This window comes from Aurantimonas aggregata, from assembly GCF_010500835.1.
GTDB classification, from domain to species: domain Bacteria; phylum Pseudomonadota; class Alphaproteobacteria; order Rhizobiales; family Rhizobiaceae; genus Aurantimonas; species Aurantimonas aggregata.
Genome location: NZ_JAAAMJ010000004.1, coordinates 1 through 54,620, shown reverse-complemented (window position 1 = coordinate 54,620; position 54,620 = coordinate 1). Strand labels below are relative to the sequence as shown.

Annotated in this window: 56 protein-coding genes; 32 read left to right on the top strand and 24 right to left on the bottom strand. The window is 68.1% G+C overall.

Annotated elements, in window-relative coordinates; translation table 11 throughout:
- Window positions 1-175 precede the first annotated feature (175 nt).
- Window positions 176-1,690: a cysteine--tRNA ligase gene (cysS, locus tag GTW51_RS08105; protein ID WP_163043413.1), complete on the bottom strand. Its 1,515-nt coding sequence runs from the start codon at window positions 1,688-1,690 to the stop codon at window positions 176-178.
- A 144-nt stretch (window positions 1,691-1,834) separates the two neighbouring features.
- Between cysS and GTW51_RS08100 the strand changes: the two genes are divergently transcribed.
- A complete protein-coding gene (locus GTW51_RS08100) occupies window positions 1,835-2,278 on the top strand; it encodes a hypothetical protein (protein WP_163043412.1) in 444 nt (147 codons plus the stop codon).
- A gap of 16 nt (window positions 2,279-2,294) precedes the next feature.
- On the opposite strand, the gene GTW51_RS08095 is transcribed toward GTW51_RS08100, so the two are convergent.
- Window positions 2,295-3,053, bottom strand: coding sequence for an SOS response-associated peptidase (locus GTW51_RS08095; protein WP_163043411.1), 759 nt, complete (start codon window positions 3,051-3,053; stop codon window positions 2,295-2,297).
- A 53-nt stretch (window positions 3,054-3,106) separates the two neighbouring features.
- On the opposite strand from GTW51_RS08095, the gene GTW51_RS08090 reads away from it, so the two are divergent.
- The 4 genes from GTW51_RS08090 to GTW51_RS08075 all read left to right on the top strand — a co-directional run bounded on the left by GTW51_RS08090 (window position 3,107) and on the right by GTW51_RS08075 (window position 5,333).
- Window positions 3,107-3,535 carry an NUDIX domain-containing protein gene (locus GTW51_RS08090; RefSeq protein ID WP_163043410.1) on the top strand — a complete coding sequence of 143 codons (429 nt, stop codon included), beginning with the start codon at window positions 3,107-3,109 and terminating at the stop codon, window positions 3,533-3,535.
- A gap of 97 nt (window positions 3,536-3,632) precedes the next feature.
- A complete protein-coding gene (locus tag GTW51_RS08085; protein ID WP_163043409.1) occupies window positions 3,633-4,079 on the top strand; it encodes a TIGR02301 family protein in 447 nt (148 codons plus the stop codon).
- 104 nt (window positions 4,080-4,183) lie between these two features.
- Complete coding sequence (locus GTW51_RS08080; RefSeq protein WP_163043408.1) at window positions 4,184-4,444, top strand: hypothetical protein; 261 nt, start codon at window positions 4,184-4,186, stop codon at window positions 4,442-4,444.
- A gap of 67 nt (window positions 4,445-4,511) precedes the next feature.
- Complete coding sequence (locus GTW51_RS08075) at window positions 4,512-5,333, top strand: hypothetical protein (protein WP_163043407.1); 822 nt, start codon at window positions 4,512-4,514, stop codon at window positions 5,331-5,333.
- Between the two features lie 9 nt (window positions 5,334-5,342).
- On the opposite strand, the gene GTW51_RS08070 is transcribed toward GTW51_RS08075, so the two are convergent.
- Both GTW51_RS08070 and GTW51_RS08065 read right to left on the bottom strand, forming a co-directional pair.
- Complete coding sequence (locus GTW51_RS08070) at window positions 5,343-5,876, bottom strand: ankyrin repeat domain-containing protein (protein ID WP_163043406.1); 534 nt, start codon at window positions 5,874-5,876, stop codon at window positions 5,343-5,345.
- Window positions 5,877-5,917: 41 nt separating this feature from the next.
- Window positions 5,918-7,252 (bottom strand): dihydroorotase, encoded by a 1,335-nt coding sequence (locus GTW51_RS08065; protein WP_163043405.1) that lies wholly within the window; start codon window positions 7,250-7,252, stop codon window positions 5,918-5,920.
- A 74-nt stretch (window positions 7,253-7,326) separates the two neighbouring features.
- Between GTW51_RS08065 and ygfZ the strand changes: the two genes are divergently transcribed.
- From ygfZ to GTW51_RS08035, 6 genes are all read left to right on the top strand, one after another.
- Window positions 7,327-8,181: a CAF17-like 4Fe-4S cluster assembly/insertion protein YgfZ gene (gene ygfZ / locus GTW51_RS08060; RefSeq protein ID WP_163043404.1), complete on the top strand. Its 855-nt coding sequence runs from the start codon at window positions 7,327-7,329 to the stop codon at window positions 8,179-8,181.
- A complete protein-coding gene (locus GTW51_RS08055; RefSeq protein WP_163043403.1) occupies window positions 8,178-8,822 on the top strand; it encodes an HD domain-containing protein in 645 nt (214 codons plus the stop codon). The genes ygfZ and GTW51_RS08055 overlap by 4 nt, the downstream gene beginning before the upstream one ends.
- 32 nt (window positions 8,823-8,854) lie before the next feature.
- On the top strand, window positions 8,855-9,370 hold the full coding sequence (locus GTW51_RS08050; RefSeq protein WP_163043402.1) for a tyrosine phosphatase family protein: 516 nt from the start codon (window positions 8,855-8,857) through the stop codon (window positions 9,368-9,370).
- 99 nt (window positions 9,371-9,469) lie between these two features.
- Window positions 9,470-9,820, top strand: coding sequence for a type II toxin-antitoxin system Phd/YefM family antitoxin (locus tag GTW51_RS08045; protein WP_163043401.1), 351 nt, complete (start codon window positions 9,470-9,472; stop codon window positions 9,818-9,820).
- Window positions 9,817-10,443, top strand: coding sequence for a hypothetical protein (locus GTW51_RS08040; protein ID WP_343033963.1), 627 nt, complete (start codon window positions 9,817-9,819; stop codon window positions 10,441-10,443). Before GTW51_RS08045 ends, GTW51_RS08040 begins: the two co-directional genes overlap by 4 nt.
- Window positions 10,444-10,542: 99 nt before the next feature.
- Entirely contained in the window at window positions 10,543-10,776 is a 234-nt protein-coding gene (locus tag GTW51_RS08035; protein ID WP_163043400.1) for a hypothetical protein, read from the top strand.
- A gap of 121 nt (window positions 10,777-10,897) precedes the next feature.
- On the opposite strand, the gene panB is transcribed toward GTW51_RS08035, so the two are convergent.
- Together panB and panC are read right to left on the bottom strand one after the other, a co-directional pair.
- On the bottom strand, window positions 10,898-11,716 hold the full coding sequence (panB, locus tag GTW51_RS08030; RefSeq protein WP_163043399.1) for a 3-methyl-2-oxobutanoate hydroxymethyltransferase: 819 nt from the start codon (window positions 11,714-11,716) through the stop codon (window positions 10,898-10,900).
- A complete protein-coding gene (gene panC / locus GTW51_RS08025; protein ID WP_163043398.1) occupies window positions 11,713-12,582 on the bottom strand; it encodes a pantoate--beta-alanine ligase in 870 nt (289 codons plus the stop codon). Before panC ends, panB begins: the two co-directional genes overlap by 4 nt.
- Window positions 12,583-12,768: 186 nt before the next feature.
- Here panC and GTW51_RS08020 point away from each other — a divergent pair, with 186 nt between their 5' ends.
- Window positions 12,769-14,001 carry an MFS transporter gene (locus GTW51_RS08020; protein ID WP_163043397.1) on the top strand — a complete coding sequence of 411 codons (1,233 nt, stop codon included), beginning with the start codon at window positions 12,769-12,771 and terminating at the stop codon, window positions 13,999-14,001.
- 9 nt (window positions 14,002-14,010) lie between these two features.
- Here GTW51_RS08020 and recO read toward each other — a convergent pair whose 3' ends face one another.
- From recO to rpoZ, 8 genes are all read right to left on the bottom strand, one after another.
- On the bottom strand, window positions 14,011-14,748 hold the full coding sequence (gene recO, locus GTW51_RS08015) for a DNA repair protein RecO (RefSeq protein WP_163043396.1): 738 nt from the start codon (window positions 14,746-14,748) through the stop codon (window positions 14,011-14,013).
- 44 nt (window positions 14,749-14,792) lie between these two features.
- A complete protein-coding gene (era, locus tag GTW51_RS08010; RefSeq protein ID WP_203565966.1) occupies window positions 14,793-15,740 on the bottom strand; it encodes a GTPase Era in 948 nt (315 codons plus the stop codon).
- On the bottom strand, window positions 15,737-16,450 hold the full coding sequence (rnc, locus tag GTW51_RS08005) for a ribonuclease III (RefSeq protein WP_163043395.1): 714 nt from the start codon (window positions 16,448-16,450) through the stop codon (window positions 15,737-15,739). The genes era and rnc overlap by 4 nt, the downstream gene beginning before the upstream one ends.
- Window positions 16,438-17,172, bottom strand: a complete 735-nt coding sequence (gene lepB, locus GTW51_RS08000) for a signal peptidase I (RefSeq protein ID WP_163043394.1) — start codon at window positions 17,170-17,172, stop codon at window positions 16,438-16,440. Before lepB ends, rnc begins: the two co-directional genes overlap by 13 nt.
- A gap of 85 nt (window positions 17,173-17,257) precedes the next feature.
- Window positions 17,258-17,866 carry a DUF2062 domain-containing protein gene (locus GTW51_RS07995; protein ID WP_163043393.1) on the bottom strand — a complete coding sequence of 203 codons (609 nt, stop codon included), beginning with the start codon at window positions 17,864-17,866 and terminating at the stop codon, window positions 17,258-17,260.
- 111 nt (window positions 17,867-17,977) lie between these two features.
- Window positions 17,978-18,556 carry an orotate phosphoribosyltransferase gene (gene pyrE / locus GTW51_RS07990; protein WP_163043392.1) on the bottom strand — a complete coding sequence of 193 codons (579 nt, stop codon included), beginning with the start codon at window positions 18,554-18,556 and terminating at the stop codon, window positions 17,978-17,980.
- Between the two features lie 57 nt (window positions 18,557-18,613).
- A complete protein-coding gene (locus tag GTW51_RS07985) occupies window positions 18,614-20,833 on the bottom strand; it encodes a RelA/SpoT family protein (RefSeq protein ID WP_163043391.1) in 2,220 nt (739 codons plus the stop codon).
- Between the two features lie 112 nt (window positions 20,834-20,945).
- The gene (gene rpoZ, locus GTW51_RS07980) at window positions 20,946-21,356 is read right to left on the bottom strand and encodes a DNA-directed RNA polymerase subunit omega (protein WP_163043390.1); all 411 of its coding nucleotides are present in this window, start codon (window positions 21,354-21,356) and stop codon (window positions 20,946-20,948) included.
- A 221-nt stretch (window positions 21,357-21,577) separates the two neighbouring features.
- On the opposite strand from rpoZ, the gene GTW51_RS07975 reads away from it, so the two are divergent.
- The gene (locus tag GTW51_RS07975) at window positions 21,578-22,174 is read left to right on the top strand and encodes a LabA-like NYN domain-containing protein (RefSeq protein ID WP_163043389.1); all 597 of its coding nucleotides are present in this window, start codon (window positions 21,578-21,580) and stop codon (window positions 22,172-22,174) included.
- The gene (locus tag GTW51_RS07970; protein WP_203565965.1) at window positions 22,171-22,860 is read left to right on the top strand and encodes a uracil-DNA glycosylase; all 690 of its coding nucleotides are present in this window, start codon (window positions 22,171-22,173) and stop codon (window positions 22,858-22,860) included. Before GTW51_RS07975 ends, GTW51_RS07970 begins: the two co-directional genes overlap by 4 nt.
- 13 nt (window positions 22,861-22,873) lie before the next feature.
- Here GTW51_RS07970 and GTW51_RS07965 read toward each other — a convergent pair whose 3' ends face one another.
- From GTW51_RS07965 to dapA, 3 genes are all read right to left on the bottom strand, one after another.
- The gene (locus GTW51_RS07965) at window positions 22,874-23,434 is read right to left on the bottom strand and encodes a peroxiredoxin (protein WP_163043388.1); all 561 of its coding nucleotides are present in this window, start codon (window positions 23,432-23,434) and stop codon (window positions 22,874-22,876) included.
- Between the two features lie 7 nt (window positions 23,435-23,441).
- Window positions 23,442-23,912: an SsrA-binding protein SmpB gene (smpB, locus tag GTW51_RS07960; protein ID WP_163043387.1), complete on the bottom strand. Its 471-nt coding sequence runs from the start codon at window positions 23,910-23,912 to the stop codon at window positions 23,442-23,444.
- Window positions 23,913-23,999: 87 nt separating this feature from the next.
- Window positions 24,000-24,881, bottom strand: coding sequence for a 4-hydroxy-tetrahydrodipicolinate synthase (gene dapA / locus GTW51_RS07955; protein WP_163043386.1), 882 nt, complete (start codon window positions 24,879-24,881; stop codon window positions 24,000-24,002).
- A 288-nt stretch (window positions 24,882-25,169) separates the two neighbouring features.
- Between dapA and GTW51_RS07950 the strand changes: the two genes are divergently transcribed.
- A complete protein-coding gene (locus tag GTW51_RS07950) occupies window positions 25,170-27,371 on the top strand; it encodes a lytic transglycosylase domain-containing protein (RefSeq protein ID WP_163043385.1) in 2,202 nt (733 codons plus the stop codon).
- Between the two features lie 589 nt (window positions 27,372-27,960).
- Here the strand turns inward: GTW51_RS07950 and GTW51_RS07945 are convergent.
- The 4 genes from GTW51_RS07945 to GTW51_RS07930 all read right to left on the bottom strand — a co-directional run bounded on the left by GTW51_RS07945 (window position 27,961) and on the right by GTW51_RS07930 (window position 34,882).
- Entirely contained in the window at window positions 27,961-29,235 is a 1,275-nt protein-coding gene (locus tag GTW51_RS07945) for a hypothetical protein (RefSeq protein ID WP_163043384.1), read from the bottom strand.
- Between the two features lie 313 nt (window positions 29,236-29,548).
- Complete coding sequence (locus tag GTW51_RS07940; RefSeq protein ID WP_163043383.1) at window positions 29,549-30,757, bottom strand: porin; 1,209 nt, start codon at window positions 30,755-30,757, stop codon at window positions 29,549-29,551.
- A gap of 365 nt (window positions 30,758-31,122) precedes the next feature.
- Window positions 31,123-33,762: an AAA family ATPase gene (locus GTW51_RS07935; protein WP_203565964.1), complete on the bottom strand. Its 2,640-nt coding sequence runs from the start codon at window positions 33,760-33,762 to the stop codon at window positions 31,123-31,125.
- 1 nt (window position 33,763) lies between these two features.
- Complete coding sequence (locus GTW51_RS07930) at window positions 33,764-34,882, bottom strand: metallophosphoesterase family protein (RefSeq protein WP_343033961.1); 1,119 nt, start codon at window positions 34,880-34,882, stop codon at window positions 33,764-33,766.
- 223 nt (window positions 34,883-35,105) lie between these two features.
- On the opposite strand from GTW51_RS07930, the gene ku reads away from it, so the two are divergent.
- The 5 genes from ku (at window position 35,106) to GTW51_RS07905 (ending at window position 41,120) form a co-directional block, all read left to right on the top strand.
- The gene (gene ku / locus GTW51_RS07925; RefSeq protein ID WP_163043381.1) at window positions 35,106-36,041 is read left to right on the top strand and encodes a non-homologous end joining protein Ku; all 936 of its coding nucleotides are present in this window, start codon (window positions 35,106-35,108) and stop codon (window positions 36,039-36,041) included.
- A gap of 8 nt (window positions 36,042-36,049) precedes the next feature.
- Window positions 36,050-38,695, top strand: a complete 2,646-nt coding sequence (gene ligD, locus GTW51_RS07920; protein WP_163043380.1) for a DNA ligase D — start codon at window positions 36,050-36,052, stop codon at window positions 38,693-38,695.
- A gap of 110 nt (window positions 38,696-38,805) precedes the next feature.
- A complete protein-coding gene (locus tag GTW51_RS07915) occupies window positions 38,806-39,255 on the top strand; it encodes a DUF2383 domain-containing protein (protein ID WP_163043379.1) in 450 nt (149 codons plus the stop codon).
- A 135-nt stretch (window positions 39,256-39,390) separates the two neighbouring features.
- A complete protein-coding gene (locus GTW51_RS07910) occupies window positions 39,391-39,963 on the top strand; it encodes a gamma carbonic anhydrase family protein (RefSeq protein ID WP_163043378.1) in 573 nt (190 codons plus the stop codon).
- A 41-nt stretch (window positions 39,964-40,004) separates the two neighbouring features.
- The gene (locus GTW51_RS07905) at window positions 40,005-41,120 is read left to right on the top strand and encodes a pyridoxal phosphate-dependent aminotransferase (RefSeq protein WP_163043377.1); all 1,116 of its coding nucleotides are present in this window, start codon (window positions 40,005-40,007) and stop codon (window positions 41,118-41,120) included.
- Window positions 41,121-41,189: 69 nt separating this feature from the next.
- On the opposite strand, the gene GTW51_RS07900 is transcribed toward GTW51_RS07905, so the two are convergent.
- Window positions 41,190-41,462 carry a sel1 repeat family protein gene (locus GTW51_RS07900; RefSeq protein ID WP_246232784.1) on the bottom strand — a complete coding sequence of 91 codons (273 nt, stop codon included), beginning with the start codon at window positions 41,460-41,462 and terminating at the stop codon, window positions 41,190-41,192.
- A gap of 363 nt (window positions 41,463-41,825) precedes the next feature.
- Here GTW51_RS07900 and GTW51_RS07895 point away from each other — a divergent pair, with 363 nt between their 5' ends.
- Window positions 41,826-42,173, top strand: coding sequence for a DUF2147 domain-containing protein (locus GTW51_RS07895; protein ID WP_163043376.1), 348 nt, complete (start codon window positions 41,826-41,828; stop codon window positions 42,171-42,173).
- Window positions 42,174-42,559: 386 nt separating this feature from the next.
- Here GTW51_RS07895 and bdcA read toward each other — a convergent pair whose 3' ends face one another.
- The gene (bdcA, locus tag GTW51_RS07890) at window positions 42,560-43,273 is read right to left on the bottom strand and encodes an SDR family oxidoreductase (protein ID WP_163043375.1); all 714 of its coding nucleotides are present in this window, start codon (window positions 43,271-43,273) and stop codon (window positions 42,560-42,562) included.
- 73 nt (window positions 43,274-43,346) lie between these two features.
- Between bdcA and GTW51_RS07885 the strand changes: the two genes are divergently transcribed.
- From GTW51_RS07885 to GTW51_RS07870, 4 genes are all read left to right on the top strand, one after another.
- Window positions 43,347-43,940 carry a TetR/AcrR family transcriptional regulator gene (locus GTW51_RS07885; RefSeq protein ID WP_163043374.1) on the top strand — a complete coding sequence of 198 codons (594 nt, stop codon included), beginning with the start codon at window positions 43,347-43,349 and terminating at the stop codon, window positions 43,938-43,940.
- A gap of 528 nt (window positions 43,941-44,468) precedes the next feature.
- Complete coding sequence (locus GTW51_RS07880; RefSeq protein ID WP_163043373.1) at window positions 44,469-44,969, top strand: cupin domain-containing protein; 501 nt, start codon at window positions 44,469-44,471, stop codon at window positions 44,967-44,969.
- 281 nt (window positions 44,970-45,250) lie between these two features.
- Window positions 45,251-45,595 (top strand): DUF2147 domain-containing protein, encoded by a 345-nt coding sequence (locus GTW51_RS07875; RefSeq protein WP_163043372.1) that lies wholly within the window; start codon window positions 45,251-45,253, stop codon window positions 45,593-45,595.
- A 96-nt stretch (window positions 45,596-45,691) separates the two neighbouring features.
- Window positions 45,692-46,030, top strand: a complete 339-nt coding sequence (locus tag GTW51_RS07870) for a DUF2147 domain-containing protein (RefSeq protein ID WP_163043371.1) — start codon at window positions 45,692-45,694, stop codon at window positions 46,028-46,030.
- A 62-nt stretch (window positions 46,031-46,092) separates the two neighbouring features.
- On the opposite strand, the gene GTW51_RS07865 is transcribed toward GTW51_RS07870, so the two are convergent.
- A complete protein-coding gene (locus tag GTW51_RS07865; protein ID WP_163043370.1) occupies window positions 46,093-46,803 on the bottom strand; it encodes a glutathione binding-like protein in 711 nt (236 codons plus the stop codon).
- Between the two features lie 205 nt (window positions 46,804-47,008).
- Between GTW51_RS07865 and GTW51_RS07860 the strand changes: the two genes are divergently transcribed.
- The 7 genes from GTW51_RS07860 to GTW51_RS07830 all read left to right on the top strand — a co-directional run bounded on the left by GTW51_RS07860 (window position 47,009) and on the right by GTW51_RS07830 (window position 54,516).
- The gene (locus tag GTW51_RS07860; RefSeq protein ID WP_163043369.1) at window positions 47,009-47,206 is read left to right on the top strand and encodes a hypothetical protein; all 198 of its coding nucleotides are present in this window, start codon (window positions 47,009-47,011) and stop codon (window positions 47,204-47,206) included.
- 46 nt (window positions 47,207-47,252) lie between these two features.
- The gene (locus tag GTW51_RS07855) at window positions 47,253-48,755 is read left to right on the top strand and encodes an AMP nucleosidase (protein WP_163043368.1); all 1,503 of its coding nucleotides are present in this window, start codon (window positions 47,253-47,255) and stop codon (window positions 48,753-48,755) included.
- A complete protein-coding gene (locus GTW51_RS07850; RefSeq protein ID WP_163043367.1) occupies window positions 48,752-49,765 on the top strand; it encodes an endonuclease/exonuclease/phosphatase family protein in 1,014 nt (337 codons plus the stop codon). The genes GTW51_RS07855 and GTW51_RS07850 overlap by 4 nt, the downstream gene beginning before the upstream one ends.
- Before the next feature lie 207 nt (window positions 49,766-49,972).
- A complete protein-coding gene (locus tag GTW51_RS07845) occupies window positions 49,973-52,318 on the top strand; it encodes an AI-2E family transporter (protein WP_163043366.1) in 2,346 nt (781 codons plus the stop codon).
- 139 nt (window positions 52,319-52,457) lie between these two features.
- The gene (locus GTW51_RS07840) at window positions 52,458-53,096 is read left to right on the top strand and encodes a LysE family translocator (protein ID WP_163043365.1); all 639 of its coding nucleotides are present in this window, start codon (window positions 52,458-52,460) and stop codon (window positions 53,094-53,096) included.
- A 471-nt stretch (window positions 53,097-53,567) separates the two neighbouring features.
- Window positions 53,568-53,783, top strand: coding sequence for a VOC family protein (locus GTW51_RS24460; RefSeq protein WP_343033960.1), 216 nt, complete (start codon window positions 53,568-53,570; stop codon window positions 53,781-53,783).
- Between the two features lie 286 nt (window positions 53,784-54,069).
- Window positions 54,070-54,516 (top strand): DUF1428 domain-containing protein, encoded by a 447-nt coding sequence (locus GTW51_RS07830; protein ID WP_163043364.1) that lies wholly within the window; start codon window positions 54,070-54,072, stop codon window positions 54,514-54,516.
- Window positions 54,517-54,620 lie beyond the last annotated feature (104 nt).

Sequence of the window (54,620 nt, the reverse complement as noted above, 5' to 3'; positions counted from 1 at the left end):
GGGAATCATTCCAAGCCGCCGGGACTGCCCAATCGGCGCAGAAGAGGTGCGTATCCTCGCCCGGGATGCCCGTGTCAGCGCGGAGGAATGGGTCCCCAGGTCAAGCCCGGGGATGACGCCGGCATGGGGGGCAGCCATAGCCTCCCGAGCCTGAGCGCTGCAGCATCGGGCGAACCTACCGCTTCACCTCCCAGGTCGTGATCCGCTCGCCACTCTCGGGGTCCTTGCCGTCCTTCAGCTGGATGCCCTCAGCCAGCAACTCGTCGCGGATCCGATCGGCTTCGGCGAAGTTCTTGGCGCGCAGCAGGTCGAGGCGTTCGTCGATGATCGTCTGGACGGCTTCTTCCGAAATCCCATTTTGCTCGGCAATTGCCGCTTCAATCAGATGGTCGAAGCCAAGAAGCCGTAGCGCCGCCAGCAACGGCGTGACGTCCGGAGAATAGGGTTCCCCACCAGCATCTCGGCGGAAGAGCCACTTGAGGTTCCCTCTAAGCTTCTGAATTACCGAGTAGGTCTCTAGGTCGTTGCATAACGCGTCTGTGATCTCAGAGCCAGCTGATTGTATATCAACATCACTGATGCCAGTTATCCTGTTCTGGCGGACGCCTGTGCTCACCGCCCGGCGCCAATCCGTCAAAATCGCCTCCGCCTCCTCCAGCCGCTTGACGCTGAAGTCGATCGGCTCGCGGTAATGCGTCATCAGCATCGCGAGCCGCAGCACCGGGCCCGCCCATTTCCGGCCGCCAAAATTTTCCGTGTGCAACAGGTCGTGGATGGTGACGAAATTGCCGTCCGACTTCGACATCTTGCGGCCTTCGACCTGCAGATAGCCGTTGTGCATCCAGATCTGCGCCATCGTGTCGGTGCCGTGGGCGCAGCGCGACTGGGCGATCTCGTTCTCGTGGTGCGGGAAGATCAGGTCGAGCCCGCCGCCATGGATGTCGAACTCCTCGCCGAGCAGCGCGCCGCTCATCACCGAGCACTCGATGTGCCAGCCCGGCCGGCCGCGGCCCCAGGGCGAGTCCCAGCCGGGCTCGTTCTCGGCCGAGAGCTTCCACAGCACGAAATCGCCGGGGCTGCGCTTGTGGCTGTCGACGGCGACGCGGGCGCCGGCGCGCTGCTCGTCGAGCTTGCGGTTGGACAGCCGGCCGTAATCCGGCATCGAGGTGACGTCGAACAGCACCTCGCCGCCGGCCTGGTAGGCGTGGCCCCGCTCGATCAGCGTCGCGATCATCGCCACCATGTCCTGCCCGTCGGCGCGGCCGGCGACGTAGTCGGTGGCGCGCGGCTCGACGGTGGGCGGAAGGCAGCCGAGTTCGGCAACGTCCTCGTGGAACTGCTCGGCGGTCTTCGCCGTCACCGCCGCGATCGCGGCGTTCAGCGGCAGATCGGGATAGTCGCGCGCCGCCCGCGCGTTGATCTTGTCGTCGACGTCGGTGATGTTGCGCACATAGGTGACGGCATCGGCGCCATAGAGCTGGCGCAGCAGCCGGAACAGCACGTCGAAGACGATGACGGGGCGGGCATTGCCGATATGGGCGAAGTCGTAGACCGTCGGCCCGCAGACATACATGCGAACCCGCCGGTCGGCCTCGGGCGTGCCCGTATCCCGCCAGTCGAGCGGGCGGAATTCCTCCTTGCGCCGCGTCATCGTGTTCCAGAGCGTCAGGCCGCGAAAGCCGTCATCCATCGGTCTGCCTCGATCGTGTTGTGCGGGGCGCCGCGCGCCGTTGGCGCGGGCTGCCTCGTTTGACTGCCGCCGTTGTTGCATCGTCGCCATGACGCCTTTGCCAGTCGGCGGGCTCTGGCTAGCGCCAAACAGCCCGCCTGACAAATGCGCGGCGCTGCTCGCGCAAGCGTGATTCCGGCGAGCGGTGACGGGCTTGCGGCCGGCTTCTGCACGAAACCTCCGCCAAATGGTGAGCCGGCAAAAATTCTTGCCCGTGGCGAGTTCCGCCATTGTGACAGGAATGCAACGCAGAACCCTATAGCGACACAACGGCTTAGCGCCGTCAGTTCCGTGATCGCTTCTGCCCATAATCTGGCACAATCGAAGTGCCGGATCATCCTCCCAGCAGCCCACGGACCCATGGCCATGATGACGAAGAGTGTTGAGTTCAAATCCAAGCGCGAACGCGAGCAGGAGGTCGATCTTGCCAAGAACTATCGCGCCATCGGCATCCCGGCCATCGCCGCCGCCAGCCAGTCTTGGCTGAAAGCCAAGGCGCCCAGGCTGCAGCGCGACGAGACCTTTCCGGCGATGATTCCGGCCGAGTGATCCGCCGCCGCCGCGACTAGAACAGGCTGCCCTGCGCCTCGCCATCCGGCGGGGTCACCCCGACTTGCGTTGCTTCGGCGTTTTCCGCGATCGGTGCCTGGACGTCCGGCCCGGTATTGGCAACCTTGTTGACCCGGTCGGATATGCGGACGATGGCGAAGAAATCGTCGTCGGGCGGCGACAGGATATCTGCTACCGCCGCCGGGTCGTAGTCCCGGCAATCCAGCCATCGCGCATAATCGGCTTCGACCACCACGATCGGGGTCCGGTCATGGATCGCCGCGATCGGGCCCGAGGCCGCCGTCGTCAGGATCGCGGCCGTGTCGATCTCGCCGCCATCCGGCCCCTGCCAGGTCTCCATCAGGCCTGCAAAGGCGAAGGGTCTTCCGTCGGCGGCTTTCAGGAAATGCGGCTCGGACTTCGCCTTGCCCTGCCGCCGCCACTCGTAGAAACCGGTGGCGGGCACGAGGCAGCGGCGATAGCGCATGGCGCCGCGAAAGGCGTTCTTCTCCGCCGCCGTCTCCGCCCGGGCATTGATCAGCAGCGGAAAGCTCTTCAAATCCTTGACCCAGCCGGGGATCAACCCCCATCTCGCCAGCAACGCCCTGCGGTTCGGCCGATTGGCGCCAGGCCGCTCCGCCTCGCCGCCGATCGCGACCAGGATCGGCTGCGTCGGCGCGATGTTGTAGCGCGGCGGAAACGGGTCCAGATCGATCAGGGCCAGCAGTTCGGCCACCGCATCGGGTGGCGCGGTCAGGGTGAAGCGTCCGCACATGGACCGTGTTTGAGCCGCAGCCGGCCGCCGAAGTCAATCGTCAGAGGTACCCCATGCTCGATCGCCCCACCCGCCCGTTGCTCGGCGTCTCGCTGTGCCTCTCCGGCTCAGGCCGCATCCTGCTCGTCGAGCGCAGTCGCGATCCCTTTGCGGGGCGGCTCAGCCTGCCGGGCGGCGGCGTCGACTTCGGCGAGCGGCTGGAAGTGGCGGCGCGGCGCGAACTGGCCGAGGAAACCGGGATCAGCACCGGCACGCTGCGATTCGTGACGCTGCACGAGGCGATCGGCGGGCAGTTCCACGCGGTGATCGCCGTCTTCGCCGGGGCCTTGCCGGCAGACGCCGTGCCGCAGGCCGGAGACGACGCGGCGCGGCTGCATTTTCTCACCCTGGAGGAGATCGAGGCTGCCGAGCGCGTCCAGCGCACCACGCCGGGCCTTGCCGAAATCGTCGAGAAGGCCGTCAACGCCACGCTCGTCCACTGATTCCCGGCTGTTGCGGGAAGAGCGCAGCGTGCCCCCGATCGGGCGCCGAAGCGGCCCGGCGCTTGCATAGTCGTTAATGAAATCGGAAAGTTTTCGCATGTGCGTTCGGCCTCTCATCACTCTGCTCGTCCTGGCGTCCGTGGTCTTCGGCCCGGTCGGCGCGGCACGTGCGCAGACCGAGACGCCGGCGGCGGAGGAAGAGGCGCCTGCGGCCGAGGAATCGGCGGCGGTGATGCCCAGCGACGCCCCCTATCTGCGGCCGATGGGCCGTCTCGCCGCGATCTTGGGCTCCATGCACTTCCTGCGGCGGCTCTGCGGGGACGCCGAGGCGGATCTCTGGCGGGTCAAGATGCAGGAGCTGATCACCGCCCAGGCGCCGAACGAGGCCGACCGGCGACGCCTGGTCGCGAGCTTCAACAGCGGCTACCGGGCCTTCGAATCGACCTATCGGCACTGCACGCCGGCAGCGCAGGTGGCGGTCAGCCGGTATCAGAGCGAGGGCGCCTCGCTGGCGCGCGAGATCGGCGTCAGGTACGGGAATTAAGGTGGGGTTAACGATTTCGGAAGAGTGCGGCGATTTTCGCGCCCGGATCGTGCTAGGGACCTTAACGGGACGTGAAGCCGAAGGGCTGCAATTGAGGGGTTCAGATGATCGATTTGCACGGGGCCGAGCTCGAAGAGCTGATCCAGGCCGAGAAGAAGCAGGTCGCCTTCGAGTACCATAACGAAGCCTGGGCCGACGGTATCTCCGACGGCATCGAGGCCGAGATCCTCGCCGAGACGGCGATCACCACCGCGCTGACCGAGCTGATCCGCCTGCACGGCGAAGACGACGTGCTGACCATGGTCGAATCGCTGCGCCAGCGAATCGAGTTCGGCGAGTTTCGTTCGGACCGGACCATCCAGTAATCGCCTGCCCGTTTCCGCCCCGCGTGCCGGCCCTGCCGGCAGCCGCCCTGCAGAGGTATTGACGCCTGTGCGCCGTACCAGCCTCGTCCTGACAGTTGCTGCCATCCTGACGGTGTTCGCCGCCGGGGATCGCGTCGCGGCCTTCTCGCGGATCGATCCCGGCGAGGGACGCTCCGATTCGCGCGAGGGCATCATCGCCGTGCCGCTGCCGCCGCTCCCCTCGCCCCACGGCACGGCGCCCGCGGCCGTCCCCGAGCCCTCATCCCAGGAAGAGGAAGGCACCGACGCGGGCGAGGAACCGCTGCCGCCGGCTCACGGGCCGAACGATGCGCTGGTCCCGTCCCGTCAAGGCGACCCGACCGACGACAACGGGATCGCGCCGACGCCGCTGCGGGAGGGCGCGGCGACCGCCGAGCCCCTGGCCGCCGAGATCGCCTATGGCGACGACGCCCTGCCCCGCCCGGTGCGCGACCTGCGGGCGAAGCTCATGGAGATCGCCCGCAGCGGCGAGATCGAACGGCTGCGGCCCTATATCGAGACCGGCGACGACGGCACGGTGCTCACCTTCGGCCCGACCATCGACGACCCGATCGAGTTCCTGAAAGCCAGCTCCGGCGACGGCGAGGGCGTCGAGACGCTGGCGATCATGCTGGAGATCCTCGAGGCCGGCCATGCCCGCGTCGAGCCGAATGCATCGAACGAGATCTTCGTCTGGCCGTATTTCACCCAGGTCCATCTCGAGGATTTGACGCCGCCGCAGAAGGTCGAGCTGTTCGAGCTGGTCACCGCCGGGGACTACCAGGGCATGCTGGATTTCGGCGGCTACAATTTCTACCGGCTCGGCATCTCGCCGGATGGGCGCCTGGCGTTCTTCGTCGCCGGCGACTGACGGCCGCCGCTAGTTCGTCGACGCCAGCCGCTCGTCGAGCAGCGCGATCGCCTCCGCCGCCCCCATCACCGACGCCGCATCCCGCGCCGTCGTGCCCTCCGGGGTTCGGGCGGCAATGTCCGCCCCGCGCTCCAGCAGGCAATCCAGCAGTTCGGTGCGGTTGAACATCGCCGCCATCATCAGCGGCGTGCGACCGTCCGGGCCCGCCCCGTCGACCCTGGCGCCGTGATCGAGCAACAGCCGGGCGATGGCGACCTCGCCCTTGAACGCCGCACCCGCCAGCGGCGTCTGGCCGCGATCGTTGACCAGCTCCGGATCGGCGCCGCGCCTCAGCAGCAGCTCCGTCAGCGCCGCGTGGCCGTGATAGCTCGCCAGCATCAGCAGGCTGTCGCCCTTGTCGTTGCGGAAATTGATCGGCAGGCCGTGGTCGAGAAACGCCATCATCGCCTCGGCATCGCCGTTGCGGGCGGCCTCGAAGACGCGCGCCGCCAGCGCCTGCGTCGCTTCCTCGACAGCGGCCGGGTCGGGGGATTCGTCGGTCATCGCATGCTCCTCGGTATGGCTATCGGCAGGCCTTGCTTCACTCAGAGCCTCGCCAGCGTCTCGACGAATTCCGCCGGCTCGCCCTGCGAGGCCGTAACGATCTCGCCCTCCCACATGACCCGGTTGCCGCGCACGAAGGTGCCGACCGGCCAGCCGGTGACCCGCCTGCCGTCATAGGGCGTCCACTGCGCGCGCGAGCCGATCCAGTCGTTCTCGATCGTGGCTTCGCGCTTCAGGTCGACGATGGTGAGGTCGGCGTCGTAGCCGAGCGCGATGCGGCCCTTGCCGGCGAGGCCGAAGATGCGCTGCGGGCCGGCCGAGGTGAGGTCGACGAAGCGCGGCAGGCTCAGCCGACCGTTGGCGACATGGTCGAGCATGATCGGCACCAGCGTCTGGACGCCGGTCATCCCCGACGGCGACTGCGGATAGGGCTTGGCCTTTTCCTCCAGCGTGTGCGGCGCGTGGTCGGAGCCGAGCACGTCGATGACACCCGCCGCGATGCCGCGCCAGACGCCGTCGCGGTGGCGCCCCTCGCGCACCGGCGGGTTCATCTGCAGCTTGGTGCCGAGGCTGGCGTAGTCGTCGGCGGTCAGCGTCAGATGATGCGGCGTCGCCTCGCAGCTGGCGTTGCGCTTGTGGGCGGCGAGGAAGTCGATCTCCTCCGCCGTCGAGATGTGCAGCACGTGGATGCGCGCCCCGGTTTCCTCGGCGATGGCGACGAGCCGTTCGGTGCAGCGCAGCGCCGCGATTTCGTCGCGCCAGACCGGGTGCGAGGCGGGATCGCCGGCGACCCTCAGCCCGGCGCGCTCGCGCAGGCGGAATTCGTCCTCGGAATGGAAGGCGGCGCGGCGGCGGGTCGCCGACAGGATTTCGCGCACGCCGTCGTCGTCCTCGACCAGCAGCGACCCGGTGGAGGAGCCCATGAACACCTTGATGCCGGCAGCCCCCGGCAGGCGCTCGAGCTCCCTTATGTCGGCGACGTTGTCCCGCGTGCCGCCGACCCAGAAGGCGAAGTCGCAATGCATGCGGCCCCTGCCGCGCCGCACCTTGTCGGCGAGCGCCGCCTCGCTGGTGGTCAGCGGGTCGGTATTCGGCATCTCGAAGACGCAGGTGACGCCGCCCAGTACCGCCGCGCGCGATCCGGTCTCCAGATCTTCCTTGTGCTCGGCGCCCGGCTCACGGAAATGCACCTGGCTGTCGATGACGCCGGGCAGGATATGCAGCCCCGTGCAGTCGACGACCGCGGCGGCCGATGCGGGATCGAGCGACCCGATCGCGACGATGCGGCCGCTGCGGATGGCGATGTCGCGAACACCCGCGCCATCCTGGTTCACCACCGTCCCGCCCGTCAGCAGCGTGTCGTATGTCGTCGCCATCGTCGTCTCTCCGCTTGTCCCGCCGGCGCGCCCGGCTTACGTAAATGCGCCTGATCACACAAGCGAGCTGCCCCATGCCCGTCGCCCGCCTCGCGGATCGCGCCGCCCTCCTCGTTACCGGCGAGCCCGCCGAACATTTCCTGCAGACGCTGATCACCGCCGATCTCGACGGTCTCGGCGAAGCCGAGATGCGCCCCTCCGCGCTGCTCACCCCGCAGGGCAAGATCCTGTTCGAGTTCCTGATCGGCCGGGTGCCGGGCGGCTTCCGGCTGGATGTCGCGAAACCCGCCAGCGAGGCCTTCGCCAAGCGCCTGGCGATCTACCGGCTGCGTACCAAGGTGACCATCGAGCCAAGCGAAGATCCCGTCTACGCCGTCTGGGACGAGGCCGTCGAGACCGCCAGCGCGCTGCGGGACCAGCGTTTTCCCGATCCGGTCTGGCGTATCTACGGCGCCCCTCCCGAGGGGATACCAGAGGCCGAGCCCGCGGATTTCGAGCGGCTGCGGATCCGTGCGGGCATCGCCGAATCGGACACCGACTATCCGGGCTCCGAGGTCTTCCCGCATGACGTGCTGCTCGACCAGAATGGCGGCGTCTCGTTCAAGAAGGGCTGCTTCGTCGGCCAGGAAGTCGTCTCGCGCATGCAGCACCGCGGCACGGCACGCCGCCGGCTGATGCTGGTCGAGGCCGACGGGCACCTGACCCCGGGCGTGAACATCGAGGCGAAGGGCCGGACCATCGGCACGGTGCTCTCGGCGTCCGGCTGCGACGGCTTCGCGCTGATCCGCATCGACAAGCTCGCCGACGCGCTGGTGGCGGATGCCGAGCTGACGGCGGACGGCGTCATCGTCACCGCCACCGTGCCTCCCTGGGCCGGCTTCGCGCTGCCCGAGCCCGCCGCTGCCGGCACGACGGAAGACGCCGAATGAGCCGGACGGCGGGGACCAAGCCGGCGCGCGTCTGGCAGCGCATGCTGTCCGGGCGTCGGCTCGACCTGCTCGACCCCTCGCCGCTCGACGTCGAGATCGAGGACATCGCGCATGGCCTGGCGCGCGTTGCCCGCTGGAACGGCCAGACGCGCGGCGACCATGCCTTTTCGGTCGCGCAGCATTCGCTGATCGTCGAGACGCTGGTGGCCGCCGGCGGTGCCGAGCCGCGCTGGTGCCTCGCCGCCCTCCTCCACGACGCGCCGGAATACGTCATCGGCGACATGATCTCGCCCTTCAAGAGCGTCATGGGCGGCGACTACAAGCTTGTGGAAGGGCGGCTGCAGGCGGCCGTAAACCTGCGCTTCGGCCTGCCGGCCTCCCTCCCCGCCGCCGTCGAGAAGGCGATCAAGGTCGCCGACCGGGTCTCGGCCTATCACGAGGCGGTGCTGCTGGCGGGCTTTGCGGCGAAGGAAGCCGCGACCTTCTTCGGCAAGCCCGCCGCCGAGCTGGTCGAGCCCGCCGCCTTCACCCCGGTGCCGACCGCCGCCACCGAACAGGCCTTCCTCGCCCGCTTCGCCGCGCTCGACGCGGCGTGCCGCCAGCCGGCGCACGATGTCGCAGGCGCCGCCGGGCGGGGATGACATCGGCCACCCGCGACCCATAGTGAGAGCCCATGACCTATCTCGTCGTCTCCTCCCTCGCCGAACTCCACGCCACCGTCGCCGACCACGGCGCGCTCGACCTCGTGACGCTGATCAACGCCGACACGCCGGTGCCCCGCCCGCCCTCGATCGCGGCGGACCGGCATCTCTTCCTCGGCTTCAACGACATCGTCGAGGAGATCGACGGCATGACCGCCCCGGCGGTCCACCACATCGACCAGCTGCTGGAATTCGGCGCCCGCTGGAACCGCGAGAAGCCGCTGGCGATCCACTGCTTTGCCGGGATCAGTCGCTCCACCGCCGCCGCCTACATCACCGCCACGGCGATCAACCCCGACCTCGACGAACAGGCCCTCGCCGAGGAACTGCGCCGCCGGGCGCCCTCCGCCACCCCCAACGCCCGCCTCGTCGCCTTCGCCGACGACCGCCTCGGCCGCGGCGGCCGCATGGTCGACGCGATTCGATCGATCGGGAGGGGCGAGGAAGCCTATTCGGGCACGCCGTTCATCTTGCCGCTGGTGTTGTGAGGGGCGCTCGATAGCGGGCTGAAGCGAAGCGACCGCGACCGGCGCGTTGTCGCCGGAAACTGAAAGACGTATAATACGTCTTCAGGTCAGGAGGCTCGCATGCAGGCTTTCACATCGATCGACCTTCAGAAGCAGACCGGCGACGTTCAGCGCGCAGCATCCCGCGAGGGGGCGGTGATCACCTCGCACGGCAAGCCACGGAACGTCATGCTGTCGGTGGAGGAGTTCTGCCGGCTGAAGCGCATCGCCCAGGAGGCCGTGCCACCGTCCTTGCTCACCTGCGGCGGGGTCACCGTTCGGCACGCTCGGGACCCGCTCGGCTACGATATCAGGAACTTCCGGACGGCCGCCCGACAGATGGCGGAGGATGCCTTGGCGGCGACCAACGACGATGCGGTCGAGGCCGAGCTGGCCGCCGTGCGCAAGAAGTTCGGGCGCCGGCTGCCGTGATCGACCGTCCCGACGTTGCCGATAGAAGGTCGCCGCGTTTCCTGATCATGGACAACACACCCCTGTCCTTGCTCGGATGCATCGAGGCGCTGGACTGGTTGTTCGAGCCCGGATGCCCGGTGACGATCACGGACATGGTTGTCGCTGAAGCTATCCGCGATCCCGGCGATGCCAAAGACCAGCGACGCGGAACGCGTGCTTACATCAGCGGCTGGCTGCAAGAAAACCGCGCCAGGCTTACCATCTTGGATACGGCGGAGGGTGCCCGCTACCATCGCGAGATGCATCTCTGGGAACGCGCCGGAAGGCCGGGGGACTTGCGTCCTTCATGGCGCGACCGCGGCGAACGGAGCCTCCTTTCGGCTGTTCAGGTCCTGAAGCAGGCCCTTCAACTCGATGAGGAAATCATCGTCATCGTCGACGACCGTGACGCGCGCGATGCCGTCAGGGCCGTTCGCGCAGACCTCACGATGATGGGAACCAGGACCTTCATCCGCTGGATGGACGAGGATTTCGGGGTCAGCGGTGCCGACACCGCGTGGCAGGCCATCAGGCTGGCGACGGACGACACCGCCGACGCGGGCGAGGATGCCGACCCTGTCTTCGTCAGGAGCGGCTCCTGAAGTTCGATCCCATGCGGGGCCGAATGATCACCGCTGGCCGATCCGCATGGAACGCCCCTCCTGCCCTCTCGTTGGTCCTGCGAACCACAGGAGCCATCCATGACCAACGACAACAAGAACACGCCGCTCACCGAGACCGACATCGCGTCCGACCGGATGGGGAAGAATTCGCTGCAGGCAAACGACCAGGAGAGCGTGCACAACGAGCGCAAGGCCGTGCCGGACGTCAAGCAGGAGACGGACGGCGTCATCGAGAGCTTCGAGAAGCTCGACAAAGACAAGCGCGCCCGCGAGGACCTCGGCAAGGGCAATAGCACCGACAAGGCCGAATAGCCGCGCCGCCGGCCTGTGATACCGACGGGCGCAAGCCGGTCCCGGCGTCGCAGGCTGGCCGGAACGCACCTGACCGCATCCATCGTCGTCGCCCTCAGGTCAGGCCGGTACGTTCAGCCCCTCACCCCCGCGGCTGATAAACGTTCTCCGGCCCCGGGAACGTCCGGCTTCTGACCTCTTCCGCATACGCCCCCACCGCCTTCTCCACCGCGGCGCCGAGGTCGGCGTAGCGCTTGACGAAGCGGGGCGGCCGTTCGGTGAGGCCGAGCATGTCTTCGAGCACGAGGATCTGGCCGTCGCAGGCAGCCGCCGCGCCGATGCCGATCGTCGGCGCGGCGATCGCGGCGGTGATCTCGAGGGCCAGCGGCTCGACGATGCCTTCCAGCACCACGGCGAAGGCGCCGGCGTCGCTGACGGCTTGGGCGTCGGCGAGAATGGCGGCGCGGCCCGCCTCGTCGTGGCCCTGCGTCCTGAAGCCGCCGAGCGCGTTCATCGCCTGCGGCGTCAGGCCGACATGCGCCATCACCGGGATGCCGCGCGCGGCGAGGAATGCGATCGTCTCGGCCATGTGGGCGCCGCCCTCGAGCTTCACCGCGCCGCAGCCGGTCTCGGCCATGACCCGCGCCGCGGTGCGGAAGGCCTCGGCGGGCCCCGCTTCGTAGCTGCCGAACGGCAGGTCGACGACCACCAGCGCCGTCGGCGCCCCGGCCACCACGGCCCGGCCATGGGCGATCATCAGCTCCAGCGAGACGCCGAGCGTCGATTCCATGCCGTGCTCGACCATCGCGAGGCTGTCGCCGACCAGGACGATCTCGACATGGGGGTCGACCAGCCGCGCCATCACCGCGTTGTAGGCGGTGACCGCCACCACCGGCGTCGCGCCCTTGCGGGCCCTGATGTCCGGCGCTGTCAGCCGCTTCTTGCGAATCTCGGCACTCATGGCGTCACTCCCTGTTCTTTCCCCTCGGCAACCCGCTGGTCGATCAGCAGCACCTCGCCGAACAGCGCCGTCACCAGCGTCACCACCGGCCGCTCGCCAATGCGGTCCAACGGCGCCAGCGTCGCCGCATCGCGCAGGTCGAGCGAGCGCAGCGCCGCCCGCGGCTCGGTCGCGATCGTCGCCCGCATCGCCGCCAGCACCGTCTCGGGGTCGCGCTCCCCGGCGCCGATCATCGCCGCGCCCTCCTCCAGCGCCCGCGCCAGCACGACGGCGGCGGCACGATCCGCCGGCGCCAGCCGGACGTTGCGCGACGACAGCGCCAGCCCGTCCGCCTCGCGCACCGTCGGCACCGCGACGATCCCGACAGGCATGGCAAGGTCCGCCACCATCCGGCGGATTACCGCCAGTTGCTGGAAATCCTTTTCGCCGAAATAGGCCCGGTCCGGCTGGACGATGTTGAACAGCTTGGTGACCACCGTCGCGACGCCGCGGAAATGGCCCGGCCGCTGCTCGCCGATCAATATGTCGCCGAGCGGCTCGACCGCGACATGAGCCTGCATCGGCTCGGGATACATCTCGCCCACCGCCGGCGCGAAGACGAAGTCGACCGGATAGGCGGCAAGCTGCTTCAGGTCGCCGGCGACATCGCGCGGATAGGCGTCGAGATCCTCGCCGGGGCCGAACTGCGTCGGGTTGACGAAGATCGTCACCACCACGCGGTCGTTCTCGGCACAGGCGCGTTCTACCAGCGCCAGGTGCCCGTCATGCAGATAGCCCATGGTCGGCACGAGGCCGATCGTCTCGCCGGCGCGCCGCATGGGGGCGAGCGCCGCGCGCAGGGCGGCGATCTCTTCGATTCGTTGCAAAGGCGTCCTCCCGTTCGGCCTCGCGCTGTCTAGACCATCATCGGCGACGGCGGGAGCGGTTTTCGACACGAGTTGATCCAGGAGGCCAAACCCATTCCTCGCGTTGATCGCTGCGATCAGCACAAGGCGTTGTCGCACTGCACGCGGCGGCGATAGGATGACGTCAACGCTGCGAGGAGACTCATCATGGACAGGACAACGCGATCGACAGGCACCGTCTCGGCGCCATGGCTGGCGATCTCCGCCGGCTGCGTCATCGCGCTCCTGACCTTCGGGCCGCGCTCGGCGATCGGCTTCTTCCAGATCCCGATGCTGGCCGACAACGGCTGGAGCCGCGAGGATTTCGCCCTCGCCATCGCGCTGCAGAACCTCTTCTGGGGCCTCGGCCAGCCGCTGTTCGGCGCCATTGCCGACAAATTCGGCACCGCCCGCGTGCTGGTGCTTTCCGGCGTCCTTTATGCGGCGGGCCTGGCCATCACCGCCGTCGCGCCGTCGCCGTTCTGGCTGGTCGTCGGCTCCGGCGTGCTGGTCGGGCTCGGCGTCGCCGCCGGCTCGTTCGGCATCGTGCTGGCCGCCTTCGCAAGGCGGGTATCGGCCGAGCAGCGCTCCTTCGTCTTCGGCCTCGGCACGGCGGCGGGATCGGCCGGCATGTTCGTCTTCGCGCCGCTCAGCCAGGCGCTGATCGACAGCTACGGCTGGTCGGATTCGCTCATGATCCTGTCGGCGATGATGCTGCTGGTGCCGCTGCTGGCCTATGCGCTGCGCGGCAATGCGGCCAGCGCCGGCGCCGCCCGCGCCGAGATGGCGCAGACCATGGGCGCGGCGCTGCGCGAGGCCTTCGCCACCAAGGGCTACCTGCTGCTGACCACCGGCTTCTTCGTCTGCGGCTTCCAGGTGGCGTTCATCACCGCGCATTTCCCCGCCTTCATCGCCGATGTCGGCATCGCGCCGGTCTGGGCGGTGACGGCGCTGGCGCTGATCGGCTTCTTCAACATCATCGGCTCGATCAGCTCCGGCCTGATCGGCCAGCGCTATTCCAAGCCGCATTTCCTCGCGCTGATCTATATTGGCCGCTCGATCGCGGTGACGGCCTTCCTGCTGACGCCGATCACGCCGACCACCATCGTCGTGTTCTCGATCGTCATGGGACTGCTCTGGCTGTCGACCGTGCCGCCGACCAACGCCCTCGTCGCGATCATGTTCGGCACGCGCTATCTCGGCCTGCTCGGGGGCCTGGTCTTCCTGTCGCACCAGGTCGGCTCTTTCCTCGGCGTCTGGCTCGGCGGCTATCTCTACGAGGTCTACGGCTCCTACGACGTCGTCTGGTGGCTCGGCGTCGGGCTTGGGCTGTTTGCCGCCATCGTCCACTGGCCGATCCGCGAGGCGCCGGTGGAGCGCGGCGTGCTGGCGCCGGCCTGAGCTCCCACCTTACGGCAGAAGCTTCGCCCGACTCTTGTCGACGGCTGCGAGAAAGCTGCCGCGCGAGGCGGGCTCGGCGATGCCGCGCGGCTCGAAGACGTGGCGGGCGAGGAAATAGCCCGTCATCCGGTAGGCATCGGCGAGACTCGCGGCGTCGGCGTTCGTGCCCTCGGTGTTGAGAAACGCCGGCAACGGCAGCAGCTTGTCGTGCCACGGCGCGCCGGCCTCGCGGCTGACGGCGCGCCCGGTCTTCGGCGAGACATAGGCGAGGTCGTCGCGCCGGCCGGTGGCGGCGCAGCGCTCGAGGTCCAGCCCGAAGCCGAGTTCCTCCAGCAGCGCGATCTCGAAGCGCAGCATCAGTTCGGCCGCCTTGTCGGGCGTATCCAGATGATCGACGATCACCATCAGGCCGTCATAGAGCCGCGGATGCGGGTCGCGCTCGGCCAAGAGCCGCAGATGCGCCGCGACGAGCTGGATGCCGTTCAGCCCGACGCCATCCTCCATCAGCCGTGCCGCCCGCAGTTCCACCGGCTCGAGGATGAACGTGCCCATGTGCTCGTCGAGCCGGGCCCGCCAGTGCACCTCGACGGAATTGCCCGGCTGCAGCACCGGCTGCTGCTTGCGCGAGCGCCCGCCGCGCACGAGGCCGAGATGGCGGCCGCGCTCCCGCGTCATCACCTCGGCGATGACGCTGGTCTCGCCGTGGCGCTTGACGCCGAGCACGATCGCTTCCTCACGCCATTCCATGCCGGATCAATTCTCTCGCGCCGTCCGCCGGCGCCTCTCTTGGCTCAGCTGGAGAAGTCCAGGCCGATCTCGCGGTAGCGTTCCGGATCGTCGCCCCAGTTCTCGCGCACCTTCACGAAGAGGAACAGGTGCACGGTCTGGTCCGCCGCCTCCATGATCTCCTTGCGGGCGGCCTGGCCGATCGCCTTGATGGTCTCGCCATTGTGGCCGATGACGATGCGCTTCTGGCTGTCGCGCTCGACATAGATCGTCTGCTCGATCCGCACCGAGCCGTCCTTGCGGGTCTCCCACAGTTCGGTCTCGACATGCGAGGAATACGGCAGTTCCTGGTGCAGCCGCAGATACAGCTTCTCGCGGGTGATCTCGGCGGCGAGCTGGCGCAGCGGCAAATCGGTGATCTGGTCTTCCGGATAGTACCAGGGACCCTCGGGCAGGGTCTTGGCGATCCAGTCGATAAGGTCGTCGCAGCCGGAGCCGGTCAGCGCCGAGATCATGAACACCTCGGCGAACTCGACGCGGCTGGTGATCTTCTCGGTGAGGCCCAGCAGCCGGTCGCGCTTGATCCGGTCGACCTTGTTGAGCAGCAGCACCTTGGTCTGCGGCACGTGCTGCACGCGCTCGAGGATCGTCTCGACATCCTCGCTGAGGCCGCGCTCGGCATCGACGATGGCGAGCACGATGTCGGCGTCCCTGGCCCCCGTCCAGGCGGTCTTCACCATGGCGCGGTCGAGGCGGCGTTTCGGCGCGAAGACGCCGGGCGTGTCGACGAAGACGATCTGGGTGCGGTCGCGCATGGCGATGCCGCGCACGATGGCTCTTGTCGTCTGCACCTTGTGGGTGACGATCGACACCTTGGTGCCGACCATCTGGTTAACCAGCGTCGACTTGCCGGCGTTCGGCGCGCCGAGCAGCGCGACGAAGCCCGAGCGGGTCGGGGCCAGTTCCGCCGCCGGGGCGGGCTCGCCCTCCGGCTGGTCTGTTTCGTTGGTCAATTCGTGTCCTTCCAGACAGATTCGCGGATCAGCACCGCAATCGCGGCTTCCTGCTCGGCCAGCCGCTTCGACCGGCCGCTCCCATCCGCGGGTTCGATGCCTTCCACGCTCACCCGGACGGTGAACAGCGGATCATGGTCCGGCCCGGTGCGCTCAACGATGTCGTAGCGCGGCGTGATCGGGCCGCGCGTATGCGCCCATTCCTGCAGCGCCGTCTTCGGGTCCCGCCGGGCTTCCACCGCCTCGTCGAGGCGGCCCGCCCAGTGCCGGACGACGAAGCCGCGGGCGGCGTCGAGGCCTTCCCCCAGATAGATGGCGGCGATCAGCGATTCGACGAGGTCGGCCCGGATGCTCTTGGTGCGCGACCCCTTCAGCTTCTTGAGGTCGCCGCCATGACGGATGAAATCGTAAAGGCCGATCTCGTCGGCGACCTTCGCACAGGTCTCGGCGCTCACCAATGCGTTCAGCCGCAGCGACAGCTCGCCTTCGTCGGCCTGCGGAAACATCGCGAACAGCGTCTCGGCGATCACCAGCCCGAGCACCCGGTCGCCGAGGAACTCCAGCCGTTCGTAGCTGCGTCCGTTGCCACCGCTCGCCGGACGCAGGCTCGAATGGGTCAGCGCCCGCTCCAGGCGCGCCCGGTCCGAGAAGCGGATGCCGATGCGGGCTTCGAGCTCCTCGAGCGGCCGGTCCGCCGTCAGCTTAGCCATGTCGTGATGCGGCTCGGACGCAGTTCCGTCGGCCACTGCCAGATCTCCAGCGGCGAGACGTCGCCTTCGATCGAGAAGAAGATCATCTGGGCCTTGCCGACCAGGTTCTCGAACGGCACGTAGCCGACGTCGAAGCGGCTATCGAGCGAGTTGTCGCGATTGTCGCCCATCATGAAATAGTGCCCGTCCGGGACGACGAATTCGCGCGTGTTGTCGCCGGCCGAGTTCGGGCTGAGATCGAGCGTCATGTAGGAGACGCCGTTCGGCAGCGTCTCGCGATATTGCGGCACGCGCGTCCCGTCCTCGGCGATGAAATCGTCGACGGCCTCTCGCGGTACGGCCTGGCCGTTGATGAACAGGATGCCCTCGCGCATCTGCAGGCGATCGCCCGGGAGCCCGACGATACGCTTGATGTAGTCGGTGTCCTCCTCGCGCGGCTTGCGGAAGACGGCCACGTCGCCGCGGTCGGGATCCGAGCCGAGGATGCGGCCCTCGAACAGGTCCGGCGACAGCGGCATGGAATAGCGCGAGTAGCCGTAGCTCCACTTGGAGACGAACAGGTAGTCGCCGACCAGCAGCGTCGGCATCATCGAGCCCGACGGGATCGAGAAGGGCTGGAAGAGGAAGGTCCGGATCACCAGCGCGAGGATCAGCGCCTGGACGATGACCTTCACGGTCTCGCCGAAGCCGCCCTGTTCCCGCCGTTCGGCCTGCTCGACCATGTTTCGCCCTTCGTCGCCTCTGATTGCGGCACTGCCGCATCGCGCCTTCTATCGGCTCGCCCCCATGGGGGCAATCCGCGCGCTGCTAAACTTCGCCGGGACCCCGGCTCGCGGCCGTCGCCGCACCGAGGCGGGCGGCGGACGATGGCTGGCGCCGGGCCAAAATGCGCCGGGCGCGATGCTTCTGAAAGCTGCGCGCCGCCGAATAGACGAGGCCGTAGCCGAGCAGCCCGGCGGTCAGCCCGATCGGCAGCGACCCGACCAGCATCGGCTTGACGAACGGCGCCCAGATCGACGCGAAATCCATGTGCACCAGCGCCGCACCAAGGCCCCGCGGTGCCTCCCCGGTGATCGGATCAGACCGCAGGACGAACTGGCCGACCTCGTAGGTCAGCCCCCAGATGAACGGAAAGGTGATCGGGTTGCCGACCACCGTGCCGAGTGCCGCGGCGGCCATGTTGCCGGAGATGATATAGGCCAGGGCGAACGCCACGACGAAGTGGAACCCGATCAACGGGGTGAACGAGGCGAAGACGCCCGCCGCGAACCCTGCGGCGATGGCATGCGGCGTCGCGTTCAGCCGCAGCACGCGCTTGCGGAAATACTCGAACGAGCGGGCGTAGGAGCGCCGCGGCCAGACCAGCGTGCGGATCCGGGATGCGAGGTTCTGCGGCTGGCGACGCCTGAACAACATGGTGCTCGCATTCCCCGTCGGTGGTTGCTGGTGACCTGGAGCCGACCCTCTTGCGGATCGCTCAGGCGGCGAAGACTGCAGGGCGGGATCGAAGCCATCCGCCCCGCAAAATCATAGCGTCCGGCTACCCGGCTTGACCGGCGGAATTGCGGCGAGTTCGGGCGGTAGCGCGTCGGCCGGATAGGCCGGCACCGCATATTCCGCCAGCGCGATCAGCGGCACGCCGACATCGACCGTACCGGCCGAGCGGTCGATGATGCAGGCGGCGGCCAGCACCTCGGCGCCGAGGTCGCGCATGCAGGCGACGGTCTCGCGGATCGACAGGCCGGTGGTGACGATGTCCTCGACGATCACGACGCGGTCGCCGGCCGCGACATCGAAGCGCCGGAGCTTGAAGACGCCGGCCTCGCGCTCGACCCAGATCGCCGGGGCGCCTAGATGCCGCGAGGTCTCGTAGGCCGGGATCAGCCCGCCCACCGCCGGGCCGACGACGTAGTCGATCGGCGGCGTGACTTCCGCACGGATGCGCTCGGCCAGCGCCTTGCAGAGACGCTCGGTCAGATGCGGGTGCATGAAGACCCGCGCCTTCTGCAGGAAGGTCGGGCTGCGCAGGCCGGAGGTGAGGATGAAATGGCCCTCCAGCACCGCCCCGGCTTCCCGGAAGATTGCCAGGACCTCTTCGGTCGTCATGTTCACTGCTCCGCATTGCCCGATACCGACTGTCGATACGACGGCGGGCGGGAAGGCTCAACCGTTGACGCGCACGACCTCCGAGACGCACGGCTTGCCGCGCAGCTGCTTCAGCGTCCGGTTGAGGTGCTGGACGTCCCAGACCTCGAGTTCCAGCACCATCTTGGTGAAGTCGGTGGCGGTCGCCACCATCGACAGGTTGTGGATGTTGGCGTCGTTGGCGGCGATCGTCTCGGCGATCTCGGCCAGCGAGCCCGGCTCGTTCAGCGCCGAGATGGTGATGCGGGCGGGAAAGCGCGCCTTCAGCTCGGAATCGATGTCCCAGCGCACGTCCACCCAGCGGTCCGGCTCCTCGTCATAAGCGGTCAGCGCCGGCGACTGGATCGGATAGATGGTGATGCCCTGCCCCGGCTCGATGATGCCGACGATCCGGTCTCCCGGCACGGCGCCGTCCGGGCCGAACCGTACCGACATGTCGTCGCCGACGCCGCGGATGGGAATGGCGTCCGCTTCCTCCTTGCGGGCCTTCGACTTGGCGCGCCCCGGTACGCGGAAGATCATGCCGGCGGCGGTGCGCAGGTTGAACCAGCCCTCTTCCTCGCGGCGCGGCCGGCGGCGGGTGACGCGGCTGTCCTGGAAATCGGGATAGGCCGCCTTGAGGACGTCGGAGGAGTTCAGTTCGCCGCGCCCCACCGCCGCCAGCGCGTCCTCGGCCTCGCGGTGGCCGAGCTTGCCGAGCAGCGGCTTCAGCGTCTCGCGGGAGAACTGCTTGCCCTGCCGCGAGAAGGTGCGCTCGAGGATCTGCTGGCCGAGACCGGAATATTGCCGGCGGATCGAGGCTCTGGCGGAGCGCCGGATCGCCGAGCGCGCCTTGCCGGTGACCGCGATGCTCTCCCAGGCCTGCGGCGGCGTCGCGCCCTTGGCGCGGATGATCTCCACCTCGTCGCCATTGGCGAGTTCGGTCACCACCGGCATGATCCGCCCGTCGATCTTGCAGCCGACGCAGGTATCGCCGATGTCGGTATGCACGGCGTAGGCGAAGTCAATCGGCGTCGCGCCGCGCGGCAGCGCGATCAGCCGGCCCTTCGGGGTGAAGCAGAAGGCCTGGTCCTGGAACAGCTCGAGCTTGGTGTGCTCGAGGAATTCCTCCGACGTGTCGCCTTCCGCCAGCAGCTGGATCGTCCGCCGCAGCCAGGCATAGGCGTTTGAATCCTTCGACAGATGGACCCGCGTCTCGGCCTCGCCGCGATCCTTGTAGAGCGAATGCGCCGCGACGCCGTATTCGGCGATGTCGTGCATCAGGTGGGTGCGGATCTGCAGTTCGACGCGCTGGCGGGACGGCCCGACGATGGTGGTGTGGATCGAGCGGTAGTCGTTCTGCTTCGGCGTCGAGATGTAGTCCTTGAACCGCCCCGGCACCATCGGCCAGGTCCGGTGGACGATGCCGAGGGTGCGGTAGCACTCCTCCTCGGTGTCGACGAGGACGCGAAAGCCGAAGATGTCCGACAGCTGTTCGAGCGACAGCGCCTTGCGCTGCATCTTCGAAAATACCGAATAGGGCTTCTTCTGGCGGCCGGTGACCGTGGCCTTGATGCCGCTTTCGGCAAGCAAGGCGGCGAGATCCTGCTCGATGCTCGAAATGCGGTCGGCGTGGTGGGCGTTCAGCTCGGCCAACCGCGCCGTGATCGTCTCGTAGGCCTCGATGTTGATGTAGCGGAAGGCGAGGTCTTCGAGTTCCTCGCGCATGTCCTGCATGCCCATGCGCCCGGCGAGCGGGGCATAGATGTCCATGGTCTCCTGGGCGATCCGGGCGCGCTTGTCCGGCGCCATGTGGCCGAGCGTGCGCATGTTGTGCAGCCGGTCGGCCAGCTTGACGAGCAGCACCCGCACGTCGTCGGCGATCGCCAGCAGCAGCTTGCGCAGGTTTTCCGCCTGGGCGGCGCGCTTGGAGACGAGGTCGAGCCGCTTCAGCTTGGTCAGGCCCTCGACCAGATGGCCGATCGTCGGGCCGAACAGCTGGTCGATTTCCTTGCGGGTGGCGTCGGTGTCCTCGATCGTGTCGTGGAGAAGCGCCACCGCGACCGTCGCCTCGTCGAGATGCATCTCGGTGAGGATCGCCGCGACTTCCAGCGGATGCGAGAAATACGGATCGCCGCTCGCACGCTTCTGCGTGCCATGCTTCTGCATGGCATAGACATAGGCACGGTTGAGGAGCGCTTCGTCGAGGTCGGGCTTGTAGGCAGCGACCTTCTCGACGAGTTCGTATTGCCGCATCATTGACTTATGGAGACAATCTGCAAACGGAGAGGGGCGCCCCGAATATCCCGGTGGCGCCCCTCAATATAGGGTTGTCCGGGCCCGCACCGAAAGGGCCGGGCGGACAATCGGATCAAAAATCGTCGGTCTTCTCGGGCGGCACCAGGCCTTCGATGCCGGCCAGCAGCTCGTCTTCCGACATATGGTCGAAGGTGACCGCATCGTCGTCGCCGGCCGCAGCAGCCTTGTTCGCCTGCGACTCGTTGGTGATGCCGCGCATCTCGGCCGGTGCCGGCGCCGGTTCCGGCTCGTCCACCTCGACATGCTTCTGCAGCGAATGGATCAGATCTTCCTTCAGATCGCCGGGCGACAGCGTCTCGTCGGCGATCTCGCGCAATGCAACGACCGGGTTCTTGTCGTTGTCGCGATCGATGGTGATCTGCTGTCCTTGGGCAATCTGGCGCGCGCGATGGCTGGCCAGGAGAACCAGCTCGAAGCGGTTCTCGACCTTGTCGACGCAATCTTCTACGGTGACGCGGGCCATGCCTGTCTCCTGACTGAACGAAAAATCTCACGGATTAAGCTGCCCACATAGACTTTTCGGCGCCGCGGTACAAGCGCCCATTGCGGTCTTCCTGTGCATGGCGCCCGTTGGCAACGATCGACGCCGGGACTATGGTCGCGCCGAACGCATGACGGGCAGCGCCGATCGCGCCGTGCCGCGCTCGATCCACAAATCACCACCCCAGACGAAAGCTTTGTCCGATGTTCGACGAGAGGGAAAAGATCGCGCTGTTCATCGACGGCGCCAATCTTTACGCGACGTCGCGGGGCCTCGGCTTCGACATCGACTACCGCCGGATGCTGACGCATTTCCAGTCCCAGGGCTATGTGCTGCGGGCCTACTACTACACCGCCCTGGTGGAGGATTCGGAGTACTCCTCGATCCGGCCGCTGATCGACTGGCTGGACTATAACGGCTACCGCGTCGTCACCAAGCCGGCCAAGGAGTTCACCGACAGCGCCGGTCGCCGCAAGATCAAGGGCAACATGGACATCGAGCTGGCGGTGGACGCGATGGAGCTCGCCGCCACGGTCGACCATTTCGTGCTGTTTTCCGGCGACGGTGATTTCCGCTCGCTGGTCGAGGCACTGCAGCGGCGCGGCCGCAAGGTCTCCGTCATCTCGACGCTGCAGACCAACCCGCCGATGATCGCCGACGATCTGCGCCGCCAGGCCGACCATTTCATCGAGCTGAGCACGTTGCGGGCCGAGATCGGCCGCACCCCGGCCGAGCGCGAGGCGCGGCTGGCGCGCCGTGCAGAGGCAGCCGGGTCGGCCGAGAGCGACGACGACTATTGACCCCTCGCCCTTCGACAATTGCGGCGGCTCCCGGGGAGCCGGAGCCCGGCCGCGACTGCCCGATCTGCCCGCGGCTGGTCGCCTTCCGCGAGGAATGGCGGGGGCGCGAGCCGGCCTGGCACAACGCGCCGGTGCCGACGCTGCTGCCGGTCGGCGGGCGGAACGCCGTTGAGATGTTGGTGGTCGGCCTTGCGCCGGGCGTCCGCGGCGCCAACCGCACCGGGCGGCCGTTCACCGGCGACTATGCCGGCGACCTGCTCTACGCGACGCTGTCGCGCTTCGGCTTCGCCAACGACCGCTTCGCCGCCCGCACCGATGACGGGCTGGAGCTTTACCGCACGGCGATCACCAACTCGGTGCGCTGCGTGCCGCCGGAGAACAAGCCGGTCGGCGCCGAGATCGCCAATTGTCGGCGGTTCCTCGAGGCGACGCTCGCCGAGTTTCCCCATCTTCGCTGCATCGTGACGCTGGGGCGGATCGCGCATGATTCGACCGTCCGCACGCTCAGCGCGCGGCTCGCGACCGCGCCCTTCGGCCATGGCGCGTCGCATGCGGTCGGGAGCCTGCAGGTGATCTCGAGCTATCACTGCTCGCGCTACAACACCAACACCGGCCGTCTCACCGAGGCGATGTTCGTCGATGTGTTCGACAAGGTCGCGACATTTCTCGGGCCGCATCCGGCCTGACGCTATTCGCCGCTCAACGGCCGGCGGCGAGATAGGCGACGACGTCCGCCGCGTTCCGGTCGGGCGGGAAGACCGGATAGAAGACCTTGGCGATCCGGCCGTCCTCGACGATCAGCGCCATGCGCTTCAGATACAGCATGCCGCCGAGATTGAACCACGGCAGGTCGAGCGCCCGGCGCAGGTCGCCGGCTTCGTCCGACAGCAGCGGAAACGGCAGATGCAGGCGATCGGCCGCCTCGGCCTGGTCGGCGAGCGGCTGCGCGGAGATGCCATAGACGGACGAAACCCCAAGCGCCTGAAGTTCGGCATGGTGATCGCGGAAGCTGCAGCTCTGCGGCGTGCAGCCGCGGGCGCCGGGCAGCGCGTCCCAGCCCTCCGGCAGCTTCACGCCGGGCCTGCCGGTCGCCGGATAGATGTAGAGGACGACGCGGCCGTCGAGGTCCGACAGGTCCACCGTGCCGCCGTCGCTGGCGGGCAGCACGACGCTCGGCAGGATCATGCCGGTAAGGTGACCCGCGGCACCATCGTCGGCGGGCGGGGCAAGTCCGTCGGGCAACCTCAGATAATCTGCCATCGCCGCCTCACCCCTCCTTCATGATCCGCTGCTTCTGGCGGGCCCAGTCGCGTTCCTTGATGGTTTGGCGCTTGTCCGGGGCGTTCTTGCCCTTGGCGAGTGCCAAAAGGAGCTTAGCCCGGCCCTTGTCGTTGAAGTAGATCCGGAGCGGCACCAGCGTCATGCCGTCGCGCTGCACCGCGCCCGCCAGCCGGTTGAGCTGGGTGCGATGGACCAGCAGCTTGCGGCGGCGCTTCGGCTCGTGGTTGAAGCGGTTCGCCTGCAGATATTCCGGCAGGTTGGAGTTGATCAGCCAGAGTTCGCCCCCCTCTTCGGTGGCGTAGGCCTCGGCGATCGAGGCGCGGCCCTCGCGCAGCGCCTTCACTTCCGTGCCGGTCAGCATGATGCCCGCCTCGAGCGTGTCCATGATCTCGTAATTGTAGCGGGCCTTGCGGTTCTCCGCCGCGACGTTCGAGCCCTCCGCCTTCTTCTTCGCCATGAAATTCCCCCGGGCGTGGTATCGCCCGTGCCTTTATCGTCTGCCGTTTGTCCTGATCGCCCTAAGATGCGCTCGCACGGCCGGATTTCAATTGATCAGGCCTGCATGGCGGAGCGCCGAGTCGATCGCCGTCTCGGTCTCCGGGTCGATCGGCACCAGCGGCGAGCGCAGGCGGTTGGCGACCTTGCCGAGCTGCGACAGCGCGTATTTCACGCCGGTCGGGTTCGGCTCGATGAACAGCGCCTTGTGCAACGGCATCAGCCGGTCCTGGATGGCGAGCGCCGCGGTGTAGTCGCCGGCGGAACAGGCCGCCTGCATGTCGGCGCAGAGGCGCGGCGCGACATTCGCCGTCACCGAGATGCAGCCATGGCCGCCATGCGCATTGAAGCCGAGCGCCGTCGCATCCTCGCCCGAGAGCTGGATGAAGTCCTTGCCGCAGGTGATGCGCTGCTCCGAGACGCGATCGACCTTGGCCGTCGCATCCTTGACGCCGACGATATTGGCGAAGTCCGCGGCGAGCCGGCCCATCGTCTCGGGCGTCATGTCGATCACCGAGCGGCCGGGAATGTTGTAGATCAGGATCGGCAGCGACACCGCCTTCGCCACCGCGGCGTAGTGGGCGTAGAGCCCCTTCTGGTTCGGCTTGTTGTAATAGGGCGTGACGACCAGCAGCCCGTCGGCGCCGGCCTTCTCGGCGAAGCGGGCGAGATCGATCGATTCGGCGGTGTTGTTGGAGCCGGCCCCGGCGATCACCGGCACCCGGCCGGCGGTCGTCTTGACGCAGAGCTCGACGACGCGCTTGTGCTCGTCATGCGTCAGCGTCGGGCTTTCGCCGGTCGTGCCCACCGGCACCAGGCCCGACGAGCCCTCCGCGATCTGCCATTCAACGAAGGCCCGAAACGCCGCCTCGTCGAGCGAGCCGTCTTCGGCGAAGGGGGTGACCAGCGCCGGAATCGAACCCTTGAACATGCCCTGCCCTACTCCCACACTTCCCAAAAGCGTTGCCCGTCCGGCTGCCGCCCGCTCCCGACCGCGACGGCCGGTGGCGCTCCCGGCATCCACCGGGCAGCGCGGCACCTTAGTGAAGCGGCGATAGCGAAACAAGAACAGACGGCTCGCCGTCCCCCGGCGCCTCTCGACGGGGCGCGGTAACGGGGCTTTAATCGCGCTCGTGAGAGATTTGCAAACCATTCCCGCCGGCAAGCGGGCCGGATCTTTGCCGGACGCGCCAAGACGAGACTGTCCGAAAGGTTTGCCATGACCGCCAGTACCAACGCGCGCCGTCTTCTGCTTGGTGCGCTCGCGATCACCATGCTGCCCGGGCAGTCCGTCGCCAACGACCTGGCGCTGCCGCTGCTCGGCCCGACGCCCGCGACCCGCCCGGGCCATGTTGGCAGCATCGCAGCGAGCCCGGCCGAAACCGGCGTCAATGTCGATCCGTGGCGCTTCGGCCGGACGGTCACGGTACCCAATCCGGTTCTGCGTCCGACAACGACGGCCGCCGTGCCGGCCAATGCCAGCGCCTTCACCGCGTCGATCGCCGCGATGGCGCCGCGCGTCGGCGCCGTCAGCCCGATCCGCGGCGAGCTGAAGGACGGCCTGCAGGCGCTGTCGGACGGCAACCCGACGAAGGCGCGCGGCATCCGCGAAGGCATGATGCCGGGCTCGCTCGACCGCAGCATCCTGACCTGGGCGATCGCCCTGCGCGGCGGCAAGGGCGTGCCGGCCGCCGAGATCGCGCTCGCCGCCCGCCAGCTCGAGGGCTGGCCGGGCATGAAGACGCTGCGGGTCAACAGCGAGCAGGCGCTCTACCGCGAGGAGCCACCGGCGCGCGAGGTCATCGCGGCGTTCCAGGCGAGCCAGCCGGAGAGCCCCGAGGGCGCGATGGCTTTGGCACGCGCCTATATCGCCGCCGGCGAGGCGGGCCGCGCCAAGCAGCTGATCGCCAAGGTCTGGCGCGAGGAGCGGCTCGACGAATCGACCGAACGCGCGGTGCTGAAGACCTTCGGAACGCTGCTCACCCGCGCCGACCACAAGTTCCGGATGGACAAGCTGCTCTATGCTCGCCGCGTCGGCGACGCCGGGCGCGTCGCCGATCTCGCCGGCGCCAAACAGCTCTACGCCGCCCGCGCCGCCGTCATCCGCGGGGAAGGCAATGCCGCCAAGCTGCTGGCCGCCGTGCCGCAGGCGCAGCGCGCCGATCCCGGCTACCAGCACGCGCTGGTCGAGCGTTATCGCAAGTCCAACAAGATCGACGAGGCCGCCGAGATCCTGATGCGCGCGCCGCGCGATGCGGCAACCCTCGTCGATCCCGATGCCTGGTGGAACGATCGCCGCATCGTCGCGCGCGACCTCCTCGATCTCGGCAAGAACCAGCTCGCCTACCGCGTCGCGGCCGCGCATTCGGCCGAGAGCGCGACCGAGGCGGCGGAGGCGGAATTCCACGCCGGCTGGATCGCGCTGCGCTTCCTTAACGACCCGCGCACGGCCGCCGCGCATTTCGCCAGGATCCTCGACTCCTCGACCCGGCCGCTGTCGGTCTCGCGCGGCCATTACTGGCTCGCCCGCGCCGCCGAGGCCGGTGGGCCAGGCAATGCCGCCGCGTCCTATGCCAAGGCTGCCCAGTACAGCGCCACCTATTACGGCCAGCTCGCCGCGGCCAAGCTCGGCCGGCGACCCGGCGCGATCCAGTTCCCCAGCGCCAGCGCGGCCGATCGCCAGCGCTTCGAGCAGCGCGAAGCGGTGCGGGCGATCAAGCGGCTCGAGCAGATCGGCTCCAGCTGGCGCGCCGACGGGCTCTATCGTTCGCTCGCCGACGAGCTGACCAGCCCGGGCGAACTGGCGCTGCTGTCGGTGATGGCCGAGCGGCGCGGCGACCACCATCTGGTGCTGGAAGTCGGCAAGAAGGCCTATTGGCGCGGCATCGACGCGCCGGCCCTCGCCTTCCCGATCGGCGTCATCCCCGCGAGCGCCAACATCTCGGCGTCCGGCAAGGCGCTGGCCTACGCCATTGCCCGGCAGGAAAGCGCCTTCAACCCGGCGGCGAAATCCCCCGCCGGCGCGCTCGGCCTGCTGCAGCTGATGCCCGGGACCGCCAAGGCGGTCGCCGCCCGGACCGGCGTCGGCTATTCGCCGGCGCGGCTCACCAGCGATCCCGGCTACAACGCCGCGCTCGGCGCGCATTTCCTCGGCGAACAGATCGCCGCCTTCGACGGCTCGTACGTGCTGACGTTCGTTGCCTACAACGCCGGTCCCCGCCGCGCCCGCGAATGGATCGAGCGCTTCGGCGACCCGCGCGGCAAGTCGCTGGACCAGGTGATCGACTGGGTCGAGCGCATCCCCTTCACCGAAACGCGCGGCTACGTGCAGCGGGTGATGGAGAACTACCAGGTCTACAAGATGCGCCTCGGTGCCGGCTTCGACATCGAAAAGGACCTGCGCCTCGGCCGCACGGGGTAAGGTCTGGGAGGCCGTTACGAGGGCGCCGGGGGGCGCTGAGCGGAAGAGCCGCTCACGGCGTCTGCAATGATGTTGTTCCCCCTCGGCGTCACAGCGTCGGCGATCACACCTCCCGCTCGGTGACGTCACAGCGTCGGCGGTCAACCCCTCCCTCTCAGCGGCGTCATCCTCGGCTTGACCCGAGGACCCATTCCTCGCCGTCGGCGCCGCCACTCTGTCGGAGGAAAGACGCCCACCCCGCCGGCGATCCGGCCGCTTCTTCCACGAAGTCACCTCCCCGCCACGGACCCGGCAGTTTCGGCGACTTGGCATGGGTCCCCGGGTCAAGCCCGAGGATGACGCCGTGAGGGCGGGAACGGCAAACCGTCCCGCGCCGTGTGATGGAGCCTCCTGCACCGGCAGCCCAGCCATGACGTTGATGACCACGCCGCCCCCCTCAGCGGCGTCATCCTCGGGCTTGACCCGAGGACCCATTCCTCGGTGCTGAAGCTGCCGCTTCGTCAGAGGGAAAACGCGATCCGCTCTGGGAGCGGCAAACCGTCCGCACCGTCCGTGGCAAATCTTTCCTCCCGGATGACGCCAGCGCCCGCTACATCACCCTACGCGGCGTGGCGCGGTCGTCGACCAGCGCCTGCGCCTGCTCGACCCAGCGCTCGCGGGCGATGCGGCCGGGAAAGCCGCTTTTCGCCTCGAACCAGTGGCCCTCACCGGCACCCCAGCGGGCGATCTGGTCGTAGTGATAGATGCCGTTCTCGAACAGCAGGCGTTCCAGACTTGGGCCGATGCCGTCGATGCGGGTGAGATCGTCGGGCGTGTCGGCCCGCGGCGCCTCGAGCCGGTCGGGCTCGCGGATCAGCGCTTCCTCTGCCAGCACGGCTTCGTCGGGGCCCGACGGGTGCGACGCGCTCGCCTCGTCAGTCGCTGCGGGCGCTTCCACGTCGACGGCGGGGACCGTGCCGGCAGCGCCGGCGATACGGAATACTGCTCGCTCATCGGCAACATCACCCCCGCCCGCCATGTCCTCGCCTGCCGCGGCGTCCGCGGCCGCCTTGGGCAGAGGCGGCGACGCGGCTGAGGCGGCCGAGCCCAGCTTGCGGTAGTCCAGCGTACGAAAATCCTTGTCGAACGGCGCCGCCCGGTGCTTGGCGGCCAGCGGATCTTCGGGCAGATGCTTTCGCTGCTCGCGCTTCGGCGTCGGGCCGCGCGGATCGGGGCCGGCCAGCGTACGCCGGGGCGCTGTGGCCGGCGCCGGCGGCGGGGCGGTATCGCCACCCGGCAGGGTCGGCATCAGGTCGGGCACCCGCTCGGTGCTGCGGCCCCGGATGATCTCGGCCGAGACGAAACTGCCGCCGAACTGCGAGAACTGGGCGTTCTGCAGCGGTGGCGACGGTGCGTGGGATGCCGGGTCCTTCGCCTGCCAGCTCGAATGCTGGCGCGCGCGCCGCTCCTTCTCGCGGGCGGCCTCGTCCTTCGACAAAGCGCGGTAGTCGAGCGTGCGGAAATCGCGATCGAAGGCGGCGGCGCGGTGCTTGGCCGCCAGCGGGTCCTCGCGCTGGCCGGGATGTGGCTTGGCGACCGCTCCGGCGCTCGGTGCAGGGGCGGTCGCACCGGGCGCCTGCGGCGCCGGAACAGTCACGTCCGGCTCTTCCGATAGAGGCGGCGTCGGCCCGGCGGTGAGAACGCTATCCGGCTTTGCGCCTGTCGCGGCGACGGTTGCCGGCAAGGAATGGGCGGGCGCTTCTCGCCGTGGCTCTGGCGACGGCTTCGATGCGGCTTCGTCGCTCCGCGCACGCTTCCCCGCGACCGCGCCAAGGCCGAACGCCGCGCCGAGCAGCAGAAAGACCTTTCCGAAAAACGACAGCATAAACACCTCCGCTGGGCCGACCGCACAAGCCGAAAGCTAGGGATGGGCGCGCGCGAGGCAACCGCCCTGTCCGGGCCGGGCGGAATTTCGTTCAGGCCAGGCGGCCGAACGGACAGCCGGCCGCGAAGGCGACCAGCGGGAACGGAAGGAGGTCGATCAGGAGGCCTAAAATCCCTTATCGGAGACAGGAAACGGCCATTGGTCAAGCGCGGAGGAACAATGCGTCACCGGCTGCATGCCGGCCAGACGCCTGCCCAAACGAAAGAAGCCCGGCGCGAGCGCCGGGCTTCTCTCAGACTGGAGGCTCGATCGATTAGAAGGAGCGAACGAACTGGATGAAGCCAGCCGTCTGGTCGACGGAGTCGCCATCGAAGTCGATGTCGGTGTAGGACACTTCGCCCAGGACATCGAAGTTGTTGGTGATCTCGTAGCCGACGTTACCGACGAGCTTGTAGTATTCACCCGAACCGAGGTTCGTCGTGACGAAGTCCGTACCGATGAACTCGCCGCCGCCGACTTCGAAGGTCTCGCCGTAGATACCGGAGACCGCGATGCCGAGCTTGCCGAACGCCTGGGCGTAACCGGCGCCAACCTGCCACTCAACCGGCAGATCGCCGACGAAGTCGGTGTAGCTGGAGTTGATGGACGGATCGTTGAAGAGACCGATCGTCGAGTAACCGGACGGATCGAAGGCGTAGCTACCCTCGAACTTCAGCTCGGAGTCGGCGGCGATCAGGTCCTTGAGCGAGAGGCCGCCCTTGATGGCGAACGCATCTTCGTTGTCGTCGATGAGGCCGAAGGCGCCTTCGAAGAGGAACTCGTCTTCGGTGATGTCGTAGAAGCCGAAGGCGGTGTTCTGCGTCAGATCGACGTTCTCGTCGTACGAACCGGCGATGTAGATCGAGCCCCAGCCGCCGTCATAGGCGAGACGGGCAACGACGTCCGGAGCGAAATCGCCCGTGTCGTCGTCTTCGAGCGACAGAGCGGCCGAGAAGCCGTCAGCAGCGTAGGTGTAGGAGATGCGGTTGACCTGGATGTCGCCGACCGGGAGGTCGGTGTCGGTCAGCAGGCCGTCGCCTTCGGTCCAGAGCGTGTCGAGGTAACCCATGGTGAGGCCACCGAGCTGGATGTAGCCCTGGTCCATGGCGTAAGGCGCGTCGGACGTGCCCGAGGTGTTCTCGGCCTGGACGCGGGCGAAGCCGCGCAGGGTGCCGAGTTCGGTCTCTTCACGAACGTCGAAGTTCAGACGGACGCGGACGCGGCTGTAGGCGTTGTAGTCGTCGCCTTCGTCGTTCAGTGCGAACGTGTTGTCGGCAACGATGTACTTGAAGCGGACGTAGCCACCGATCTTCATGCAGGTTTCGGTGCCGGGGATGTAGAAGAAGCCGCTGCCGTACACGTCGCAGACGCGCACATAGTCGGTGGGCTCCGGTGCAACCGGAACGATGACGTCCGCAGCGCGGGCGCCGGTAACTGCGACGAGGGCCGCAGCGGAGCCGAGAAGAAGGCTCTTAATGTTCATGTCCTGACCTCCAGTCAATTTATAGGTTAGGGTTGGGCCTTGTATGAAGGACAGCCTTCCCTGCCCCATCCCCTGTTCGAAAGTCCGAAGCGCGTTGCCCTGCGTTCTTTCTGACGCGACATTACCCGGCAGCGGATTTGGCGCAATCTCCTAAATGCCACAATGGGGCCCGTGGGGTCCTTTGGACACACCCCTGTTGCAACGAAGCCACTTTTGCCTTCACGCCTCGTTAACCATTCGGGAATCCGGGGGGTCTCGGCAGCCCTTGGGCCGGCCTCGCGAGCCGTGCCGGAGCGTGAGCTGGAGCGATTGGGGCGGGAAACGGGCGATTCGAGGCAGGTTTCGCCGGCTTTTGCCGCTTTTGCCTAGAGCCGCTGGATCGGGGCGCCGAGATCGCGGAAATCCCGCTCCCGGCAGGTCAGCACGATGATCTGCAGCGTCTCCGACGCCAGCCGCAGCACCAGGTGCATGCGCTCCAGCCGTTTCTCGTCGGTATTGACCAGCGCATCGTCGAGAATGACGGCGGTCGGATGCCCGCCCTTCTTCAGCACCTGCGCCAGCGCCAGGCGGGTCACCACCGCCACCTGCTCGCGCGCGCCGGCGGACAGTCGCTTGAAGTCTTCCTCGACCCCGGCGCGGTGCAGGCTGCGAATCTCCAGCGTCGAATCGTCGAGCTCGATCGCCGCACCCGGGTGGATCAGCTTCAGGTAGGGCGTCACCTGCGTCTTGATCGGCCCGAGCCAGTGCTCGCGCGCCTCGCGCCGGGCAGCGATCAGCGTCGCGTGCAGCATGGCGGCGGCTGCCGCCTCGATCCGCAGCCGGGCGAGTCGCGATTCGACCGCGCCGATCTCACCCTCCAGCCGGGCGACGTCCTCGCCGAGAGCCGTCGCGCCGGTCGCCTCGAGCTCGCCTTCCAGCCGCAACGTCTCCTCCTTCAGCGCTGCGACGGTGCGGCGGATCTCGGCGAGTGCCTTGCGCCGCGCTTCCAGCGTCAGCTGCACCGTCGCCGGGTCGGCGGCGGCAAGGTCGCGCTGCCGCCGCTCCAGCACGGCCGCCTTCGCCGCGCGGTCGAGCTCGGCCGCCGCCAGATCCTCGGCCAGCGCCGTACGCGGGCGCACCGCCTCGGCTTCGGCGACGTCGCGGCGCAGCCGGTCGGCTTCGGCGCGTCGATGCGCCTCGTCGGCTTCGGCGCGGGCGATCGTCGCCAGCCCGTCGCTGGCCGCGCGACGCATTCGCTCGAGCGTCGCGGTCGCCGTCTCCAGCCTCGTGCGCGCGGCGTTGCGGGCGGCGCGGGCGGTGGCCTGGTCGGCGGGGCTCGGCGACGGTCCGTCCGGCGCCGGCGCCGGCAATGCCGCAAGCATGGCGGAAAGGTCGGCAAGCGCCGCCTCGGCTGCCGCCCGCCCCTCCGGCAGAAGCGCCGCGGCCTGCGCCTTCAGCGTCGCCGTCTCGATCCGCCGATTTTCGGCCGCGCCCGCGCGCGCCCGCGATTCCTCTATAGAGACGACGCCAAGTCGGTCGAGCAGCGCGGCGAGCGCGGCCTCGGCGGCATCACATTCGCGGCGCAGCGTCGCGGCGTCACCGCCGGGCTCAACGGTGAGGCTGCCGAAACCATCGAGGTCGAAGCGCTCGTGGCCCGTGACGCGGTGCGGCGTCCCGGCCGCGATGACCGCGCCGGTGGCATCGCGCACCGTGCGATCCCCGGAAGGCGCGAAGACCAGCACCGGCGCCGTCACCGACAGTCGGATCGTCGCGTCGCGGCATTTGCGCTCGGCGGCCTCCAGCGCCTTGATCGCGGCGGCGTCGATCGCGGGACCGGCGGATTCTGCCTGCAGGGCGGCCAGCCGCGTCTCGATCTCGCCGGCGTCCCGCAGCCGTCGGCCCATCGCTTCGGCCTCGGTTGCCATCCGGGCGCGCTCGAGGCTCGCTCGGAGCGCGTCGTCCGCCGCTTCCGCGGTTTCGGCCGCAATCCTGGCTGCCGCTGCTTCCGCCTCGGCCGCGGCGATCGCCGCCTGCTCGCCCTCGCGTGCGGCGCGAGTCTCCAGAAGAGCAGCTGCCGCCACCTCTGACGCCTGCTGCGCCGCCGCGGCGGAAGCGGCCAGCTGGTCGCGCTGCTTCAGGCGTTCGGCGACGCCGTCGCGGCGGGCCAGCGAATGCTGCAGATCGCGCGTCGCCTCGCGCATCGCGCCTTCCAGCCCCACCGTCTGGCGGGCGCGCTCCTCGGCGGCCTCCAGCGCCGCCTCTGCCTTGGCCAAGGCCTCGTCCCGCTCGTAGGAGCGCAGCGTTGCCCGGCGCCCGTCGAGCCGCTGCAGCTTCTCCTCGAAATCGGTGCGCGCCGCCGCCTTGACGGCGAGGTCGGCGCGCAGCTCTTCCAGGAGCTGCTCGGCCTGGCGGACGGGCGAGGCCTGCGCCACCCGGCCGGTGTCGGTGAAGAACCGGTCGTGCAGCGTCTTGGCCGCGCCGATCATCGCCCGGCCGCGTTCGCCGCCGAGGATCTGCCCGACCTCGCCCTCGAGCGAAGCGGTCACCGCGTCCTTGCCGACGCCGATGTCGAGCCCGCCGGTGTTCGAGCGCCCCTGCTCCACCCACAACAGGCCGAAGGCGCCCTGGTGCGAATCCAGCTTGGACTCGCCGCGGCCGGGATGGGCGAAGCGGAAGAGTTCGGCGAGCCGCTCCTCGACCGCGTCACCGGTCAGGCTGCCGCCCGGCCAGGTCAGCTCCGCCTCCGGCCGCTGCAGGAACGCCTTGCGAAGCGAATACACGGTGTCCGCCAGCTTGAAGTCGACATGGATTTCCGGCCGGGCCTGGCGCTGATAGGGCGCCAGCGCCTTGACCGCCTCGCCGGTGGCGCGGTGGCGCTGGAAGAACGCCGCGCGCAGCGCCGTCAGCAGCGTCGACTTGCCGGCTTCGTTGTCGCCGACGATGACGTTCAGCCCCGGCTCGAACAGCGTCAGCTCGGCGGAGCTGATGCCGGCGAAATCGGTGAGCTTGAGAGAGCGCAGATACATCTCAGCGTTCTCCCAGTCGGCGGTGTTCGACATAGGCGAGCCGCAGCGCCAGCGCCGCCGCGGCGCGATCGGGATCGGCAGGATCGGCGGCCCGCGCCCGCAGCCGCTCGATCGCGACGCGCACGAAGCCGCCGACGTCGATGCGGTCGAGATCCTCGTCGTCCGGCGCGTCGATCAGCGCCGCATCCACCAGCCTCAGGTCGAAGAGCTTGGCCCGCCAGAGCGCCAGCGTCTCCTCCAGCCGCACCCGCTCGCGCAGCGACAGGCTGCCGGAGAGCACGAGTTCGAGCACCGTCTCGCCGGGCTGCGCGAGCGCCGACAGCGCCTCGTCCACCGCTTCCACCCCGCCATCCAGCCGCAGCGCCAGCGAGCGCCAGTCGAAGCGCGCCGTGCGCACCTTCTCGATGCGCGGCGCAGCGCCCGGACCGTCGACCTCGACGATCGCAACGTGGCCCGGCGCATTGGCCGGATAGCGGTCCGGCTCCGGCGTGCCGGCATAGACCGTCTTCGGCGCGATCTCGACGAAGCCGTGCCAGTCGCCGAGCGCCAGATAGTCGAGCCGGGCGCGCGCCGCCCGGTCGTCGGCGATCGGATTGCCGGCCTCGGCCGCCTCCGGCAGGCGGTTCTGCACCGAGCCGTGGGCGAGGCCGATCCGCGCCAGCCCGGCGGGGGTCTCGGCATGGTCGAACCAGGCGGTGAGGTCGGCGCCCTCGTGCCGGCGGGTCAGCGGCGCCGGCAGGATGGCGATGCCCTGGTCTTCGAGGAGGATCGGCTCCGGCCGGTCGGCGACGATGACCCGCGCCGCGTCGGCGCGCTGCTTCAGCCGCGTCCACAGGCTGACGCCGAGCGCCGCGTCGTGATTGCCCGGCAGCATTACCCACGGGCCCCGAAACGCCGCCATCGCGTCGAGCGTGCGCTGGATCTCGCGGTCGCTCACCATGTTGTCGTCGAAGGCGTCGCCTGCGACCAGCACGGCGTCGCAGCCGCGCGAAGCCGCCAGCGCCGCGATCCGTCCGACCACGGCGAAGCGCTCGGCGCGCAATTCGCCGCGCCGGTCGGGCTCGAAGCCGCCGAACGGCTTGCCGATCTGCCAGTCGCCCGTATGGAGAATCCTGATCACGATGGGGTCGTCGGTTCCTGATCCGCTGGTTGCGTCGCCGGGGCCTTGCCCGTGCTGGGCCCTCCCCCCGAAAATCGCAAGCTTCGGAGCGCGCGCGCCCGCCTTATCAACCGGTTTTGGCCCCTCTTTACCAAGCGTCTCAAAGCCCGTCACGCAACCGGAACGAGTCCGCGGCAAGGCCGTTGAGTCACGTTGCGGCAGTCACTGTGTCTGGAGTTGAAGAATGGCGCCTCGTCCCGTCTGGAAAGGCCAGATCCGGCTTTCCCTCGTGTCCATCCCCGTCGAGATGTATTCGGCCACCACCTCCGGCGCCTCGATCGCCTTCCGGCAGATCCACGAGAAGTCCGGCAAGCGCATCCAGTACGAGAAGGTGGTCGAGGGCATCGGCCCGGTCGACAAGGACGAGATCGTCAAGGGCTACGAGGTCAGCAAGGACGAATACGTGCTCCTCACCGACGAGGAGATCGAGAACGTCAAGCTGGAGACCAAGAAGACGCTCGAGTTGGTGCAGTTCGTCGATTCCAACGCGATCCCGCCGCTGTATTTCGACAAGCCCTATTACGTCGTGCCGCAGGACGATCTCGCCGAGGACGCCTTCCGGGTCATCCGCGACGCGCTGCGCCAGTCGCACAAGACCGGGCTCGGCCAGCTGGCGCTGCGCGGCAAGGAATATCTGGTGGCGCTGCGCCCCTGCGGCTCCGGCCTCTTGCTGAGCACGCTGCATTACGAGGACGAGATCCGCAAATCCGCGCCGCTCTTCGCCGAGATTTCCGACGATGGCGCCGAGGAGGACCTGCTTGCCGTCGCGACCCAGCTGATCGAGAAGAAGACCGCAAAGTTCGAGGCCAAGACCTACAAGAACCACTATATCGAGGCGCTGAAGGCGCTGATCGCCGAGAAGCGCAAGAAGGGCGGCAAGGCGACGCTGTCGATCGACGACGACGAGCCGGCACCGCGCACCAAGGGCAATGTCGTCGACCTGATGGCGGCGCTGAAGCAGAGCCTCGAGGGCGGCAGCGGCGGAGGTGCCGGCAAGGAGGCCGGCGGTGCGCGGCGCAAGCCTGCTGCGGCAGCCGCGAAGGCGAAGGCCGCCGAGCCCGCCAAGGCCAAAAAGGCGCCGGCCACCAGGAGCGCCCCGCCTCGCCGCAAGAGCGCCTGAGGTCGGCCATGGCAGGCCGCAGCGACGCGCTTCTGGATACCTATCGCCAGAAGCGGGATTTTTCGAAGACGAAGGAGCCGTCGGGTTCGGAGGCTGCCGCCAAGGCGGCCGACGGGCTGTTCTTCTGCATCCAGAAGCATGACGCGACACGGCTGCATTACGACTTCCGCATCGAGTGGGAAGGCGTCCTGAAGAGCTGGGCGGTCACGAAAGGCCCCAGCCTCGACCCCGCCGACAAGCGCCTTGCCGTGCGCACCGAAGACCACCCGATGGGCTACGGCACCTTCGAGGGGACCATCCCGAAGGGCGAATATGGCGGTGGCACCGTCATGCTCTGGGACCAGGGCACGTGGGAGCCGCTGGAGGATGCCGACGAGGGCCTCGCCAAGGGCAATCTCAAGATGCACGTGATGGGCGAGCGGTTGCGTGGCAACTGGGCGCTGATCCGGATGAAGCCGCGCCCGGGCGAGAAGCGCGAGAACTGGCTGCTGATCAAGGAGAAGGACGACGCGGTCGACCGCCGCCGCAACCTCCTCAGCGACGAGACCAGCATCAAGACCGGCCGCACCATGGCGGCGATCGCCAAGGGCGTCGATGTCTGGGACAATGCACGGGACGATGACGCGGCAGAGCCGGCGCCCAAGCCTGCCGCGAAGGGGCGCAGGAAAGCCACCGCTCCGAAGGCTGCGGCCGCCGAAAAGCCGACGAAATCCGCCGCCGCCTCGAAGAAGAAGAAGCCGGCCGGCAAGCCCCTGCCGCTGCCGCGCTTCGTCGCGCCGCAGCTGGCGACGCTGGTCGACGAGGCGCCGGACGGGCGCGACTGGCTGCACGAGATGAAATACGACGGCTACCGGGTGATGATCGCCGCCGGTGGCGGCGAGGTCCGCTGCTTCACCCGCAACGAGAAGGACTGGACCGACCGCTTCGCGCCGATCGCCGAGGCCGCCCGCACCCTCGATTGCCGCAACGCGCTGATCGACGGCGAGATCGTCGCCTTCGACGACAATGGCGGTACGGACTTCTCGACCCTCCAGAACAACCTCTCCGACGGCGGCCCCCTCGCCTGCTTCTGCTTCGACCTGCTGACGCTCGACGGCGAGGATCTGCGGAGCCGCCCGCTCACCGAGCGCAAGGCGATGCTGCGCGACCTCATTGAGCGCACCGGCTCCGAGACGCTGCTCTACAGCGACCACGTCACCGGCAACGGGCCGGCGGTGCACGACAAGATCTGCCGGGCCGGCCACGAGGGCATCATCGCCAAGCGCGCCGATGCGCCCTATCGCTCGGGCCGCACCCGCGGCTGGCTGAAGGTCAAGTGCTCGCGGCGGCAGGAATTCGTCATCGGCGGCTTCCGCCCCTCCGACAAGCGCGGCCGGCCGTTCGCCTCGATCCTGCTCGGCGTGATGGAGGACGGCAAGCTCACCTATCGCGGCCGCGTTGGGACAGGCTTCGACGAGGCCAACATGGCGGATCTTGCCGAGCGCTTCGCGGCGCACAAGCGCATGACCTCGCCCTTCACGACCCTGCCGACTGACGTCCGGCGCGGCTCGCGCTTCGTCGAGCCGGTGCTGGTCGCAGAGGTCGAGTTCGCCGAGATCACCGCCGACGGCTCGATCCGCCACGGCGTCTTCAAGGGCTTGCGCGAGGACAAGGAGGCCGGCGACGTGGTCGATGAGAACCCGCAGCGCGAGGGCAAGGCCGCTTCCGCCAGACGTCGTGCCGGCGAGGATGCGGCGAAAGCCGCGCCGGCCGAGCTCGGTCAGGCGCCCGACAATGTCGCCGGCGTCCGCCTCACCCATCCCGAACGCGTCGTCTTTGCCGGCCAGGGCGTCACCAAGGGCGACCTCGCGCTCTATTACGAGAAGGTCGCGGACCGCATGCTCGCCCATGCCGGCGGCCGGCCGCTGTCGCTGGTGCGTTGCCCGCAGGGCGGCCAGAAGCGCTGCTTCTTCCAGAAGCACGACACCGGCGGGTTTCCCGAAGCCGTGAAGACCGTGCCGATCCCCGAGAAGGATGGCGGCACCGAGCATTACCTGACCGTCACTGATGCCGCCGGCCTCGTCGGCGCCGTGCAGATGAACACGCTGGAGTTCCACATCTGGGGCTCGCGCAACGACCGGCTGGAAAAGCCCGACCGGCTGATCTTCGACCTCGACCCGGACGAGGGCCTCGACTTCGAGGACGTGAAGGCGGCGAGCTTCGACCTGCGCGACCGGCTGGAGGCGCTGGGGCTGAAAAGCTTCGCCATGGTCACCGGCGGCAAGGGCGTCCATGTCGTGGTGCCGCTCGACCGGCGGCAGGGCTGGGAGGAGGTCAAGGCCTTCGCCAAGGCCTTCGCCGTACGCCAGGCCGAGGACGAGCCGGACCGCTTCGTCGCCACCATGTCGAAGGCCAAGCGCAAGGGCCGGATCTTCATCGACTGGCTGCGCAACGAACGCGGCTCGACGGCGATCGCCCCCTATTCCAGCCGCTCCCGCGAGGGCGCGCCGGTGGCCACGCCCGTGACCTGGGACGAGCTGGCGACGCTGAGCGTGGTCAACGGCTTCGACATCAACGCCGTCATCGCCCGGCTGGATGAGCCGGATCCATGGGCTGATTACGCCGACGTGCGCCAGTCGCTGACCAAGAAGATACGGGACAAGTTCGGCGTCTGACAGGCACCGACCTTTCGCCGTGACCGAAAACACCCACCCCGATTCGGGAACGGCTCCCCGGCCGGCCGACTTTTCCTGGCAACCATCAACGGAACGAAGGGAGCTTTCCCATGGCCACCACCGTCGGAAACGAGGTCGAGATCAAGGGTCTCGTCCGCGACCTCATCCTGCTCGAGCGGGACGCGATCGCCGCCTACGAATCCACCATCGAAAAGCTGTCCGACCCGGCGCTCAGCCAGCAGGTCGCGGCCTTCCGGCAGGACCATCTCCAGCATCTCGACGTGCTCAACGAAATCGCCGCCGAGACCGGCGCCGAGGCGCCGCTCGAAGGCGACATGAAGCAGATGCTGACCACCGGCAAGATCGCGCTCGCCAACCTCATGGGTGACGGCGCCATCCTCAAGGCGATGAAGACCAACGAGGACGACACCGTCACCGCCTACGAGCGGGCCGCCTCCCATCCCGATGCGATCGAGAAGTCGCGTGCGTTCTTCGCCAAGGCGCTCGCCGACGAGCGTCGCCACCGCGCCTGGATGGAAGAGACCGCCGCCGCGCTGTAGCGCCGTCTTCCTTGCGGGAAGAATCGAGCCGCCGGTGACACATGTCGCCGGCGGCTTTGCGTTGCGCCCTGCCCGCGCCGCTTGATTCCCGCCGGGAGCTGTCGCAGGGTCCGCTCCAAAAAGCGGGAGGAAACCATGGCGATCTACGCCCTCGATGGCGACAGGCCGGAACTGCCGGAAGACGGCTCGGCGTTCGTTGCGCCCGGCGCGCATGTCATCGGCCGCGTCCGGCTGGGCGCCGATGTCGGCATCTGGTTCGGCGCCGTGCTGCGCGGCGACAACGAATGGATGACCATCGGCGAAGGCTCGAACGTCCAGGACAATTGCTCGCTCCACAGCGATGCGGGCTTTCCGCTGACCATCGGCGCCGGTTGCACGATCGGCCATTCGGCCATCGTCCATGGCTGCACGATCGGCGACAACTCGCTGGTCGGCATGGGCGCGACGATCCTCAACGGCGCGCGCATCGGCAGGAACTCGATCGTCGGCGCCAATGCGCTGGTCACCGAGGGCAAGGAATTTCCCGACAACTCGCTGATCGTCGGCTCGCCGGCCAAGGTTGCGCGCACGCTGGACGAGGCGGCGGCGGAAAAGCTCCGGGCTTCCGCCGCGCATTATGTCCACAATGCCAAGCGGTTCGCCGAAGGGCTGGAACGGCTCGACGAGGTACCCGGCCGGGTCGCCACCGTTCGGACCGCCCGCGCCTGACACCCTCGCCCGCCGTTTCCTCGCCACCGCCGGACCAGACCATGCCGCTCTTCACCGACCTCGCCCGCTCGCTGCCCGCCACCGTGCCCTTCGTCGGGCCGGAAACCATCGAACGCAGAACCGGCGTGCGCTTCAAGGCGCGGCTCGGTGCCAACGAGAGCGTCTTCGGCCCCTCGCCGCTGGTGCTCGAGGCGATGGCTGCGGCGGCCCGGCAGAGCTGGGCCTATGGCGATCCGGAGCACTACGACCTCAAGCAGGCGATCGCCGCCCATCACGGCATCGGGATCGAGAACGTCGCGGTCGGCGAAGGCATCGATGGGCTGCTCGGCCATCTGGTGCATCTCGCCTGCGATCCCGGCGACCGCGTCGTCACCTCGCGCGGCGCCTATCCGACGTTCAACTACCATGTCGCCGGCCACGGCGCGGTGCTCGACTTCGTCCCCTACCGGGGCGACGACCACGAGGACATCGACGCGTTACTCGTACGGGCGAAGGCGGTGCGGCCGAAGCTCCTCTATTTCGCCAATCCGGACAACCCGACCGGCTCCTGGCACGATGCGAACGCCGTCGAGCGGCTCATCGCCGAAACGCCGGAGGAAACGATCCTGGTGCTGGACGAGGCCTATGGCGACCTCGCACCGGCCTCGGCGATGCCGCCGATCACGCTGATGCGGCCGAACCTTCTGCGCTTCCGCACCTTCTCCAAGGCCTACGGCATGGCCGGCGTGCGCGTCGCCTATGCGGTGGGCGAGCCCGAGACCGTCGCGCAATTCGACAAGGTGCGAAACCATTTCGGCGTGTCGCGGATGGCGCAGGCCGGCGCCGTCGCGGCGCTCGCCGACCAGGCCTATCTGGAAGCCACCGTGGCTAAGATCATCGCGGCCCGATCGCAGCTTGCCGCCATCGCGACGCGGCTGGGGCTGCGGCCGCTGCCCTCGGCGACCAATTTCGTCGCCATCGATTGCGGCGGCGATGGGGTGCGTGCGCGGGCAATCCTCGACGGCGTATTGCGCCGCGGCGTCTTCATCCGCATGCCGGGCGTCGCGCCGCTCGACCGGATGATCCGCGTCACCGTCGGGACCGAGGCCGATATGGCGCTGCTGGAGACCGCGCTGGAAGCTGCCCTCGACGAGGTCGGCGCGCCGCAGGCGGCATGAGCCGGACAGCGGCTGGGAGCCTCAGCGATCTCTGATCCTGATTCAGGATTGGCCGGCAAGTCGCTGATGTCAGTGGCGCGTCAGCCACTCGCGGGCCGAGCGGAGCGCCGTGGCGATCTCGCTCCTGGTCATCTGCCCCGCCATGTCCTGGCGGTGGAAGGCGGCGCGTTCGCAGCCCTTCCGGTCGGCGAGGTTGAAATACATGTGCGCCGCCACGCGGTCGACCGCGCCATCGCGCCCCAAGGCGGCGCGCATGCCGAGATCGAACAGGAGGTCGGCGCCGACGAACAGCGCGCCGTTGGCGGCCTCGTCGGCGTAGTTCTGGAAATCGATGCGAGCCATGTTTCTTCGCGTCCCTGTCGCTCTTGATCGTTGGCTTTCGATGGACAGAAGAATGACCGGCGCGGCTGAAGAGCTACTTAAAGTTTGAGCTTAATTGGTCCTGAACGCCGGCCGCCCGCAACGCTGCAGCATGTGCCGGCAAGGCCCTGAAATACTTCGGCTAATCATATCCACGGATCGACCCGGGGCGCATCCGTCGTTCACCCGGCGATAACCCTGCCGATCGATCGGCAAGTCTCCACCTGCCCGCTTCGGCCGCCGCACGCCCCGTGTTGCGCTTTCGAGCGGTTGGGTTACTCTTACGTTCAGGGAAGCAACGGCTTCGGGAGCAGCCGGCGTCCCCATCAACGGGAGGAATGATCCATGAAGCAACTGATGTTTGCCGCCGCCGCCTTCGGCCTGGCCCTGACGGGCGCCGCCGCTGCCGATCCGATCGAGGGCAAGTGGAAGATGCCGTCCGGTTACGACGCGCAGATCGCGCCCTGCTCGGGCGGCTTCTGCCTGACCTACGTGACCGGTCCCCACAAGGGAAAGACCTTCGGCCAGATGGCGCCGGCCGGCAACGGCCAGTACTCGGGCACGGTCACCGACTACACCAAGGGCGGCAAGCAGTATTCCGGCAAGGGTCAGCTGTCCGGCTCGACCCTGTCGATCTCCGGCTGCGTCCTCGGCGGCCTGATCTGCCGTTCGCAGACGCTCAACCGGATCTGAGCGCGGGTAGCGCGGGCGGGGTTCGCGCGGCTCGGCTGGAACCGGAGCCGTCTTGCGCGGGGGGCTGCTGACACACCCCCCTCTGCCTGCCGGCATCTCCCCCACAAGGGGGGAGATCGAGAGGTCGGCGCCGCGCATCCTTTTCGGTTGGCGGCGCATGGCGGAAGCTCCGAAGGAGCGGACCTGACCTCGGCGACCGCTACAACCCTCGGTTTTCGCGGACGCGTTGAAGCGTCGATCTCCCCCCTTGTGGGGGAGATGGGCGGCAGCCCAGAGGGGGGTATCCCCGCCTGCCGCCTTTCCTGACGACCTGTCGTCGCCGCTCCGCGCAACGCACCCATGGTGACAGGAGCGTCGAGTCCAACCGTCCCCCTGGAAGCCGCAGGCTATGCGCCGAAGGCGCCGTCGATCGTGTGCATGGCGCCGGTCACGAAGCCGGCCTCCGGCCCGGCGAGCCATGCCACCATCCCGGCGACCTCCTCGGGCCGCCCGTGGCGCTTGATCGCCATGAAGCTGTGCATCAGGTCCTTCATCGGCCCGTCCGCGGGGTTCGCATCGGTATCGATCGGCCCGGGCTGCACCACGTTGATCGTGATGCCGCGCGGCCCGAAGTCCCGCGCCAGCCCTCGCGCCATTCCCTGCAGGGCGGACTTGCTGACCGCGTAGGAGGCCATGCCCGCAATGGGCATCCGGTCGCCGTTGACCGACCCGATCACGATGATCCGGCCGCCCTCGGGCATCTGCCGCGCCGCTTCGACCGAGGCGTGGTAAGGGGCGTGGACATTGACCCGGAACAGCCGGTCGATCGCGTCCGGATCCTGTTCCAGTGGGTCACCGAGGACTGCGAACCCGGAATTCACCACCAGCACGTCCAGCGGGCCGCTGTCGCGGACGCGCGCGATCACCGCGTCCCGGTCGGCGCTGTCTGTCTGGGCCGCGGTGCTGCCGGTCTCCGCTGCGAGCTGCTCGGCCGCCTCGCGCGAGCCGGCATAGGTGAAGGTCACCGCCGCGCCATCGGCCGCAAACCGCCGCACGATGGCGGCGCCGATCCCGCGGCTGCCGCCGAGAACCAATACGGACTTTCCTTCGAATGCGGCCATCGGGCCCTCCTTGCGATTAACTTAAGGAGCACTACATAAATCTTCGAAATCATACCCGTCAAGGTATTTTGTAATGGACCGTACAAATACTCCGCGCCGGCGCGGCCGCCCCCGTGGCTTCGATCCCGACGAGGCCGTCGCCACCGCCCAGCAGCTCTTCCATGCGCGCGGCTACGATGCGGTCAGCGTCGCGGATCTGACCGAGGCGCTCGGCATCAACCCGCCGAGCTTCTACGCCGCGTTCGGCAACAAGCCCGGGCTCTATGCCCGCGTCCTCGAGCGCTATGCCGACACCGGTGCGCTTCCGTTGGCCGAGCTGCTGCGGCCCGACCGTCCCGTTGCCGTGTGTCTTCTCGCCTTGCTGGAGGAAGCCGCCCGCCGCTACGCCGCCGATCCCGCCGCCGCAGGCTGCGTGGTGGTCGAAGGGACCCGCTGCAGCGATCCGAAGGCGCGCGCGGCGGCCCTCGTCTTCAACCTCGCCGCGGAGGCGGCGATCCGGCAATACGTCGCCGCCCGTTATCCCGCGGACGCCGAGCGGGTGACCGACTTCGTCAGCACCACCATGTTCGGGCTCTCCGCCAAGGCCCGTAACGGCCACAGCCTCGACCAGCTGCTCGCCACCGCCCGCCTCGCCGGCCTCTCCCTCGCGCAGGCGCTTCCCGACTGAAGGAGCGCGGGGCGGCCGGGGGCCGCGTCGGAATCAGGTCGCTGCTCCATGATTGGCGCGTCCGGGTGGAGGCCAGCCGGCCGGTCAACGGGTCTTCTCTGTCTTACGCCGCCACTTCAGCGCTGCGCCTCTCGATACCCCCCTCTGCCTACCAGCATCTCCCCCACAAGGGGGGAGATCGATAGGACCGGTCTCGGGGCTCACCCGTCCAGACCTGGCGCCATATGCCGGGCCTTCTGGAGAGGCGCGCCATGTGGCGAGCCTCTGGAGAGATCACGTCGACTAAAGCAACGTCAGGGACGCCGGCGATTTCAGAAGGCACCGAAGCCTCGATCTCCCCCCTTGTGGGGGGGATGCCGGCAGGCAGAGGGGGGTGGCCTGCCACTGTGCTCCCTCCGGAAATCCGTCCGTCCCGCCGCCCGACCTATCGGTTGCGATTGAAACACCAAACTCGGCTGTCGAAGCCGCGGCGTAACGCGAGGCCTTCAGGCTTGGCGCCGTGTCAATCATCCGAGGAAGGACAGTCGTTTGAACATCTCGACAAGCATGATGCCCGCCGCTCCCGCAGCCGGCAGCGAATGGTGGGAGGTTACGCCGGGCGAGCGCTTCATCATCCGCACCTCCGCCGCGGACACCGGCGGCCTCTACACGATGCTCGAGATCGTCGCCGACCCTCGCAACGGCGTGCCCCTCCATGTGCACGCCAACGAGGAGGAACACTTCGTCGTTCTGGAAGGCAGCGTCCACCTCACCAGCGGCGACCAGACCTTCGAACTGTCGGCGGGCGACTCCGTGACCGTCAAACGGGGAACGCCCCACGCATGGGGAAATCTGTCCGACAACATCGTCCGCATGTTGATCGTTTTCTCGCCCGGCAATCTCGAGAGAACCTTCCGGCTTATCGGCACCCTGAAGGGAGAGGATCTCGCCGCGGTCCTGGCATCCAACGAAAGCGATGGCTCCACGGTCGTCGGGCCGCCGCCCTTCGACAACATCTATTCCGTCGTATCCCCTCGCCCCCGGCCTTAGGCGCCGTGCGCAAGGGGCCTCGGGTCTGCGGGTTGGGGCGGCCTGAATTCATCGTGACGGCCGAAACGTCCGCGACTTCGCAAGGCACCGAAGCCTCGATCTCCCCCCTTGTGGGGGAGATGCCGGCAGGCAGAGGGGGGTGGCGAGCCGCAAATTCCACGCGACATCTCGCCACTCCTCCAACCGGACATCGTCCTCCGTCGCATTTTCAACGGATTGACGCGAGAAACCCTCCGGTGACTGCGCCCCGACATGGGCCGATCCAGCCAGGAGCTTTCGCCATGACCCTCGCCCGTCTCGCCTTCGCGGCCATCGTCTCGTTCGGCCTCGCTGGCACCGCCTCGGCCGAGGCCATCACCGGCGACTGGCTGACCGAGAACGGCGAACGCGTGACGGTGGCGCCGTGCGGCAACGGCTTCTGCTCGACGGTCGCCACCGGCACCTATCAGGGCCAGCGCATCGCCGAGGTCTCAGGTGCCGGGCCGGAATATCCGGGCACGATCACCGATCCCCGCGCCGGCAAGACCTACAAGGGCTCGATGACGGTGCGCGGCGACGCGCTCGATCTCAAGGGCTGCCTGATGGAGATGTTCTGCAAGACCGTGCAGAGCTGGCGCCGGCCGTAAGGGTCTTGCCGCGAGCGTGATCGGCCGCGCCGCAACCCGGCGGCGCGATGCGCATTGTCGTTGCGAATAAAGCCAATCATCAGACAGGACGACGACATGAAGAGGTTTGCGCTCGCCGCGATGGCGGTCTTGAGTCTATCGACGGCTTCGCTTGCGGCGGAGCCCATTCTCGGCAAATGGCGCGCCCCCGGCGGCGGCATCGTCGAGGTCAGCGCCTGCGGCGGTGCCTTCTGCGCCGAGGTGATCTCCGGCCAGCACGCCGGCAAGCCGGCCGGCCAGATGAGCAGCAACGGCAGCAGCTACGAGGGGACGGTCACCGATCCCCGCGACGACCGCACCTATCAGGGCACGGCGGTGATCGAGGGCAACCAGCTCAATCTCACCGGCTGCGCCCTCAGCATCTTCTGCAAGACGCAGGTGTGGGTCCGCGCCTGACCGACGCCCTTCGTTCGGCGTGAAAGGCACCCGGGGACAGGCTCCCCGGGTGCCTTTTTCGTTCAGCCGCGCGAGCGTTGCCCGAACAGCACCGACTGGGCGTCCTTGTTGGCGGCGAGATTGAGTTTTTCCCGCTCGGCCTTGCCGACTTCCAACCCCTTGGCGACGGCCGGCCGCGCCATGACTTCCTCGAACCAACGCTTCAGGTTCGGGAAATCCTCGATGTCCTGGCCCTGGTCCTTGTAGGGCTTCACCCAGCCGATCGACGCCATGTCGGCGATCGAGTACTCCGCGCCGCCGAGATAGCGGTTCTCCTCGAGCCGCTTGTTCATCACGCCGTAGAGGCGGTTCACCTCGTTGGTGTAGCGGTCGATGCCGTAGGCTATCTTCTCCGGCGCGTAATTGCGGAAATGATGCGCCTGGCCGGCCATCGGCCCGAGCCCGCCGATCTGCCAGAACAGCCATTCCTCGACCGCGACGCGCGCCCGCTCCTCGGCGGGATAGAACTTGCCGAACTTGCGGCCGAGATATTGCAGGATCGCACCGGATTCGAAGACCGAGATCGGCCCGCCCGGCCCCTCCGGATCGACGATCGCCGGCATCCGGTTGTTCGGCGCGATCGCCAGGAATTCCGGCTTGAACTGGTCGCCGGCGCCGATGTTGACGTAGTGGACCGCGTAGGGAACGCCGAGTTCCTCCAGCATGATGGAGATCTTCCAGCCGTTCGGCGTCGGCCAATAATGGAGCTCGATCGGTTCGTTCTGGGTCTGCATCGCTGGTTCCTTCGCCTTGAGCATGTAACGGCACCGTCACACGCGATTGATTGTGTCCGGATACGAGCTAGTGTCGCAAGGGCGTCGACAAGGGTGGCGAGTCGCCGACGCAGCGTTCACATGGGGCGAAGCGGCAAGGCGGCTGTTCAGCCCCGGTTCAGTGAGGACGTGCATTTGTGGCAGAAATGCACTAGGAGTGTGGCTCATGGTGACCAGACTAACCGTCACGACCGTGCTGATCGCCCTTTTCGGGATCGCCTTCAGCACGCTCGCCCAGAACGCGACGATCCGTCCCGGCAGCGCCTTTGCTTCCATTGCCGGGGCAGACTGCAAGTACAGCACCGGCATCGTCTGCCCGATCGAGCGGGAAACCCCGCCGACACCGTCCCGGGCAAATTTCTAGCCGCCGTCGTCTTCTCCGCGCCATGGCTCGCGGCTAAACAAATGTCATGACAACGCTTTTCCCCTCTCCGGGCGAACCCGGTTTCGAGACGCCTCCCGTTGCGCCGCGCCATCACTACGATGACGCCGCCGAGGCCGTGGCCGAGCTGAAGCGGCTCTATGCGCGTTCGGTGGCGTTCCTCTCGGACAGCTTTGCCGCGGTGCTGGAAGCCGGCTCGGCGGGAACCCGCTTCCGGGCCTATTATCCCGAGATCGCCATCGCCACGGCGACGCATGCGCGGATCGATTCCCGCCTCGCCTTCGGCCATCTGCCGCGGCCCGGCCGTTATGCGACGACGGTCACGCGGCCGGACCTCTTCGAGCGCTATCTCACCGAACAGATCGCCCTCCTCATCCGCAATCACGGCCAAGCGGTGACGGTCGGCGATTCCACCACGCCGATCCCGCTGCATTTCGCCTTCCCCGAGGGCTCCTATGTCGACGGCTCGCTGGCCGAGCGCCTCGACCGGCCGCTGCGCGACATCTTCGACGTGCCCGATCTCGAGGCGACGGACGACCGCATCGTCAACGGCAATTTCGAGCCGCAGCCGGGCGAGCCGATGCCGCTGGCGCCGTTCACCGCGCAGCGCGTCGACTATTCGCTGCACCGTCTCGCCCACTACACGGCGACGCAGCCGGCGCATTTCCAGAACTACGTGCTGTTCACGAATTACGGCTTCTATGTCGACGAGTTCTGCATGCTGGCACGCGAGATGATGGCGCGCGGCGGCATGGGCTATTCCGGCTTCGTCGAGCCGGGCGACCTGGAGACGCTTCCCGGCGCGCAGGAGCCGCCCGAGGGCGTCGCCCCGCTGCGCCTGCCGCAGATGCCGGCCTATCACCTCAAGCGCGCCGACGGGCACGGCATCACCATGGTGAATATCGGCGTCGGACCCTCCAACGCCAAGACGATCACCGACCATATCGCGGTGCTGCGCCCGCATGCCTGGATCATGCTCGGCCACTGCGCGGGCCTGCGCAACTCGCAGGAGCTCGGCGACTACGTCCTCGCCCACGCCTATGTGCGCGAGGACCACGTGCTCGACGCCGACCTGCCGATCTGGGTGCCGATCCCGGCGCTGGCCGAGGTGCAGGTGGCGCTGGAAAAGGCGGTCGAGGAGGTGACGGGCCTCTCCGGCTACGAGCTGAAGAAGATCATGCGCACCGGCACAGTGGCGACGATCGACAACCGCAACTGGGAGCTGCGCGACCACAAGGAGCCGGTCGAGCGCCTGTCGCAGTCGCGCGCCATCGGCCTCGACATGGAATCGGCGACGATCGCCGCCAACGGCTTCCGCTTCCGGGTGCCCTACGGCACGCTGCTCTGCGTCTCCGACAAGCCGCTGCATGGCGAACTGAAGCTGCCCGGCATGGCGACGGAATTCTACAAGCGGCAGGTCTCGCAGCATCTGCGGATCGGCATGCGGGCGCTCGAGCTGATGTCGGAAATGCCGAGCGAGCGGGTGCATTCGCGCAAGCTGCGGTCGTTCCACGAGACCGCGTTCCAGTGACGGCAGCCATCCGCAAGTCCCCGGCGGCACCAGGCCGCATCGTCCGCACGCTGCTGCTTGCCGTCAGCCTCGTCGCGGTGCTGACGCTCGTCGCCGGCTTCTTCGGCGAAATCGTGCCGTTCTTCGATTCGCTGGCGCACTTCAGAGCCCATCTGGCGGTGCTGCTGATTGCTGCCGGCATGGTGCTGATGACCACCGGCGCGGCGGGGACGGGGCTGGCCGCCGGCATCGTCGGCGGGCTCGGCCTGGTCAGCGTCGCCACGACGATATTTCCGTCGCCCGCTCCCCCCGAGGTCCAGCCGACGACGGCGCAATACACGCTGCTGCAGATGAACCTTCGCTGGAACGCGGAGGACCGGGAAGGGGCGCTGCGGCTCGTCGGCCGCCTGCAGCCCGACGTCATCGCGCTCGAGGAAGCCGGCGAGGATTGGCGCCCGCTGCTGGATTCGCTCGCGGAACGCTACCCGCATCGCTTCGACTGCGGCGAGCCGACGTCGTTCGGCCAGCTGGCGCTCCTGTCGCGGCGCAATTTCGTGCCCGGCGACCCCGGCACCTGCAACGCCTATGACGGGTTTCTGAGCCGCACGGTTCACTTCAACGGCAGTCCCGTGACGCTGGCGATCCAGCATCTGCGCTGGCCCTGGCCGGGCCGGCAACGGCAGCAGATCGAGCGGCTGGGGTCGACGCTCCAGGCCCTTCCGGCCCCGGTGCTGATCGCCGGCGACTTCAATGCTACTCCATGGAGCGCCGCCCTCGCCCGCTATGCGGCGCTCTCCGGCACGCGCATCGTGCTGCATGTCGGGCCGACCTGGCTGCCGCGGCCGCTGACGCCGTGGCTGGCGCCCTATGCCGGCCTGCCGATCGACAATTTCCTCGCCAGCGAGGCGATCGAGATCGTCGGCGTCGAGCGGCAGGACGCCACCGGGTCGGACCATCTGCCGGTGCTGCTCACCTTCGCCGTGCCGCCGGCCGTGACGGTCGAGCCGGCAGTGGAGACGGCGGCGCGCTGACAGGGTCCCGTTGGCCGTCGAAGTGGCGGCGATCCCCACCATTGATGGCTTGCGCCTCTATCCCCATCGATCCTTGAAAAATCGACCACCGCCCTGCGGAAATAGCGGAACAGGCGACCGTCGGCTTAGTTGAGGTCCGTGGCTGTCTCCGCGATCCGATGCGGGCATTGCGCGACCACGGCGATCTTGCCGTCGATGGAGGAAGCCTTGCGCGGGACACAGCCTGGTGACACCCCGCAGCCGGCTGCGGCGGATCCATTCGACATCGTGCGCGTCGCGGCCTGGCTGGCCGTCACGTCGATCATCGTCGCGGCGTTGTATCTCGGACAGAACGTCCTCACGCCGCTGGCCATAGCCTTCCTGATCGGCTTCGCGCTGAAGCCGCTGGTCACCTGGCTGACGCGGCGCGGGCTGCCGCGGGCTCTGTCGGTGATCGCCGTCATCCTCACGCTCGCCATGCTTCTCACGGCCTTCGGCTTCCTCGTCGCGTCGCAGCTGGGGACGCTGAGCGCCCAGCTGCCGGCCTACCAGACCACCATCCGCGAGAAGATCCGCGACGTCGGCGAGAGCGTCCGCGCGCCGGGCATGTTCGACGGGGTCATGCGCACCGTCGACTCGGTGCAGGAGGAAGTCGCGACGGAGGAGTCGGAGATCGTCCCGCCGCTGCGCGTCCAGGTGGTGGGGTCCGAGCGGCAGCCCCTCGAGACCGCCCTCGAATGGCTCACCCCGGCGCTGGAGCCGCTGGCGACCGCCGGCATCGTCATCGTCTTCCTGTTCCTCGTCCTGCTCGACCGCGGCGACATGCGCGACCGGCTGATCCGGCTGCTCGGCGGCAATCTGCATCAGTCCACCGACGCGCTGGAGGATGCCGCCAAGCGGATCTCAAAATATCTCCTGATGCAGGTCATCGTGAACGTCTCCTACGGCGTGCCGATGGCGCTCGGGCTGTGGTTCATCGGGGTCCCGGGCTGGCTGCTGTGGGGCGCGCTGGCCGCGGTGCTGCGGTTCATCCCGTATCTCGGGCCGCTGCTGTCGTCGGTGTTCCCGCTGGCGCTGGCCTTCGCTGTCGGCGACGGCTGGGAAATGGTGATCTGGACCCTCGCGCTGATCCTGTTCCTCGAGCTGATCAGCAACAACATCGTCGAGCCGATGCTCTACGGGACCAGCACCGGGCTGTCGGCGATGTCGCTGATCGCCGCGGCGACGTTCTGGACCGCCCTCTGGGGGCCGATCGGGCTGATCCTCTCCACGCCTCTGACGGTCTGCCTGCTGGTGCTCGGACGCGGCAATCCGCAGCTCGGCTTCCTCGACACGCTGCTCGGTTCGACCCCGGTCCTCGACGTGCCGACGCGGATCTACCAGCGGCTGATCGCCGACAAGCCGGAGGACGCGATCGAGATCGTTGACGATACGATCGAGGACGACGACGTCGTCGAATTCTACAACGACCACGGCATCGAGGTGCTTCGCAAGGTCAGCGAGGACTATCTGAGCAACGCACGGCCCGAGCATCGCCAGCGTGTGTTCAACGGCATGGACGCGCTGCTCGACGATCTGAAGGAGGAATATCCCCCGGTGATCGATCCGGCCGAGGCGCCCCGGATCGCCTGCATCGGCGGGCGCTGGGAGATCGACAGCCTCGCCTGCGAGATGCTCGTCCATGCGCTGGGGCTGGAGGGCCTGCCCGCCGTGGAGCGCCGCGAGGGGGTGGTCAGCACCCGCTACGTCAACGATCTCGACCTCGACGGGATCGACCTCGTCTGCATCAGCTTCTTCAGCCGCGAGCCCGCGACCGCGATCAAGGCCTTCTGCCGGCGGCTGCGCAATCGCTGGCCCGGCAGGCGGATCGTCGTCGCCCTGTGGAACGCCCCGCCCGCGATCCTGGAGCCGGGTGCCATCGCGGCGCTCGGCGCCGACGAGGTGGTGACGACGGTGCAGGAGGCGGTCCTGCGCATCCAGCGGATGGTCGCGCCGGAGACTTCCCGCGAGCACCGGGCCGCGGACCTGCCGGAGAACGACGCGGCGCGGGTCGAGGCGCTGCTGGCGACCAACATCCTGGACGGCCACGCCCGCGAGGAGCTCGACGCCCTGAGCAAGCGGGCGGCGGCGGTCTTCGACGTGAAGTTCGCGGTGATCTCCGTCCTGAGCGCGGCGAAGGAGCACGTCGTCGGCAAGAGCATCGACCTCTCCGGCATGCGGGACGGGGCGATCCCGCGCGACCAGGCCCTCTCCGCCTACGCGGTCGCAGAGGACGAGTTGCTCGTCGTCGGCGACACCAAGCGCGACCCGCGCTTTGCCGACCACGCGCAACTGAGGCTGTGGGGGACCAGCTTCTTCGCCGCCGCCCCGCTGAAGACGGCGGACGGCATGGTGCTCGGCGCGCTCAGCCTCCTCGACATGAGCCCGCGCAAGATGTCGGAGGAGGAACTGACCCTCTTGGAATCCATGGCGGCGGCCGTCGTCGCGGTCATCACCGGCGAGGACGCCATCGAGCCGCCGCCGCGCGAGTCGGAAAAACCCTCGACGGCCGTCGCCCAGCCGGTTCCGGACTGATCGGGCCGGCCGGCCGGGCGCGCCGCACCGGGCGGCTTGCTGGAAGGATCGAACCCGGCAGCCACTCTCCCCGGTTGGCAGACCCACGGCGCCATGCTTCATTAGCCGCCGCGCACGGGGCGCCGGAACGGACGAGACGATGGGCTTATCGAACCTCCTGGCCTTCGCCCTGGCGACGTTCTTCCTGGTCTCCTCCCCCGGCCCCAATGGTGCGCTGATCGCCCGGACCGTCCCGACCTCCGGCGTTCCCGCCGCCTTCGCCAACGTCGCCGGCTTCTTCACGGCGTTCTGGGTCCACGGAACGCTGTCGGTCCTCGGCCTGTCGGTCATCATCATGCAGTCGGCGACGGCGTTCGCGATCGTGAAATATGTCGGCGCCGCCTATCTGTGCTGGATCGGCCTCAAGTCCCTCTACGAAGCATTCGTGCAGAAGCGGACCCTGCCCGATGCGCCGCCGGCGCGCCCCGCCCGCTCGCTCCGCGGCGCCTATCTCGACGGGCTCCTGACCAACGGGCTGAACCCCAAGGTCTCGATGTTCTATCTGGCGCTGTTCCCGCAGTTCATCCCGGCCGGCGACCACCCGGTCGCATCGGCCTACGTGCTGGTGGCGATCCATTCGCTGATCAACGTCGCCTGGTTCACCGTGGTGATCCTCCTCTTCGCCCGCCTCGCCACCTTCACCCGCTCCGGCGGCTTCCAGCGCGGCCTCAAGGGCGCGACGGGCGTGGTCTTCCTCGGCTTCGGGGTCAATCTGGCGCGGTTCCGGCCGGTGGGGTGATGGGCGGAGGCTGTTCGCGGTGGCGCGACCGCCGCGGGCCACGCGGTCAGGCAGCGACATTGGTCCTCTTCCGACCCATCTCGGCCTTTCAGCCTCCTTTGACCGCAACCCGAAAGCCGCCATTCGGAGGGCATCCGGCTTTAGTCTCGGATGGGCCGATGCAGACAGTCAGCTTCTAGCCCCTCTGAAGGAGAAGCCGCCATGCCCATTTGACAAACATCATTTTACGTTGATATCAACGTAATAAAGAGGCTCTGGGAATCGATCGGGAGGGAGACCTGCTATGCTTTCGCACAAGACCTCGTCCGCCATTCTTGCCGTCTCCGACATTGCCCGGGTCCGTGCCTTCTATGGCACCACCCTCGGCCTTTCCGCCGTCGAGGATGGCGACGACGTCGTCGTCTACCGCACCGGACCAACCCGGCTCGTCGTCTACCGCTCAGACGGGCGGGAACTAACCGAGCCAATGCGGTGGTGTTCGACGCAGCCGGCGAGATCGAGGCCATCGTCGCGGCTCTGGTTCAGAAGGGCGTTGCCTTCGAGCGCTATGAGATGGAAGGCGCCACCTACCGCGACGGTATCCACTATTCAGACGGCATGAAAATGGTCTGGTTCAAGGACCCAGACGGCAACATCCTCCATATCAATGAGATGCCTGGAACAAACGCCGAGGCGGAGGCAAGATGATGAACCCGGATTTCCTCGCGGGCTCGCTTTCGTTACCATCGACAACTGGCTGCGGCCGCTATAGCAGGCTTCGCTTGCGACCTCAGGCTGCGCTGAATGTCAGAGCAGGCAAGTTCTCCCGCGACGCGGACCTCCTGCCGCTAGCCGAACACGCCTGTCCTCCGGCAGACGGTCAGGTACGACCCGCGGGCTCAGGTCGGCGGTCCTCATCGTCGCGGACCTCGAAAAGGGTCTGCCCTGAGCAACCCGTCCAACCCCCCCATTGCCCGAACAGAAGGAGACGCCGATGGCATACGTCATGGGATGCGTGATCCCCGTCGAGGGATCGAACCGCGAGCGCTTTGTGGAACAGGCGGAGAAGGCTGCCCCCTTCTTTCGCGAGTTCGGCGCTAAGAGCGTCATCGATGCGGTCGGCGACGATGTGCCGAAGGGCGAGGTGACCGACTTCCATCGCTCCGTTGCGGCAAAGGACGGCGAGCTCATCGCGTTCGGATGGATCGCCTGGCCGGACAAGGTGACCAAGGATGCCGCAGAGACGGCAATGATGGCCGACCCCCGTATGGACATTTCCGACATGGCCTTCGACGGTAAGCGGATGATCTTCGGCGGGTTCGAGCCGGTGGTCGACGAGGGTCCTGGCGGCGCTTTCGGCTATGTCGACGGCTTCGTCCTCGCTGTACCTACGGCCGATCAAGCCGTCTTCGTGCAGCTGTTGATTTCCACTGAGAGCTGACCCAGGATTTCCATCAAGAACTGACCCGGCTTAGATGATGTTGGACTGGTCAGGTGGTGGTCAAGTTCCGTGTTTTCTCTTTCGTCGGTTTCTCGCATTTGGCC

Excerpts from the sequence above, each read along its gene's own strand:
- GTW51_RS07985 (WP_163043391.1), bottom strand. The coding sequence starts at position 20,833 with ATGATGCGGCAATACGAACTCGTCGAGAAGGTCGCTGCCTACAAGCCC.
- ku (WP_163043381.1), top strand. The coding sequence starts at position 35,106 with ATGGCGCCTCGTCCCGTCTGGAAAGGCCAGATCCGGCTTTCCCTCGTG.
- GTW51_RS08050 (WP_163043402.1), top strand. The coding sequence starts at position 8,855 with ATGACCTATCTCGTCGTCTCCTCCCTCGCCGAACTCCACGCCACCGTC.
- recO (WP_163043396.1), bottom strand. The coding sequence starts at position 14,748 with ATGGAATGGCGTGAGGAAGCGATCGTGCTCGGCGTCAAGCGCCACGGC.
- rpoZ (WP_163043390.1), bottom strand. The coding sequence starts at position 21,356 with ATGGCCCGCGTCACCGTAGAAGATTGCGTCGACAAGGTCGAGAACCGC.
- GTW51_RS07935 (WP_203565964.1), bottom strand. The coding sequence starts at position 33,762 with ATGTATCTGCGCTCTCTCAAGCTCACCGATTTCGCCGGCATCAGCTCC.
- GTW51_RS08020 (WP_163043397.1), top strand. The coding sequence starts at position 12,769 with ATGGACAGGACAACGCGATCGACAGGCACCGTCTCGGCGCCATGGCTG.
- GTW51_RS08065 (WP_163043405.1), bottom strand. The coding sequence starts at position 7,252 with ATGGCGACGACATACGACACGCTGCTGACGGGCGGGACGGTGGTGAAC.
- GTW51_RS07860 (WP_163043369.1), top strand. The coding sequence starts at position 47,009 with ATGGTGACCAGACTAACCGTCACGACCGTGCTGATCGCCCTTTTCGGG.
- GTW51_RS08070 (WP_163043406.1), bottom strand. The coding sequence starts at position 5,876 with ATGACCGACGAATCCCCCGACCCGGCCGCTGTCGAGGAAGCGACGCAG.
- pyrE (WP_163043392.1), bottom strand. The coding sequence starts at position 18,556 with ATGACGACCGAAGAGGTCCTGGCAATCTTCCGGGAAGCCGGGGCGGTG.
- GTW51_RS07900 (WP_246232784.1), bottom strand. The coding sequence starts at position 41,462 with ATGGCTCGCATCGATTTCCAGAACTACGCCGACGAGGCCGCCAACGGC.
- GTW51_RS08085 (WP_163043409.1), top strand. The coding sequence starts at position 3,633 with ATGTGCGTTCGGCCTCTCATCACTCTGCTCGTCCTGGCGTCCGTGGTC.
- rnc (WP_163043395.1), bottom strand. The coding sequence starts at position 16,450 with ATGGCTAAGCTGACGGCGGACCGGCCGCTCGAGGAGCTCGAAGCCCGC.
- GTW51_RS07885 (WP_163043374.1), top strand. The coding sequence starts at position 43,347 with ATGGACCGTACAAATACTCCGCGCCGGCGCGGCCGCCCCCGTGGCTTC.
- lepB (WP_163043394.1), bottom strand. The coding sequence starts at position 17,172 with ATGGTCGAGCAGGCCGAACGGCGGGAACAGGGCGGCTTCGGCGAGACC.
- GTW51_RS08045 (WP_163043401.1), top strand. The coding sequence starts at position 9,470 with ATGCAGGCTTTCACATCGATCGACCTTCAGAAGCAGACCGGCGACGTT.
- GTW51_RS07905 (WP_163043377.1), top strand. The coding sequence starts at position 40,005 with ATGCCGCTCTTCACCGACCTCGCCCGCTCGCTGCCCGCCACCGTGCCC.
- GTW51_RS07995 (WP_163043393.1), bottom strand. The coding sequence starts at position 17,866 with ATGTTGTTCAGGCGTCGCCAGCCGCAGAACCTCGCATCCCGGATCCGC.
- GTW51_RS07865 (WP_163043370.1), bottom strand. The coding sequence starts at position 46,803 with ATGCAGACCCAGAACGAACCGATCGAGCTCCATTATTGGCCGACGCCG.
- GTW51_RS07875 (WP_163043372.1), top strand. The coding sequence starts at position 45,251 with ATGACCCTCGCCCGTCTCGCCTTCGCGGCCATCGTCTCGTTCGGCCTC.
- GTW51_RS07950 (WP_163043385.1), top strand. The coding sequence starts at position 25,170 with ATGACCGCCAGTACCAACGCGCGCCGTCTTCTGCTTGGTGCGCTCGCG.
- bdcA (WP_163043375.1), bottom strand. The coding sequence starts at position 43,273 with ATGGCCGCATTCGAAGGAAAGTCCGTATTGGTTCTCGGCGGCAGCCGC.
- GTW51_RS07945 (WP_163043384.1), bottom strand. The coding sequence starts at position 29,235 with ATGCTGTCGTTTTTCGGAAAGGTCTTTCTGCTGCTCGGCGCGGCGTTC.
- ygfZ (WP_163043404.1), top strand. The coding sequence starts at position 7,327 with ATGCCCGTCGCCCGCCTCGCGGATCGCGCCGCCCTCCTCGTTACCGGC.
- ligD (WP_163043380.1), top strand. The coding sequence starts at position 36,050 with ATGGCAGGCCGCAGCGACGCGCTTCTGGATACCTATCGCCAGAAGCGG.
- GTW51_RS07870 (WP_163043371.1), top strand. The coding sequence starts at position 45,692 with ATGAAGAGGTTTGCGCTCGCCGCGATGGCGGTCTTGAGTCTATCGACG.
- GTW51_RS07975 (WP_163043389.1), top strand. The coding sequence starts at position 21,578 with ATGTTCGACGAGAGGGAAAAGATCGCGCTGTTCATCGACGGCGCCAAT.
- dapA (WP_163043386.1), bottom strand. The coding sequence starts at position 24,881 with ATGTTCAAGGGTTCGATTCCGGCGCTGGTCACCCCCTTCGCCGAAGAC.
- GTW51_RS08090 (WP_163043410.1), top strand. The coding sequence starts at position 3,107 with ATGCTCGATCGCCCCACCCGCCCGTTGCTCGGCGTCTCGCTGTGCCTC.
- GTW51_RS07940 (WP_163043383.1), bottom strand. The coding sequence starts at position 30,757 with ATGAACATTAAGAGCCTTCTTCTCGGCTCCGCTGCGGCCCTCGTCGCA.
- GTW51_RS07915 (WP_163043379.1), top strand. The coding sequence starts at position 38,806 with ATGGCCACCACCGTCGGAAACGAGGTCGAGATCAAGGGTCTCGTCCGC.
- GTW51_RS07840 (WP_163043365.1), top strand. The coding sequence starts at position 52,458 with ATGGGCTTATCGAACCTCCTGGCCTTCGCCCTGGCGACGTTCTTCCTG.
- GTW51_RS08095 (WP_163043411.1), bottom strand. The coding sequence starts at position 3,053 with ATGTGCGGACGCTTCACCCTGACCGCGCCACCCGATGCGGTGGCCGAA.
- GTW51_RS07855 (WP_163043368.1), top strand. The coding sequence starts at position 47,253 with ATGACAACGCTTTTCCCCTCTCCGGGCGAACCCGGTTTCGAGACGCCT.
- GTW51_RS08035 (WP_163043400.1), top strand. The coding sequence starts at position 10,543 with ATGACCAACGACAACAAGAACACGCCGCTCACCGAGACCGACATCGCG.
- GTW51_RS07830 (WP_163043364.1), top strand. The coding sequence starts at position 54,070 with ATGGCATACGTCATGGGATGCGTGATCCCCGTCGAGGGATCGAACCGC.
- GTW51_RS07910 (WP_163043378.1), top strand. The coding sequence starts at position 39,391 with ATGGCGATCTACGCCCTCGATGGCGACAGGCCGGAACTGCCGGAAGAC.
- GTW51_RS07965 (WP_163043388.1), bottom strand. The coding sequence starts at position 23,434 with ATGGCAGATTATCTGAGGTTGCCCGACGGACTTGCCCCGCCCGCCGAC.
- smpB (WP_163043387.1), bottom strand. The coding sequence starts at position 23,912 with ATGGCGAAGAAGAAGGCGGAGGGCTCGAACGTCGCGGCGGAGAACCGC.
- GTW51_RS08080 (WP_163043408.1), top strand. The coding sequence starts at position 4,184 with ATGATCGATTTGCACGGGGCCGAGCTCGAAGAGCTGATCCAGGCCGAG.
- GTW51_RS08100 (WP_163043412.1), top strand. The coding sequence starts at position 1,835 with ATGCGCGGCGCTGCTCGCGCAAGCGTGATTCCGGCGAGCGGTGACGGG.
- cysS (WP_163043413.1), bottom strand. The coding sequence starts at position 1,690 with ATGGATGACGGCTTTCGCGGCCTGACGCTCTGGAACACGATGACGCGG.
- panB (WP_163043399.1), bottom strand. The coding sequence starts at position 11,716 with ATGAGTGCCGAGATTCGCAAGAAGCGGCTGACAGCGCCGGACATCAGG.
- GTW51_RS08055 (WP_163043403.1), top strand. The coding sequence starts at position 8,178 with ATGAGCCGGACGGCGGGGACCAAGCCGGCGCGCGTCTGGCAGCGCATG.
- GTW51_RS07895 (WP_163043376.1), top strand. The coding sequence starts at position 41,826 with ATGAAGCAACTGATGTTTGCCGCCGCCGCCTTCGGCCTGGCCCTGACG.